This window comes from Bacillus sp. JH7, assembly GCF_001563515.1.
Taxonomy (GTDB): Bacteria; Bacillota; Bacilli; order Bacillales; family Bacillaceae_G; genus Bacillus_A; species Bacillus_A cereus.
The window spans coordinates 57,357-115,027 of record NZ_LPUS01000022.1 but is presented as its reverse complement, the minus strand read 5'-3'; the positions used below and the strand labels follow the sequence as shown (position 1 = coordinate 115,027).

Genomic DNA, 57,671 nt, shown 5'->3' with positions numbered 1-57,671 from the left:
AGTTCAACGAAAATCGTTTCTGGATCAGAAAGTTTTAAACCTGCTTTTGAATAGTATGCAATACCGATAAGGCCAGTAAACATAGCTCCAGCAACAGAAAAAATCATCCAGCTCATACCAATACGTCGTGCACTTTTAATTTCTTTTACAGAAGAAATCGCCATAAAGCGTACAATAATATGTGGTTGTCCAACATAACCAAGTCCCCATGCGAATAATGAAATAATTCCTAATACAGAAGTACCTTTAAAAATATCTAATAATGCCGGATCGATAGATTTAATTGTTTCAAATGCTGGACCAAGTCCATTTACGTGCATAATTGTTACGACTGGAACAAGAATAAGAGCGACTACCATAATGATTCCTTGCACGAAGTCTGTCCAACTTACAGCTAAAAATCCACCAAATAATGTGTAAGCTACGACAACTCCACCAACGATAAGAAGACCAACATGGTAATTGAGTCCAAATGAATTTTCGAATAATACAGCACCAGAGACAAATCCTGAAGCTACATAAAACGTGAAAAATATCATAATAACAAGTCCAGATACTAAACGTAGCATATGGGATTTGTCGTGGAAACGGTGTTCCAAAAATTCTGGGATAGTAATAGAGTTATTTGCAATTTCAGAGTAGGTACGTAAGCGAGGAGCGACATAGATCCAGTTTGCATATGCGCCTAATGTTAGGCCAATCGCAATCCAGCTACTACTTAATCCAACGCTAAACATTGCACCGGGTAAGCCCATTAAAAGCCAACCACTCATATCAGCTGCTCCAGCACTTAATGCTGTTACTGCGGGGCCTAGTGTACGCCCGCCAAGCATATAATCTGTTAAGTTGGATGTTTGCTTATAAGCGAAATAGCCGATAATTAGCATCCCGAGCATGTAAATAGAGATAGAAGTTAAAATTAACATCTGCGTACTCATGTAGTTCCCCTTTCTTTTGTCATGTCTTTTGATGCGTTATGCATATTTATCCCGCATGAACGGGCAGTAAAACTCCCACCTTAAAATTGGATGGGCAAGGAAGTTAGGTGGGAGATCAACTGCCCGTAAATGCCCGATTAGTTCAACTAATAATAAGTGGGGGATGAACAAAACCCCTACTGATTAAAGTTTCACTTTATAATCTATCATGATTATTCTGAAAAATCCATATAGAAATATGAATTTTCAGAAATGTAAGCGTTTTTCGATGTCATTTTACTTTTTTAATATATAATATTCATACAAAAAACCTTATTTTTAATAGAGTATTTATTATATTTACATAAAAAGAGGTTGTTTTGTCAATATAATATTGAAAGGAAAGAAAAATAAAATTTTTAAAAAAGTATTGACTTGTGAAAAAAGTCAGGTCTATAATGAGTGCAACTTAAAAAAATGCAAGCGTTGATGAAGAAGAGTACACATGATGAACATGTCAGAGAGCTGATGGTTGGTGCGAATCAGTATGGAATTGATGTGGAATGGGCTTCGGAGCTTCCAAACCGAAACGAAAGAAGTAGGCTTTGGCGACATGATCTCATCGATACAAGAGACACGTATTGTTTTTGATACGGTAAAGTGCGTTACATTTGTAACGAATTAAGGTGGCACCACGGGAGTACCCGTCCTTTCTATAGGATGAGTACTCCCTTTTTGTGTATAAAAAATTAAATAAATGAAATCGTTTAAGTAAGAAGAGTACGTATATTGGAGACGTTACAGAGAGCCGGGAATAGGTGGGAGCCCGGTACGGTGCCATATACGGAATGGGCTTACGAGAGGTATGCTGAACAATTTTTTTCAGTAGGCAACCCGGGTTCCGCCGTTACAAGGATAAGGTATAAATTTTGTACCTGAACAAAGCGGGATGCTTTTGCATCCAACACGAGGTGGTACCGCGGTATATTTATCGTCCTCTACATATTTTCGATATGTAGAGGACTTTTTTATTTTTCAGGGCGAGGTGAAGGACATGATGACGAAAGAAGAATTTATAAAACAAAAAAGAGAGAGAAAGACATTTTTAGTAATCACTGAAGAAGAAGGAGATAGCATTACGCCAATTTCTTTATATAGACGTATGAAAGGGAAGAAGAAATTCTTATTAGAAAGTTCACAGCTTCATCAAGATAAAGGGCGTTATTCTTACTTAGGATGTAATCCTTATGGAGAAGTGAAAAGCGTTTGTACGGAAGTGGAACGAACGATTTACGGCCGGGCAGAAAAGTTACAAGGTAACGTACTACAAGTGTTAGAAGAAGTAATCGCACCATCACAAGTAGACAGTCCATTTCCATTTTGCGGAGGAGCAGTTGGTTATATTGGGTATGATGTCATTCGGCAGTATGAAAACATTGGAACGGATTTACACGACCCATTAAATATTCCAGAAGTACACCTTTTACTATATCGTGAGTTTATCGTTTACGATCATTTACGCCAAAAGTTGTCGTTTGTATATGTATGCAGGGGAGATGATTCAGCAGATTATGAGGAAGTATACGAAAGGATGCGAGTATACAAAGAGGAAGTGCTACAAGGAGAAGTAGCCGAAGTAAATGCAATACAATCCACATTATCATTTACTTCTTCTATAACGGAAAAAGAGTTTTGTGAGATGGTAGAAATTGCGAAAGAATATATAAGAGCGGGAGACATATTCCAAGTCGTACTATCACAGCGTTTACAAAGTGAATGTATTGGGGATCCATTCGCGTTATACCGAAAACTTCGAATTGCAAATCCATCACCATATATGTTCTATATCGATTTTCAAGATTATGTTGTACTCGGTTCTTCGCCGGAAAGTTTACTATCAGTAAGGGAGGATAAAGTGATGACGAATCCAATTGCTGGTACAAGGCCGAGGGGGAAAACGAAGAGGGAAGACGAGGAAATCGCAAAAGAACTGTTAGGCAATGAGAAAGAGCGAGCAGAGCATATGATGCTTGTAGATCTTGGGCGAAACGATATTGGTAGAGTGAGCGAAATCGGCTCGGTTACGATAGATAAATATATGAAAGTAGAAAAATACTCTCACGTTATGCACATTGTATCTGAAGTTTACGGAACATTGCGAAAACAGATGGGCGGATTTGATGCGTTAGCGTATTGCTTACCAGCAGGGACGGTTTCTGGAGCTCCGAAAATTAGAGCGATGGAAATTATAAATGAACTAGAGAATGAAAAAAGAAATGTATACGCTGGTGCAGTTGGATACGTTAGTTTTTCAGGAAATCTTGATATGGCGCTCGCCATTCGAACGATGGTCGTAAAGGATGAAAAAGCATACGTTCAAGCAGGAGCAGGAGTCGTTTACGATTCAGATCCAGTAGCTGAATATGAAGAAACATTAAATAAAGCGAGAGCGCTTTTGGAGGTAATGAAATGATTGTACTTATCGATAATTACGATTCGTTCACATATAACTTGTATCAACTGTTAGGCGAACATGAAGAAGAAATTGTAGTTGTAAGAAATGATGAAATAACGATAGAACAGTTAGAAGAGATGAATCCAAGAGGAATTGTACTTTCACCAGGACCAGGAAAACCAGAGGATGCTGGCATTTGTATCGACGTCATCCGTCATTTTTATAAGAACGTTCCCATATTAGGGATTTGTCTTGGCCACCAAGCGATCATAGCTGCATTTGGAGGAGACATTGTTAGAGCAGAACGTATTAAACATGGAAAAACATCGCGTGTGAAACATAACGGAATGTCAATCTTTTCATACGCTACACAGCCGTTAACGGCAATGCGCTATCATTCCCTTGTTGCAGAGCAAACGAGCTTGCCAGAGTGTTTTGACATATTAGCGACAGCGATGGACGACGGAGAAATAATGGCAGTCCGTCACAATTATTATCCGCTCTTCGGATTACAGTTTCATCCGGAATCAATCGCAACAGAAGAAGGCGGAAAGTTAATACGTGCCTTTTTAACAGAAGTAAAAGAGGAGGAAAGAGTATGAATAACTATCTTCGTAAATTAGTTGAGGGTCAACATTTAACAGAAGAGGAAATGTATAAAGTAGGATTACTTTTATTAAGTGAAAACATATTAGAAAGTGAAATTGCAGCTTTCTTAGTCTTACTGAAAGCGAAAGGTGAAACTGCAGAAGAAATATACGGTCTCGTTCGAGCTCTTCGCGAAAAGGCATTGCCGTTTTCGAACCATATACAAGGAGCAATGGATAATTGCGGGACGGGTGGCGATGGTGCTCAAACGTTTAATATTAGCACAACATCAGCATTCGTACTGGCAGGAGCAGGTGTAAAGGTTGCAAAACATGGTAATCGTGCTGTTTCTAGTAAAACAGGAAGTGCAGACTTATTAGAAGAACTCGGTGTAAATATTAGCAGTACGCCAAGCGAAATTGATTATTTACTAGAGCATGTAGGTATTGCATTTTTATTTGCACCAGCGATGCATCCAGCACTAAGGCGCATTATGAAAATAAGAAAAGAATTAAACGTACCGACGATCTTTAACTTAATTGGCCCTTTAACAAATCCAGTGAATTTAGAAACACAATTTGTCGGTATTTATAAACGAGATATGTTATTACCAGTTGCACAAGTATTACAAAAGTTAGGCCGGAAACAAGCGCTTGTCGTAAATGGAAGTGGTTTTTTAGATGAAGCATCATTACAAGGGGAAAATCACGTTGTCATTTTAAAAGATAATGAAATAGTTGAAACGAGTATTGAACCTGAGAAATACGGTTTCTCAATAGTGAACAATGAAGAGATTAGAGGCGGGGATTCGAAAGAAAATGCAAAGATTACAGTCGGCGTATTGAGCGGAGAAAAGAGTGTTTACCGCGATACCGTTTTATTAAATGCAGGTCTAGCTCTTTTCGCAAATGGAAAAACGGAAACGATTGAAGAAGGAATTAAACTCGCGGCACATAGCATCGATTCTGGAAAAGCATTAACCAAATTAAACTTATTAATTGCAGCAAGCAACGAAAAATTAGAAAGGGTGAACTAAAGTGGGGACGATTTTAGATAAAATTGTAGAACAGAAGAAAAAGGAAGTTACGGAGTTATATGAAATATATACACCAGTAAAAGCAAAAAGAAAGACACATTCACTTGTAGAAGCGTTACAGCAGTTTACTGTCATTGCAGAAGTAAAGCGAGCATCACCATCAAAAGGAGATATCAATTTACACGTTGACGTACGAAGACAAGTGGAAACATATGAGAAATGTGGTGCAGGAGCAGTCTCTGTTTTAACAGATGGTCAATTTTTTAAAGGATCGTTTCACGATTTACAAACAGCAAGAGAAGAAAGTAACATTCCGCTTTTATGTAAAGATTTCATAATCGATAAGATTCAAATCGATAGAGCGTATGAAGCGGGAGCAGATATTATTTTACTAATTGTAGCAGCGTTAACGAAAGAGAAGTTAAAAGAGTTGTATAGCTACGTGTTAGAAAAAGGATTGGAAGCGATTGTTGAAGTTCATGATGAACAGGAATTAGAAACTGCGATTGTATTAAATCCGCACGTTATTGGCATTAATAATCGTAATTTAAAAACGTTCGAAGTAGATTTAAGCCAAACTGAAAAGCTTGGAAAAAGATTGAATGAGGAGAAACTACTTTGGATTAGTGAAAGTGGCATTCATTCAAAAGAAGATATTATTCGTGTTAAAAGAGCTGGAGCAAAAGGTGTATTAGTTGGAGAGGCGCTTATGACATCATCTTCTATTAGTAGTTTTTTTGAAGATTGTAAGGTGAATATATGAAAGTGAAAATTTGCGGCATCACTGATATGGAAACAGCGAAAAGTGCGTGCGAATACGGCGCAGATGCACTCGGATTTGTTTTTGCAGAAAGTAAACGGAAAATCACTCCAAAGAGAGCGAAAGAAATCATTCAGGAGCTTCCAGCCAACGTGTTAAAAATCGGTGTTTTCGTAAATGAATCAGTAGAAGTGATCCAGAAAATTGCAGATGAGTGCGGGTTAACACATGTACAACTACATGGAGATGAAGATAATTATCAAATCAGAAGATTGAATATTCCGTCTATAAAATCACTAGGAGTAACTTCAGAGAGTGATATGAAAAACGCTCAAGGGTATGAAACGGATTATATATTATTTGATAGCCCGAAAGAAAAGTTTCATGGAGGAAATGGAAAGACATTTTCATGGGAACTACTTGGGCATATGCCAAAAGAATTGCGAAAGAAAACGATATTAGCTGGTGGATTAAACGCTCTTAATATAGAAGAAGCAATTCGAACTGTTCGGCCTTATATGGTCGATGTGAGCAGCGGAGTAGAGACAGAAGGAAAGAAAGATGTAGAGAAAATAAAACAATTTATTATAAAAGCGAAGGAGTGTTCCAAATGAACTACGCATATCCAGATGAAAAAGGACATTACGGTATATACGGAGGACGATACGTTCCAGAAACGTTAATGCAATCTGTACTAGAACTAGAAGAAGCATATAAAGAAGCGATGCAAGATGAAGCATTTCAAAAGGAATTAAATCATTATTTAAAAACGTACGTCGGAAGAGAAACACCGCTATATTATGCTGAAAATATGACGAAGTATTGCGGTGGTGCAAAGATTTATTTAAAACGTGAAGATTTGAACCATACAGGAGCTCATAAAATTAACAATACAATCGGTCAGGCACTACTTGCAGTGCGAATGGGCAAGAAAAAAGTTGTCGCTGAAACAGGAGCTGGACAACACGGAGTTGCAACAGCTACTGTATGTGCTCTTCTCGGATTAGAATGCGTCATTTTTATGGGAGAAGAAGATGTAAGACGTCAAAAATTAAATGTGTTCCGAATGGAATTACTCGGAGCGAAAGTAGAAAGTGTAGCGGCAGGTAGCGGTACATTAAAAGATGCGGTAAACGAGGCGCTTCGTTACTGGGTTTCACATGTGCATGATACGCACTACATTATGGGATCTGTTCTCGGACCACATCCATTCCCGCAAATTGTACGTGATTTCCAAAGTGTAATTGGGAATGAGACGAAGAAACAATATGAAGAATTAGAGGGGAAATTACCAGAAGCAGTTGTTGCTTGCATTGGTGGTGGGAGTAACGCGATGGGAATGTTTTATCCATTTGTACATGATGAAGAAGTTGCTCTTTACGGCGTAGAAGCAGCTGGAAAAGGCGTTCATACAGAAAAGCATGCAGCAACTTTAACGAAAGGAAGCGTTGGTGTCCTGCACGGATCAATGATGTATCTTCTGCAAAATGAAGAAGGGCAAATTCAAGAAGCACACTCTATTTCAGCAGGACTTGATTATCCAGGTGTTGGTCCAGAACATAGTTTGCTAAAAGATATTGGCCGCGTTTCTTATCAGTCGATAACAGACGAAGAAGCATTAGAAGCATTTCAATTATTAACGAAAAAAGAAGGCATTATCCCGGCGTTAGAAAGTTCACATGCTGTCGCATACGCATTAAAATTAGCGCCGCAAATGAAGACAGACGAAGGGCTTGTCATTTGTTTATCAGGCCGCGGGGATAAAGATGTAGAGAGTATAAAACGTTATATGGAAGAGGTGTAAAAAATGGGAGTAGAAAAAATTAAAGCAGCGTTTGAAAATGGCAAGAAAGCATTTATTCCGTATGTAATGGGCGGAGATGGCGGCCTTGAAAAATTAAAAGAAAGAATTCGTTTTTTAGATGAAGCTGGAGCAAGCATCGTTGAAATTGGTATTCCGTTTTCAGATCCAGTCGCGGATGGCCCAACGATTCAAAGAGCAGGAAAGCGAGCGCTAGATAGCGGCGTAACATTAAAAGGCATTTTTCAAGCGTTAGCAGAGGTAAGGAAAGAAGTGCAAATTCCGTTTGTACTCATGACATATTTAAATCCAGTACTTGCATTCGGAAAAGAACGATTTGTAGAGAAGTGCTTAGAGGCCGGTGTGGATGGTATTATTGTTCCAGACTTACCGTATGAAGAACAAAATATTATTGCGCCGTTACTTCGAGAGGCAAACATTGCGCTCATTCCACTCGTTACCGTAACGAGTCCTATTGAAAGAATTGAAAAAATTACGAGTGAATCAGAAGGGTTCGTTTATGCTGTTACAGTAGCGGGCGTAACGGGAGTACGTCAAAACTTTAAAGAGGAGATTCATAGTTACTTAGAAAAAGTAAAATCACACGTCAACTTACCAGTAGTCGCTGGATTCGGCATTTCAACAAAAGAACATATAGAAGAAATGGTTACAATATGCGACGGAGTTGTCGTTGGAAGTAAAGTGATTGAGCTGTTAGAAAATGAAAAACGAGAAGAAATATGTGAATTAATACAGGCAACAAAACAAAAAGAAGAGGCGTAGTCTCTTCTTTTTGTTTTGCGTAATAAATGTTAAAATATACAGAAAATACATATAATTCAGAGGGTGAGAAGGCATGCTAAGACGTAAACTACTATATCTATTTTTAACTGTACCGCTATACGCTTGGCTCATTAGCATGACGAAAATAGAGTTAATGGCTCTATTTTTAGGGTATGTATTCATCTTTTCCAATTTAAATCGCATTCAAGAACAGTCTATTTTAGAAATATGTCTATTTTCGATTAGTATAGAATTATTTAGTATCGTTTCGATTGTATTATTAAACGAATTATTTCTACGGATTCATTCATTTGCATTAATGAAATTTTGGAATATTATATTGCAAGCAATATGTACTTACATTGTGTTTGTTGTGTTGAAAGAAATAGTCGGAAAGCAGACAGTTTTTCAGGATAATAGAAAATGGGAGTGAATAAAAAGGAGCCGTTTGGTTCCTTTTTTGAATCTGTTGTAAAAACAATTGAAAATTATGGCATCTGTTATATAATAGTTAAAAATTGTATTTTTAATGAAAAGAGATGATAACATGGCCATATTGTTGGCACTTATCCCAATTATGATGATTTTCATTTGTTTATTTTTATTTAAACAAACGTCATTAAGGTCCTCGTTAATTTCTTATGCTGTGTCTGTTGGAATTGTTTTACTCTCGCCAATGTTTCAATTAGGGATGAGTGAAACTGTGCACGCAACGATTAAAGGATGGTTAATTTGTTTTATTGTCGGGTACGTTTTATTTTTCGGTATTTTTTTATTTCACCTCATGAACAAAATGGGGTACATCGATCAAGTAGCACGTTTTCTAGAAGCAGTTACTCAGGATCGCTTATTACAAATGCTGCTTATGTGTTTTGGCATTTGCCCGCTTATTGAATCAGTAAGTGGATTCGGTATTGGCTTTATGGTTGCAGCACCTATTTTTCTTTCACTAGGGTATAAACCATTTCAAGCTGTACTACTCTCATTCATCGGCTTACTAGCTAGTTCATGGGGCGCAATGGCAACTGGTACGATTATCGGTTCGCAGCTAATAAATATGCCTCTTACAACACTTGGCACAAATACAGCGCTATTAAGTATTCCGATGTTTGCTTACTTCGTTATTCTTTCTTTACACGTCGTTGGCGGCTGGCAAGCGGTTATAGAAAAGTGGAAAGAAGGAGTAGGGTTCTTTCTATTATTTTCTCTCGGAATCTATCTTTCTAATGCGTACGTAAGTGTTGAACTAGCCGGGATATTAAGTTCTATCGTTACGATTACCTTTGGCTTTTTTATCATTAAATTAAAAGGAAAAAGTGGGCAAAATCTTATAACAGAACATGCGGCTGCAACGGAGAGAGAAGTATCCATTATAAAAATTATTAGCCCTTATATATTTCTAACAGTTTGTATTTTACTTTCTCGCCTCGTTCCAGCATTACATGATTTGTTCAGATCATATGCGGTTCTTGATTTGAAATCATACTCTTACAAACTAGAGTTACTATATTCACCAGGATTTTGGCTCGGTATGACTTGCTTATTTACTATTATTTTCTTCCGCATCCCGTCTAATATTATTAAACAATCACTCTCACAAACGATAAAACAATGGATTCCATTTGCGATTACGACGACAATGTTTATCGCCATTTCAGAACTAATGGGTGCATCAGGCATGCATTCATTACTCGCAAAGACAGCTGGTGAAACATTTGGAACCTTTTTCGTTTTCGTTGCTCCGTTTATTGGCGCTATTGGTGGATTTTTAACAGGTAGTAACGCAGGATCAAATGCAATGTTTATAAAACTACAAATGCAAACCGCACAAAACGTAGCACTCCCGTGGCAATATGTCACAACACTTCAAAACACCGCATCATCAGTAGCGACAATTGCTTGTCCATCACGGATTACACTAGGTGCTTACTTATGTAATATCCCTTACCGTGAAAATGAACTATTAAAGAAGACGACGTTAATGATCTTTGGTGCGGTTTTGCTTGTAGTGGTAGAAGTTATTGTTTGGTATATGTTGAGAAATTAAAAATCCTCCCAACATAGGAGGATTTTTTTTATGAGTGGATAATGATTTAAATATGAATAGCTTCTACTAGATGAATAGGAGATGAAATGTATGCCCCTAAAAAACTACGGTGTGTTAAAAGGTACAGTTATACAATCAAAGATTGGAAAAGGGAAAACACCTCATTATCAAGTTCATTTACAGGGCGAGACAGGAGTAAATTATCGTATTGCAATTAACGTAAAATCGCAAAGCTATCCGTCAGAAGTTTTATATTTTGCGAGTAACAATATTAAGTCAGAGGCGATTCATATTTTACCGACATTACCATTCGGTTTTACAGAAATAAAAAACAATGAACCGAAAGTAGCTTTAGATTATGTAAGAGGAAATCTATTTGACTCAAATCAAATGATTCCTTTGCCTCCCGAAAAAGCAGGAGCAGATAATGATTTAAATGAAAAAATAGAACGTTATATAAAACGAGCAATAGAAGAAAAAGCAATTATTTACGCGTTTGGTGAAAGATGGGGACCAGAAGAAAATACACCAGATTCCTATTTTCGTTTCAAACCAGGAAACGGTATACATGATATTCATATGAATCAAGGGAATGTAGAAAAATGGCAAGGTGATGATGGCATATGGCAAGACGGAGGAATACTCATTCACTTTGAAAAGGAAGAAGAATGGATTGGTATCTTTCTTGCATTCCAATCACAGTCATGGTGTACCGATGAAGAAGGGCATGCTCGCGTTCCTGTTGAGCATTGTGATTATAAGGGGAATAATTAATAAGAAGAGGGCGTTTAAAAAGAACGCCCTCTTCTTATTTTATAAAACGAAAAACTAACAAGTGTAGAAATACAAGAGAAAAGCAGTGCTACACTAGAAAACGCAATGAGATACATATTATATTTCATAACCTGTCCAATTAGCTGGTTACTGTCGTATTGAAACAGTCCCGCGATGATGTTGAATAAAAATAAAACGATAAACATGACGATAACACCGTCTATTGATCCTTTAATGTCTGGTTTACTTAAAGCGATATGTGCGGAAATGCAAATGGCGATAAATAAAAATAACCAAAAGGAAGGATTCAATAAATTGCCGATTGTAAATAAGCTTTTCAATAATACAAACGTCGACAAGAGCATGTTTTGGATCATTTCTACATTAATAGAAGTAGAAGCAATCGTTTTTTCGAGAGTTGTATTAAATAAAAAATATGATTCTGGTACGAAATAGCGCATTAAAAGGATTAGTGCAGTAATACCAGAAATAATAGGCCCAATGCCGATGAAGAAATTCCCAATCCGTTGATACACACTTTTTTGATTGTATTGATGTTGTACGTAACCTAAAGCCCCTTGGCTTGTATCTGTCGGGAAGAACTGCGTTGCTACAATCTTATGACGGAACAGCACGCACATAATGGCATGTCCAAGTTCGTGAATAGGAACACCAATCCAAGCCGTTAATAGGAATCCTTTTCTTCCAAAAGCTCTCGACCAATACATGCGTGTGAGAGATTCTAAATAGCCTAATAGAAATCCAATTACAATGATAACGCCAATTAAAGATAATAATTGGATTACGCTTGTAAGGAGTATTTGAAAAATTGAGTTTACCAATTCCATTTTCTTTCATCCAATCTGTTAAAAATATTATTTATTCTGTTTCATAATAGCATTTTTTTTCAAGATTGCTAGCACATATATTTTCTTTCGGAAGAAGGATTTCAGAATCTTTTTCTTGTAGTCATGTTTTATGTACAAATTCATATATTGAACTTGTAACACCCTATAAGGTATATGCTTAAGGAGGGATAAGAGAATGAAATGTCCGTCATGTCATACAGAACATGCAGTAGAGGCAAAGTTTTGCGGGAATTGTGGACATTCGTTAACGGAAGAAGTAGTGGCAAGTAGTGGCAAAGAAGAAGGGCAGGAACAAGCGCGCGCGGCACAAGAAAAGGAAACGCGTCCAAATGAAACGGTAGAACAAGCGAAGCGGTTTGCGAGCGGCTATTTTCAATTTTTTAAACATGCATTACAAGCACCGACAGCGATTATGAAAAGCGGCACTATTGAAGTGCGAAATGGAATTGTAAGTCTTGTTCTTATTTGTTTTTTAGGAGCATGTATTTTTTATAGAATGATGAGTGCAGCATCAGCAGTTACGAGAACATTTGCACCAGATATATCTACTCCCACGTTTTTTGGAGAATCTATAACGGTCTTTTTCTTTTTATTAATTTTAACTTTATTTGTCGGATTTATTATTTTTGTAAGTGGTAAGATGATGAAATCATCTTTTTCGTTTCTTGAAGTATTTGGTATATGGGGAACGATAGCGACGCCGGCTATTGTCATATTAGTTCTTTCTTTTCTTTTTAGTTTTTTATTAATCTTTTTCTTACCGATATTATTATCGGTAGTTGCAACTTATATAGGGATTAGTATAACTGTAGCCGTATTAAAACTAGACAATGGCGGATTAGATCTCGTTTACACACTTATTATTGCAAATGTTTTAATTGGAATTGCAACGTTCATTGTACTTTGGTCTTACATTAGCACGATAATTCAAGCCTTAACACAGGGAATAACTGGCTTCTAATGAAAAGGTGGTTGACTGAATGAATGTATGTACAAAGTGCGGAGTTCAGTTTGAAGATGGTGTACAATTTTGTCAAAACTGCGGGATGAAGAGGGGAAGTCCTGTAGTAAAGAAGAACATGAGCAGTGGTACAAAAGTTGGCATTACACTGTTAGCACTATTTGTTATAGCGATTATTGGATTGTATTTGTACGGATCATCGTATTATACGCAGGTGGCACAAGTAGACCGGATGATTACGATTTTACAAGAGCGGGACGGAGAGAAATTAGCTGAGATCGTTACGGCAGATGATCCATCGGTTATGATAACGAGAGAGAGTGTAACGCCTCTATTTTCATATATAAAAGAAAATCCATCTTACGTAAATGAATTAAAAGAATATTTGAGACAAGGTGAAAAACAACGGGACGGAATAGAAAGAGCTGATTTTTCATTAACGAAAGACGGAAAGTATTTCTTTATATTTGATCGGTATAAATTGAAAGCGAAGACGTACTATACAACTTTGCTTACAAATGAAAAAGGCGTAGCGTTAAAAATGAACGGAAAAGAAATTGATAAGACAGATGACAAAAAGTTTGAGAAGCAATATGGGCCGTTTCTTCCAGGCAATCAAGTGTTTCAATCAGAATATAAAAATGATTATGTAAAACTATCGCGTGAGGAAAAGGTTGTACTTATGAAACAAAGCCAAAATAACGTAACGATAGATTTAACGTTGCAAGGTCAATATATTACAGTTCAAACGAACGCGCCTGGTGCAACATTGTACGTAAATCAAAAACCGGTTACAGCGCTGATAGGAGAAGAAATTACATGGGGGCCAGTAGCGACTGATGGAAGTGCGACGATTTATTTAGAACGAAATGGAGAAAGCGGACGAGAAACGACACAAGTAGAGACGGTAACGGCACTTTCGTCTTATAATCTTCCATTCCAAACCAAAAGTACAGAAAAAACAGTTGTTTATAATGTTATCCCGCCACCTACGACTGGGTATGTATATAATGGTTTCATCTTTCCTGATAGTGATATTCGAAAATTAACGAGCGCAGATTTAACATATTTATCGAAAGAGCAGTTAAAAATTGCTAGAAATGAAATATATGCAAGGCATGGACATATTTTTCAAACGAAAGATATGCAAGCGTATTTTGCAAAACAGTCTTGGTATAGAGAAAACCCTTATTTTACAGGAACGTTAACAGATATCGAAACTTATAATATTGAACTGATTAAATCAAGAGAATAGAACACATGGAAAAAGGTACAGTGCATAACTGTACCTTTTTTATGGTTTTTTATCTGAACCAGGATCCCTTGAGAAAAAGATATGAAAGAGGAATGTGACTTTACTTGCTCCTCCTGATGTACTTGCTTGCACGTCAGATAATGCGTTAGATGTTAAAACACCTTCAGAATGAGGGGGTACGACTATTTTGAGAGTATCATCTGATTCTGATGATGCAGTAACTGTTATTGTATCATCAGATAAGTTCAAAATTTTTACAGTACCGATTGGTAAGATGGACTTGCCAGCGTGTGATGCTGAAGCAAAGTGAGAGCCTTTCCAAATCGTTTGTGGAAAAGTTTCATCATTAGATAACCAAGCACGAGCACTATAAATGGTTGCGTTAATAGAAAATTCTTGATCAAGCGACAAGGCGGGTTTTGGTTCTTTCGGTTCCTCTGGAAACTGAGCGAGAAGACCAGCGCACATGTATGTTTCACCTACTTTCAATAGTTACTGTTATAGCATATTAAACATGTTGTTTATAAGACACGACAGTTACCTATTCATACATAAGTTTGTGCACCAAATTTGAAGATGAAATTCTCTTTCTTTACAATGGAAGTAGGTGTTATTTCTATAAAATATGGAAAACGTAAAGAGTATGTAAAAAAGAAGGAGTGGTAAAGTGAACTATGTCATTATTGGCGGAGATGCAGCTGGTATGAGTGCAGCGATGCAAATTGTTAGAAACGATGAAAATGCAAATGTTGTAACTTTAGAAAAAGGTGAGATTTATTCGTATGCTCAGTGTGGATTACCGTATGTCATTAGTGGTGCTATCGCTTCAACTGAAAAGTTAATCGCGCGCAACGTGAAGACGTTTCGTGAGAAATATGGAATTGATGCGAAAGTGCGTCATGAAGTAACGAAAGTAGATACGGAAAAGAAAATGGTGTACGCAGAGCATACAAAGACGAAAGATGTCTTTGAATTTTCGTACGATCGATTATTAATTGCGACCGGGGTACGTCCTGTTATGCCGGAATGGGAAGGACGGGAATTACAAGGCGTTCATCTTTTAAAAACAATTCCGGATGCTGAGCGTATATTAAAAACGCTAGAAACGAATAAAGTTGAAGATGTAACGATTATTGGCGGTGGTGCAATCGGACTAGAGATGGCAGAAACATTCGTCGAACTTGGTAAGAAAGTAAGAATGATTGAGCGAAATGATCATATCGGTACGATTTATGATGCAGATATGGCTGAATATATACATAAAGAAGCAGATAAACACAATATTGAAATTTTAACGAATGAAAATGTAAAAGCATTTAAAGGAAATGAACGAGTAGAAGCAATCGAAACGGATAAAGGTACGTATAAAGCAGATCTTGTTTTAGTGTCGGTTGGAGTGAAGCCGAATACTGATTTTCTTGAAGGGACAAATATACGTAAGAATCATAAAGGAGCAATCGAAGTAAATGCATATATGCAAACGAATGTGCAAGACGTATATGCAGCCGGTGATTGCGCAACACATTACCACGTTATAAAGGAAATTCATGATCATATCCCGCTCGGAACGACAGCCAATAAGCAAGGGCGACTTGCTGGACTGAATATGCTTGATAAACGAAGAGCTTTTAAAGGTACGTTAGGCACAGGCATTATTAAATTTATGGATTTGACACTCGCAAGAACAGGCTTAAATGAAAAAGAAGCGAAAGGGCTACACATTCCGTATAAAACGGTCAAAGTAGATTCTACAAATATGGCGGGCTATTATCCAAATGCAAAACCACTTTACTTGAAATTACTATATCGCTCCGATACGAAACAATTATTGGGCGGGCAAGTAATTGGAGAAGAAGGCGTAGATAAACGTATTGATGTGATTGCGATGGCGCTTTTCAATAAAATGAGCATTCATGATTTAGAAGACGTCGACTTAAGTTACGCACCACCATATAACAGCGTTTGGGATCCAATTCAGCAAGCGGCAAGGAGAGCAGAATAGCACTTTTTAAAGTGCTATTTTTTTACAATGAGGGAGTAAATAAAGTTTCACTTTATTTTGAATATACCGTTCCCCCTTGAAAACATAGTACGTATCGCTTATATTTTCATATAGTATTTATTTTTTAAACGAAGCAATGAACGAACCAGGGGGCGCAGTATGGCAATTAACATGAAAACAATTGAAGAATGGATTGCTGAATCAAATGCAAGACATGAAGAAGACTTTGGACACGTTGTGGAAGAAATGAAAGAAGTATGTGTCGGACTTGATAACGCGACATTAATTTATACGAAAAATGTATTTTGTTTCGGTAAAAAAGTAGAAGTCTTTTTCTTCTTTCAAGACCATGTCGTGATTGGACAAGAAAAAGACGAATATGTTGAGATTGAAAAATTAAAGTATGATGCCATTACAAATAGTAACTTAAAAACAAATGACAAAAATACTACGTTAGAATTAAAGTTTGCTAACGGACAATCTATTAATTTAGATAGTTTAAATGATAACTACGGTACGAAAAATTGGTTATTTGCTAGACAAATTAAGAGTATTTTTAAGTTAATCTAGTAAAAAAGCACGCCGTCCATCGGCGTGCTTTTAACTATGCAAAGCCCCTTTTAACCAATTCCGCGCCCGATATGCCCCGACTGGAACTTGAATAAGAGATGTTTCATTCCCAGCATCTATTCCGTACAATTGATCACATGAATTTGTATCAAAACTAAGTAAAGGATGCCCGCCCATCCCCATCGCGGTCGCTGCAAAAACGAGTTTATGAACGAGTATACCTGCTTCCATTTGATGAATACGGTACCCTCTATAGCCTAGTGCATTTGTATAATAATCTTTCTTTCCGACTACATGTAAGCAAAGTGGTACTTGAAAAAGGTTTACGTTATCCATCGTCATACTAGACTGAAGTGGGTAGCGAAGGTCTCCATATCGAATTGGTTGTATGGAATGTGTTTTACTGTTATAAGCGTAAGCTCCGTTTTCAATATTTTTCACGTTATAAAAACATCCATATAAGGAGACGCGTGCATTTTCATTTGTATACTTACCGTCAAGGTCGTTGTAATAGGGGAAGGAGAGGCTCGCTTCTTGTAGTAAAGTAGCGAGCTCGGCTGCATCCCATTTCGTTAAAATAAAGTCCGCATCAGGAGAATATCGTTTTTTACAAAGTTGTAGGAAATCATACGATAACCGTTCTACTTTCGGTAGCTGTACAGCGTACGTATTATGTTGATAGTGCTCTTCATGATGTAGCGTTTGGAAGTGTGCTGTCGATTCGATCATAGAAGCTTCATTTATTTTTGTTATCATCGGATATTCACCTACATGTTTTGAGCGAACGAAATGTTCATGTGCGAGCGGCGGAATTTGTTGCAACAACTCATGAGAAGTAACTATTTTATTTTCACGGTAATTATTGTGAAACCAATTAGTTTCTGGTTCTGTACTTAAAGGAATAACGGCATACACACTTTCTTCACCTTCTGACAATCCGAGTAAATGGTTCAGTGCACGGTCTAGAAATTGAAAGTATACGCCGTTCGTATAACCGAACTGTTTTGTACATTCTAGCAATTGTCCAATGAGAACCCCGCTATCTAATCCTTGAAGTCGATATGAAAAGTTATTGTATTTAAAGAAGTTTTTCCAAAACATAGTGGATACGAATGCAGCACCGAAACAATCATGTATATTACAGCGATTACCGAGTGCGTCTGCCAAATAAGAATCGAAATTTCCTTCGCGAAGTAAAATAAGTCGGTGATGCGCGGCGTCATAATGGTAAATGCCGTCTGGATAATCGTCAATCTTTAAATAGATATACAATTCATTCGGGTATAAGGCACCGCCTGAAGGAATGGATCTACGTAATACATTTCTCTCGCTATTTAGCTGACATAATTGTGTTACACCAAATGAATACCAAAGGTAGTGACCAATCTCATCTAAAGTAGGTGTAGTAGAAGAGTTCGATAAAGATAATGGGATTTCTAAGGAGAGCGGGATGGTAGGAACATTTCGATATAATTTATAAGGAAGCGGTGCGTCTTTCCAGTCCACCTCATGATTCGGCATAATTTCGTCAATAGAGAAATGGAGATGATGTAAAAAAGTATCTAGCTGCATGAAATCCCTCCTTTACTATGGAAACGGATGTGGATGTGGATTTAATCTTTCATTCGTTAAAGGTTCGTCTGTATATCCAAGTGTCATCGGTACGGTATATACCCGGTCCAGTCCTGTAACTCGAGTAAGATGGTGACCAAACGTCATCGGTAGCATGCCTGGAATAATAACTTTTACACAATGTAATCCATTCTTTTCTATGAGGGGAACGGTTTGATCTACAACGATTATTTCAAGATTAGATTGATGCAAACGATTTAAAAGTTGGTGGAGATCGGATGTTAAATCCATATCAAATGATTGTGATACATTCATTTCTTGGAACGTTTGCACCGGTGCATCTTCCCGTAAAAGGAAGTGAAGACGTTCTTCCGTTTCTTTCAATCCATACAGCATACTATGGTCTTCCATTTTATTAACAAAATAAGGATCTTGTAAGCATTTTTCGTAGTATTCTCTTTTGTGCTCGAGCTCATCGTCTGTTATAAGTAACATGCCTGCTATTTCTTGAATGGCGCTTTTTAAGGCTCGAATAGGATCTAAATGAGCGCCTCCTGCACAAACAACGTTCATTCCATTTTCACGCGTATTTTTTGCAATTACCCATAAGCTAGGAATGCCGTGTTCCATCGTCGCGTTAAAAGCGTGTAATTCATATCCGGTAATCGTACGTAACCGCTGAATCATTAATTGTAATTCTGTATCATTTGCTGAACTAAGATCAAGGCGGGGAAGAGGTAATTTGGCATACCAAGTGAGTAAGAAGGCATCACGCTCTACAATTTCTAAAATGCCGTGAAAAATCGCTTCTTCTAAACTACCGCCAATTGCACATCCATTTGATGTTTCATACACGAAAGCATCTCGATGACCGAGGCTATAATAAGCAATTGATTCAGGAACTAAAAGCGGTCTGTTTTGTGATAAAGAATATCCCCATACCCAGTTTTGCTCATAATCAGGATCAAACGGTTTAAATGGAAAACCATCACGATTATAATGTTCATTGGTATGTACACCGAGTGTGAGGGGATTTAGTGCATGTTCCTCTAAATCATGAAAACTACCGTGCACATTTGTTTTTTTTCCACGAGGCGACATACCGCAATATCGTTCTAAACCTTCTAAAATGGCAGTTGCTTCACTCACTGCAAATGAATGAGTTCGGCCTGCAACACCTTCATTTCCAAACATTAATGGCATGTTTATAATGACGTCAGCGAATGGTAATAAAGAATGCTGCATTTTGCCGTTCAACATACCGACCCGATAATCTAAATAGTCTCTCGTTAAAAATGTGTTTAATTCATGAATGGAACGGCAGCGATACGTTTCGGTGCTTACTTTTAAACTTGGTTGTAAAGAAACTTCCGCCGCATCCGCAGTATCATCAGGTAAATTACTACATACAGGACAGAGAGGATCTGGAAGAAAAGAATGCCGCGTACATTGTAATGTTTGTAAGTTTAGTAAAATAAGTTCATTTTCTAAAGAAGAATGGTTATGAGTTAATATTTTTTCTGTTTCTGCGCAAATAAGATGACACATTTGCAACATTCCATTTTGGGTGGCACGTACATCACGTCTCGTTACATTATCTGCTTTAAAGGCATATTTCCGCTGTAGTTCCCACATTTCTTTTTGATCAAAGCCAGCGATAAAACGGCGTCCATCAGAACAATGGGAACATCCGGGCGTAAGAGGATGAATGTAAGGACCGATAATACCTTCGCCAAATGAAGTAAAACCACGAAGCCATGGAATATGATTTGACCGAAAAATTAGCTCAGCGTCATGATGAATAGTAGAAGGAGATCCGTCATGTAATACGAGAGCGAGATAAATATTTTCAGGAAGTTCTTCTGTAAGGGTATGCTGACGAATGATGGAATATTGTTTGCATAATTGATCATGTACATAGTCTGCAAGAAGGCCATCTCCTATAAGCAATATATTTTGAATCATAAACCGTCCTCCTTTGCAATTAATACCCCATACACACCGTCTAGGTTTTCTTTCAAAAATGGTTCGATTGCTAAATCGAACACGAAGGGATAAAAATTATGTTCTTCTAAATGCTGTAAGGCAAGCTGTAAAGATTGCACACTTGGAATTTCTTCTTCCGCTTGTATTTCCACTCTAAAAGAATCCGTGTCATATAAAATAATAGAGGATTCAGGCAAGATATTAGCTCTGTAAGGAATTTCTTCATTTTGAACGTGAAAGAGTGATAGTTGTAGTGCGTTTCGTAACGCTAACGTCATATTAATATTAGATGCACCGTACCATCTATCATTTATACCAACCCAAACGACGGGAAAACTGAGAATCTCTTCACTCATTGCGATTTTAGGTGTTTCATGGATTGTAGAGAGAGCATCGTAATAAAATTTACAATGTTTATCTTGAATATCAGTTAAATCAACAGTTGTAAGTTCCTCTAGCATATGTGACTGCCGCTCATACAGTTTATTGTTTAAATGTTGTTGTAGTGCCCGGTAAAATCCTTCTGTCATCGTTTCTCCAGCACCGATACCGATATCGTTATGTTCAGGAATAAGGCGGTGAATGATTTCTGCGACATATGTTTCAATTCCTGTTAAACCAGCTTCTCGGCGTGCTTCATTATGAGTTAATCCACTGCGAGTCATAAGAGGCAGAAGGGGAGCTGGGCCATCTGATAATGGATTGGCTACTTGAATATAGCATTGTGATAACGGTAATTGATATGAATCTTGTTCATCCCATACATGGAATATACCGGTTTCTTTAGAAGTTAATGAGTCGAAAAAGCGGAATATATCAGTTGAAGTATGTTGGCCATACCGATGCTCAAGTTTTTCAGAAAGATTTTCTATCGTATCAATTGTAAAACTTTCATCAGTTGCAAGAGGGTGTTTTATAAAAGGATGCCACGTTCCTTCAAGTGTTTCATAGTTTAATAAAAAGAATTGTGATTCTTTTTCACGATATGAATCATCCGCGACATGTTTAAACAATTCAAAAACGATTACATTTGCTAACATGGCAGATGTAATTGGTGAGAAGGAATCCGATGAATTTTCATTTTGCAAAGTCGTTTCATGTAGCCGATGCCATGCGGATTCCCAGCATTCATCACGATTTTCTGTTACGACAGGTCCAGCTATACCGAGTGTTGATAAACAAATAGCTGGTATGAAATTCTTTTTCGTTTCTCTACAAATAGTGTGAACTGTTTTTAAACCGTCGATGTCTCCGTTTTGAGAAACATATAAAATCCAATCAAAAGGTTCGAATACTTCATGCAAGGGACGGTCAATTGTAGTATCGATTTCTTGAAGGAGTACACTGTTATCAACTTCATATGCACGTTCTATTAGCTCATGTATTCTGTCATAGTTTGTTTCATCCCGATCTGTAACGAGGTAATGAAATGTAGGTAAACCAGATTCTAATAAAGAAGAAACTAAGGAAGTGAGCATATCCCCAGAACCAAGTACAAGGACATTTGTTCCGCGGTACGTTTCGAATTTTAAAGCACCTGAATGAGAATCGGCTTCTAAAAATTCAATTTGCGAAGCATATCTGTCGAGTAATGTACTGTTTAATTCATGAGGTGCATCTTGATTTGCATCACGAACGAAACCATTTTCATATAAAATCTCTCCAATTTCAAATACACGGTTTTGATAGGGGAGAGGGAGGCCATCGGTTATTTCGGCTAAAGAATAATTCCCGTTAAACATTGGCATTAATTTTTCAATCCAATCATAAATTCCATCACCGTCCATACGAAATGAACTGGCGTTATTTCGAAAATAGACACCCCCGTTTGAATCGGGGAGGAAGAAAGTATCCTTATTTACTTTAAGTTTTGCATGAATTGGAAGGTTATTCATTTTAATCCTCCTTACGTTTAGGCATACATTATTACCTTATGTCATGAAATTTGTCCCGTATGAACACAATAAAAAAAGGCTGTAGAATGATTCATTCTACAGCCTTTAATAGATTTTTAATCTATCAACCTTCTAATAATAATGACTTTGGATCTTCAAGCATATCTTTAACAGCAACAAGGAAGCTAACTGCTTCTTTACCATCAACAATACGGTGATCGTAAGATAAAGCAATGTACATCATTGGGCGGTTTTCCATACGCTCGTTATCAATTGCAACTGGGCGTACTTGGATTTTATGCATTCCTAAAATACCAACTTGTGGGCTATTTAGGATCGGTGTTGACATTAGAGAACCGAACACACCACCGTTTGTAATTGTAAATGTACCACCTTGTAGTTCTTTTAATGAAAGTTTGTTGTCACGTGCTTTTTTACCTAATTCACGAATTTCACTTTCAATTTCAGCGAAGTTTAATTGGTTAGCATCGCGTACAACTGGAACAACTAATCCATCTGGAGCTGCTACTGCAATACCGATATCATAGAATTTTTTAATGATAAGCTCGTCACCTTGAATTTCAGCATTTAATAATGGGAATTGTTTTAATGCTGCAACAACTGCTTTTGTGAAGAATGACATGAAGCCAAGACGTACATCATGTTTTTTCTCGAAAGCATCTTTGCGTTCTTTACGTAATTCCATGATCGCACTCATATCAACTTCGTTAAATGTTGTTAACATTGCAGATGTTTGTTGAACTTCTACAAGGCGTTTTGCAATTGTTTGACGGCGGCGGGACATTTTCACGCGCTCAACTGGTTTTTCGAATTCAGTTTTTGCAACTGGAGCAGGAGCTGGACTCTTTGGAGCAGCTGGTGCTTCTTTTGGTGCTGCAGCATGAGCTTGTACATCATGTGGTCTCACGCGTCCAAGTGGATCTGTGCTACGTACGTCGTTTAAGTCGATTCCTAATTCACGAGCCATTTTTCTAGCAGCTGGTGATGCGATAGGACGGTTTGTATTTGGTAAGCCTTGTAGTGTTGCAGTTTGCTCAGCATTTGGTGCCGCAGCTTTCGGTGCTTCAGTCGTTTCTTGTTTTGGTTGCTCAGCCACTGGTGCAGGTGTACTTACTGCAACTGGTGCTCCATTAGCATCTAAAATTGCGATAGTTGCGCCAACTTCAACTGTATCCCCAGGTTCGCCTAGTAACTTCGATACAATACCTGAATCTTCTGCAATGATTTCTACATTGACTTTATCAGTTTCAAGCTCAACAACGCTGCCACCTTTCTCAACTTTGTCGCCTACGTTGATAAGCCATTGTGAAATAGTTCCTTCAGTAATAGATTCTGCAAGCTCAGGTACTTTAATTTCGATCATTTTAAATGTCCTCCCCTTATTTGCCTAACGGTGTGTTTTTTCTTCTTTTGTCTTCGGTAATCTCCATTTGTTAGCCTGGCCTTGGGCAGAATATCTGCCCAAGGAACAAGCAAGAAAGCTTCATTGTTACTTTTTAGTTGCTGTAAACTTCAATTTCTTGTTTATCTTGACGGAAGTTATACTTTACATCTAAAGCATGTGCAACGATTAGTTCTTGCTCAGCTTTGTGAGCGAATGGATCGCCGCCAGATGGACTAGAGCGATCAGGACGTCCAATGTAGCCTGTTTTCACTTTATCTCCAGCAAGTTCGAACAGAATTGGAGCCATGTAATGCCATGCGCCCATATTACGAGGTTCTTCTTGAACCCAAATGATTTCTTCTAAGTTTTTAAAGCGTTTAATAATAGATTGAACTTTCTCAGCAGGGAATGGGTACAATTGCTCAATACGAACGACATGAACTTCGTCTAAGTTGTACTCATGTTTACCAGACTCGATTTCTGCTGCTAAGTCAATCGCCATTTTACCTGTGCTTAAAACAAGACGTTTTACTTTATTTGGTTTCATGCCAAGGTTTTCTTGTTCTAAAGCAGGTTGGAAACGTCCTTCGCTTAACTGACTAGCAGTTGAAAGCGTAAGTGGGTGACGTAATAAACTCTTCGGCGTCATCAATACTAATGGTCGAACAGCTTCCGTTCCTAAGATAGATGCTTGACGACGCAGGATATGGAAGTATTGAGCTGCACTCGTTAAGTTTGCAACTGTCCAGTTATTCTCAGCAGCTAACTGTAAGAAACGCTCTGGACGTGCACTAGAGTGCTCTGGTCCTTGACCTTCATAACCGTGTGGTAATAGAAGAACTAAGCCAGATTTTTGACCCCATTTTGCTCTTCCTGCTGAAACATATTGATCAAATAATGCTTGCGCAGTATTTGAGAAGTCACCATATTGCGCTTCCCACATAACAAGAGTTTCTGGAGCGAATACGTTATAACCATATTCGTAACCAACAACAGCAGCCTCTGATAACGGACTGTTATGAACAGAGAATGAAGCATTAATGTTTGGTAAGCGATGTAATGGTGAATATGTTTCATTTGTATCAGTATCGTGTAATACGATATGACGGTGTGCGAATGTACCACGCTGTGAATCTTGACCAGTTAAACGAATTGGCGTACCTTCTTGTAAAATAGAAGCGAATGCTAATGATTCAGCAAGTGCCCATTCAATTTTGCCGTTCTCTTCAAGAGCATCTTTACGGCGCTCAAGAATTTTCTTCACTTTCGGATATACGTTAAAGCCTTCTGGCCAAGATAGTAGACCTTCATTAATTGCACGAAGTGAATCAATCTCAACGCCAGTATCAATTGACTGAATACCTTTTGCAACAACATCTGGTACTTTAACGTGAATTGTTGCATCACTCGTATCAGCTGGTGGTACTTGTGCATAGTCAGACTTTAATTGTTCTTGTATAAACTGTGTAATCGTTTCAACCTCATCTGCATTTAGTACACCAGCAGCTTGTAATTGATCTGCATAAATTGCTCTTACAGTTGGATGGTTTTTAATTTTTTTGTACACTTGTGGTTGCGTAACTGCCGGGTCATCCATTTCGTTATGACCGTAGCGGCGGTAACCGATTAAATCGATTAAGAAGTCTTTTTTGAACAACATGCGATATTGAATCGCAAGGTTAGCAGCTGCAAGACAAGCTTCCGGATCATCAGCGTTCACGTGAACAATCGGAATATCGAAACCTTTTGCAAGGTCACTTGAATATTTCGTAGAACGAGAATCATAGCTATCAGTCGTAAAACCAACTGCATTGTTTGCGATAACATGAATCGTTCCGCCTGTTTGGTACGCGTTCAATCTGCTTAAGTTGAGTGTCTCAGATACAATACCTTGACCAGGGAATGCAGCATCACCATGAACTAAAATTACGAATGATTTTGAAGTATCTTGATCTGGAAGACCAGATTTTTTACGATTCTCTTGAGCTGCACGTGCGAAACCTTCTACTACAGGATTCACGAACTCAAGATGACTCGGGTTATTTGCTAATGTAACGCGAGTGCTAACTTCTTCGTTACTAACGACTTGTTCTCTACCTAGGTGGTATTTCACGTCGCCAGTCCAGCCAGAATTAGCCACTGCGCCTTCTATTTTTGCATGTTTGAACTCAGCAAACATGTGGCTATATGGTTTTTCTAATACGTGAGCAAGTACGCTTAGGCGACCGCGGTGAGCCATACCAATCATGACATCCTCTACGCCGTTCTTAGCACCTTCTAGAACAATTTCATCTAAAACAGGTACAAGCATATCAACGCCCTCGATAGAGAAACGTTTTTGCCCAACGAATGTTTTATGCAAGAATTGCTCGAAACCTTCAACAGCTGTTAAACGTTTTAAAAGAGCAGTTCGTTTTTTATTTGATAGTGGTTGACGCAATGAATTTGATTCCACCATTTGATGCAACCACGCGCGTTCTTCACTATCTTGTATATGAGAAAATTCATAAGCTAAAGATTTTGTATAAACGTCTTTTAATCTATGAATTACATCAAGTGCAGTGTGAATACCTTCTGGTGCATCTGGCCATACTGTTTTCGCTGGAATCGCTTTCAAGTCAGCATCGCTCAGTTCGCTCATTGCTTTCTCAAGAAGAGATTGTCCATTTGCAGCATCTTCCATCGGGTTGATGTGAGCCAACGTGTGCCCGAAAGAACGAATCTGCTCAACAAGTTGAACGACTTTAAGAATTTTTTCAATATTACCTGTGTTTTGAGGAGAAAAATGTGTTGCTGTGTTGTCCCCTGTTACGACATCATCTTGAAACGAAGGAGCTCCAAAAATTTCAAAAAGCTCTTGTAATTCCGGATCAACAGAACCTGCTCCAGTTACGTAAAGATCATACTGCTCAATAACATAACCAAGGTTCGGACCGTGGAACTTGGCCCAAGGGTTTGTCGTTGTATTCTTCCTCGTCATTTGTTTAAACCTCCCAATGCATATAATCCTTTTCCATACAAAGGTGCATTTTGCTCTTTTTCAATAAGTAATGAATCAATAATCAATGTAAATGTTTTTCTTTACTCTTATGTTATTACAATAATTTACATAATACCAAACACTATTACTTATCTGTTTTGTAAAAAAACATTCACAATAACTTATCACCCAAGTTAATCTTTCATGTTATAAAGTAATTTTACAGAAAAATGGGGTGGATATATTTGGTATGCCTATACTAATAGCTATAATTGTTGCATTTAAATATAGGTATAATAGTTAGAATGTTTTGATAAAAACAGTTTGAATTATGTATATTGAAATAATAAGCGCTTTCATAGATATTATACAACAATATAACGGAATATAGTATAAAAAATAAAAAATTATGAATTTATCGTAAACTTTATTTAGATAGTGTTAAATATTGAAAGGAAAGTGAAGGATTTCTACAAAAAAAGTTGCTAAACATAAAAAATGCTCCATAAACAGTTAGTTTCTATAAATATGACGAAAAACACCGTAAAACAAATAACGCATTTCGTGAAATAAAGAAATAAATGAAATATTTTAAAAGGATAAAACAAATATGGAGATATTAAATTTTAAAAAAAGAAGTGAGGAGATATAGTAACAGTTATTTACAGTGTTCCGTGTTTCGCTTCAAAATAGACGTGCTGAAATTTAAAAAAGTTTCTTCTATATTATTGAATATACTTATGGCACTTACAATGAGTACCGTCTTTATCTCATTTGTTGTTTTAGCAAAAAGATATTAAGATGGAGGAGAGAAAGGAAGATTAACATATGCAAATGATGTATGCTTTTGGCATTGGGCTTGTATTATTTTTAGCCGTATTCTTATTTATTCGTAAAGACGTTCAAGGCGGGACGTTAACGAAGCGAGGATTTTATAAATTAATCGGCTGTTTAGTTGTTATGCTTATAGCAATTATTGTAATGATCGTATTAATTAATCAGTCACTATAGAATGTAAAAACGGAACCTTACTTCGGTAAGGTTTTTCTTTATTGTTAAACCTAAAAATTACCACCAAATCCATTTACCGTAAATAATTTGTGTTATATAATCCAATGAAATGATAGATAAGGAGTGTAGTATATGAATAAAAGAACTATCTTCTATTTATTAACTTGTATACTACTGGTAGCTAGTACTACTTATATAATATGTAACAAAAGAGAACAAGTGCCACCTATATTAGTATGGGACGAACAAGAATACTATGTTACGAATGAACCTGCCAAAGTAGAAGAAGTTGGGCAAAAACTTGGCGAAGTAACAAAGAAAATTAAAACAAGTAAAAAACCTACTAAAAATAGAGAATCTAATACATTACAAGAGAAAACAGAAGTATTCACAATGATTGAGGAAGGAAAAAGTGATTACCCGCCTTTAATCATAAAGGAAGCTTATAGTGATGAATATAGGGTAGTGAGGCCGATGTTGAAGCAAGTATTATGATGAAAAGGAGGTTCATATGCAGACACTAACTCCGCATCCGTAGTCGTTAAGAAAAATATTTGTCTTTTTCCTCCTATCGGTGCCGCTTACATTTTGATGAATAGAGGAGCAATACAAAAGAGAGATTACATTTTATATTTATTATTTGCTACTATGAATATATCACTCTGGTTATCGCTTATGATTTTTGATCGGAGTATGTGGATGGTATTAGATAGTAGGGAACAGAAAATGTGGTTCATTTGTGCTACGGATACAGATTGATAGAAGAGAGGCCTTGTAGGAATGCTGCAAGGCCCTTTATCTTTTGGAAATTAATAGAAAATAAATCATATAAATGCTATACTAAAAAATGTTTGTAATGTCAGTTTCATAATATTGTATGATGCTGACTTACTAGAAAAGATAAGAGGAGAATGAACGTGCAAAAGATAAAGAGATTATTGCTATTAATGATGGTAGTAGGATTAACAGCAGGTGTTTTAGCAGGGTGTGCAAATCCGAAAGATACTACAGAAGAATTTTTAACAGCGATACAAAAAGGTGATGTAGAAAAGGCTCGTACATTTGTTGAGAGTGACAAGGAATTTAATAAACTAAATGAAAAAACAGATGATGCTGAGGCAAAAGCAATGCTAAGTGCAATTACAAAGAACTTTAAATTTGAAAAGCTAGAAGAAGTATCGAAAAAGGATGATAAAGCAGAAGTGAAAGTGAAAATTACATCTGCTGATCTATCCGTTGCTGTAACAAAAGCAGTGGGAGAAGTTATGCCAATGGCCTTCGCTAGCGCATTTAGCGAAGGCAAAGAACAATCTGAAAAAGCGATTGAAAAAACAATGACCTCAACTATCATCAAAAACTTAACGGATAAAGATGCAGCAATGGCAACTCGGGAGGTTACATTGAACTTAAAGAAAGACAAAGATGGCGACTATAAAATCGTTGCTGACGATAACTTGAAAGAAGTATTGTTTGCAAATGCGAAGTCTTTGGAGAAGATGTTTGGTGGGAAGTAATTGAATTAGATAAAAAAGAGACGCCATATCACGTAGAAGGTTGATATGGTGTCTCTTTTTTATGACCCCGGAGAGGCTCGAACTCACGACCTCCACCCTGTCAAGGTGGCGCTCTCCCTGCTGAGCTACGGGATCCCAACTATAAATGTTACCATCAGCAATGTATTTTCATTTCATTCGTGTAATCGGAGAATTTGTACAATTTGTTGAGTATTGTAACATTTGATGTATTCCTATAATAGCAACAAACTTTAATGGTGTAAAGGTGTAATTTTCTGAATATTCATATTCTAATTTTTGTATAAAAAAATAAGCCCCGAAGAGCTTATTTTAATAATAATATCAACGCAATTATCAATGATATTTTCAAAAATACAATCATAAATAATGGAGCTTGTTCATAAGCTATCGTCCTGTAACTGTCATTCCTGCTGTGTAAATTGTATCAATAGAACCGTCAGCGCCTTTTATTTCGACTTTATAACGATATGTTCCATCCTCATAAATATCATCGCCATATCCTGTGAAAGTTGCAATTTCATCATTGCTTCCAGCTGGGACCCATTGATTTTGCCAACGGAAGTTGGTTTCAAATTCTCCCCATCTATCGCCATATTTCTTTTCAAGGCTGACATTGTAATGAATTTCTTCAGCTCGGTCATTTGTAATTCTTGCAATTACGCTGTTACCAAAAGTAACTTGTGTAGAGTGTACCTGAACTGTAACACCGTTCACCGTTTCACCAGGACCACAAATGTAATGACAACCATCCCATTCGTCAGCATGTGCTTTTGGTGTTTCAATGTTCATAACCGTTAAACCGCCTAAAGCTAATGCGCCAGTTAATAATACTTTACCAAATGTTTTCACTTGAAATTCCCCCTAAGTATATTCTCAATTCGTTCGATAGATATCACATTAATCTAATGGAACGTTTTTTCCTTAAGTGTATTCGCTATGAATCTTTCATCTTGTAGTAATCTAATCACTACATAAAATTTCATAGTTTTGATTCCATATATGTATCATGATTTACATAGAACAAATCTGTTAATACGCTTTGGTTATTTACTTATTTCACTACTCCTTATTACCTTTTATTGGTAAAACATTAGTTTTATTATATAACATTATTATCTATTTACAAGAGAAAATAATACTGTATGCAAAAATGCATAATAAAAAACACTGCTTGTATTCTAGATTACAGATTAAATGGAGTGTGGGGTTTCAATTAATATTTGAGTGGAACTTAATGCTAATTTTTTATGCTTAACAGTATGCATATATCATCGTTTATTAAAGTCATAATTGATAAACCTTGTTCAGGGGACGCTCTTCCTGCTGAGCTACAGAATCTTCAAAAGGGAAAGTATAAGCGAGTATGCTAGTAATGTATGAAGGAATAATGATGAGAAGCGAATTTAGTAGAAAGTAGTCTTTGGATGTAGTGGTTATATTATTTACGATACCAATCCAAAGGACCTTCAGCACTCAAATCAACAAGAAAAGGGAGTAAGAAATGTAAAGGTAAGCTTATAAGTTCTGGCATAGCGTTCACCGTTTTCTTTGATAGATATTGTCTCATAAAACAATACGGACAATCCTTTTCAAATGTCACGAGTATTGCCCATACATCTTTTATTGTCCACTTCGTTTTACAATACGTACAACGCGTCATGAGGTTCCTCCTCATTTTAAGTTTTCTTCTAGTATACTCCATTCCATTGTAAGAAAGTCATTTGTATTTGGTGTGGTAAAATGTAAGTTGTTTTATTTTTATGTGAATCTATTCAGTCATTTATGAACAATTACATATCATTTGATATTTTTGCAGAATGATAGATTTTCAGTTTCAATATACCAATTGGCCAATATATCCTTTTTACAATTTACTGAAAATCATGTATAACAGAGATACATGATTATTTTATCTCGCTATTTGCGGGCAGTAAGATCCCTTACCTCGAAATTCAACAAAAGTAAAGAAGTTAGGTTCGGGTCGGAATGCCCGTAAAAGTCCGATTCGTGAGGGTTGATGAAAGTTTCACTTTATAAATATTCAGAAGTAGAGGGAGAAAAGTTGTAATGGTAAGAAAAACGTTCAAGATGCGCGTGTCTAAAAATAGAACGATTTCGATTAATGGATCGATTCTTGATGTGGATGTTACACATGATGAATTTTTACAAGAGTTTGTTGAGTGGGTTGATTCTAAAGGTTGGTCGTTTATGGGAATAACAGATGAGATTACGCCCGAGGAAGCTAGTCAAAAGTTAATAGATTCGTTGATTGATGAGAAGGATAAGAAAGAGTAATTCCTTCTTATTTTTATTGTATATTTATGTTCTTTATCGTAAAAGTATGATATAGTAAAAAATAGTGAAAATTCTTCCAATATAATACAAATTACATATGATTGGTAGATTTATTATTTTGTTAAGGAGTAAATGGAAAAGGGAGAGTCATATGGTAAATTTTAAGAAAATTTTGGTTTTTATTACAGTTATTTGTTCGTTTTTTTTGACGCCCATAACATTGCGTGCTGAGACGAATATTGGAGTAAATCCAGAACAAGTTGCACCACCACCTGCGGAAGGACCGAATGTTTTTAGTCAGTTTGCAACGACAATTGATGCAAAAACAGGAGATGTTTTGTATGACAAAAACGCATATCACCGCGCATTTCCTGCTAGTACGACGAAGGTGTTAACAGCGATTTTACTCATGGAGCATACAAAGCCAGAGGATCAATTTACATTTTCACAATTAGCATTAGATCAAGAGAAGAGTAATTATCAAATTGAGTTTCAACCTGGAGAGACAATTAATAGAAATACTGCGCTTATGATTTTAATGGTGCTGAGTGCGAATGATGTGTCGTATGCGATTGCGGAGCGGATTGGCGGGAGTGTTGAGAATTTCGCTAATATGATGAATGAGAAAGCGAAGCAATTAGGGGCGAAAGATAGCCACTTTGTAACACCGAATGGATTGCATGATCCGAACCATTATACGACGCCGTATGATATGGCTATGATTACGAAGGGTGTGCAAAAGTATCCTGAAATTTTACAAGCGATGAATACGAAAAGAACGACAGTTACGACGTCTAGGCAGACGGTGTCTATTTTTAATAAATCTAATTTTTTTGAAAATCCATATAGCATTGGCGGTAAGACAGGGTTTACGAATGAAGCACGTAATACACTTGTTTTATTAAATGAGAAAGATGGAAATCGTATTATAAGCGTAGTAATGGCTTCTCAAAGACCTGAAATTTATGAAGATTTGAAGCAGATGGCGGAATATTCTTTCGGTCAATTTACGAAGCAAATGGTGCTTGATAAACATAATTGGCATCAAAAAACAACATATTTAAATAAAGATGTTAATTCTGAGTTGGAACAAAGTGCGGAGCTTATGCTTAAGAAAGATGAAGGGAAAAATGTGAAAACTATTTTCCGGGCGGCTTCATTAGATAAAGAATCTTTATATCATAAAGGAATACATCGTGGTGAGGTAGTTGGTGCAGTTGATATTACGAAAAATAATCAAACAATTGCGACGGTAAATGTTCTTTCAACAGAAGATGTCACTTTTACGATGCCTAAAAAAGATACAACTATGCCTGAAGTAAAAGACTCAAATGTGAAAGTAATAAGTGTTGGGATAGGTGCGATTATATTATTTGGAGCAATTTTATATGTAGTGTTGCGCCGAAATACAAAAGGAATGAAATCAGAAGGTAAATAAATTACTAATAAAAAGACTGTGTAAAATTTTGGCACAGTCTTTTTTCTATATTTTAAATAACTAATAATTGTAAATTTTCTTATTGCAATAACTTAAAGTTCGTTATATCATTTACTTGTGTTCTTGTTAAAGAACAAAGTGGATATTGCATACTTCAAATAATATAAAACAACGGAGAGGGAGAGAGACGATGAAATTAATATGGAAGATAATTAGCAACGCGATCTCATTTGTTTTATTTGCATTGATGGTTTTTTTAGCTTTTGTAGTTATTTCTTCAAAAGCAAGCGGTGGTGATCCGACAGTGATGGGATATCAATTTAAGAGCGTTCTTTCAGGATCAATGGAGCCGACGTTTTTAACAGGATCAATCATTGCAATAGAACCAAACAAAGATGGTTCTAAATATCAAAAAGGTGATGTTATTACCTTTAAAGAGAAAGATCAAAAAATTATCACTCACCGTATTATCGGTGTGAAAGATACAAATGGAAAAGTAATGTATGAAACAAAAGGGGATAACAACAACGGACCAGATTTAGAGCCAGTACTTGCAGAAAATGTAGTTGGAAAGTATGCAGATATTACAGTTCCGTATGTTGGTTATTTACTGAATTATGCGAATTCAAAAGCGGGAGCAGCATTGCTTCTTATTATTCCAGGAGTCTTTTTACTTGGGTATTCCGCGATTTCTATTTTTGGTGCTATTCGTAGCATTGACGGAGAAAAGAAAGATAAAAAAGTAGAACAATCCGTCTAGTTCGTTTGGTTATACTTTCCGTTTAGGAAGTTAACAAATATATATTAAGGGGATATGGACATGACTTTAAAGAAAAAATTAGGAATGGGTATTACATCAGCAGTATTAGGAGCAGCTTTAGTTGGTGGAGGAACATTTGCATTTTTCAGTGATAAAGAAGTGTCAAATAATACATTTGCGGCTGGAACACTGGATTTAGCATTAAATCCATCAACAGTTGTTAACGTATCGAATTTAAAACCTGGGGATACAATTGAAAAAGAATTTAAACTAGAAAATAAAGGCTCTTTAAATATTAAAAAGGTTCTACTGAAAACAGATTATAATGTAGAAGATGTAAAGAAAGACAATAAAGATGATTTTGGTAAACATATTAAAGTAACATTCTTAAAAAATGTAGATAAGCATGAGACAATTGTGAAACAAACTACTTTAGATAAATTAAAAGGTGACACACTTACAGCTGTAGATAATGATTTATCGGCTTGGTTCTGGGATGAAAAAGGTATTTCAGCAGGTAAATCTGATAAATTCAAAGTGAAATTCGAGTTCGTTGATAATGGAAAAGATCAAAATCAATTCCAAGGCGATAAGTTACAATTAAATTGGACGTTTGATGCACAACAAACAGCAGGTGAAGAAAGATAATAAGAAAAAGGGCTATCACATGGATAGCCCTTTTTCTATTTTTCTAGTATTTGTCTATCAATTTTAATAGTTCTTTACTATAATATAGATAATGTTCTGTATAAAGAACGTAATGTTCGATGGGAGAGATTAAGATGCTGAAAAGACCGCGTAATTTTAAAAAGATGCTTATATTGCCGTGTATGTGTTCTATTACGTTTTATTTAGGATCTCAAATTATGACGCATACAGAAGCGGCGTTCATTCATGAAACGAAAGTAGAAGCGACGCTTTCTACAGCAATTATATTTCCGAAAACAGTTAATACGTTAAAAGAGCAATCTGAGAAACATAAACAGTTTATTGAGCGTGAGTATGGAACGATGAAGGGAAAATCGAAAGCAACTTCTATTGAAGAAATAAAACAGGCGATTTCTGTATGGCAACAAGGGCGTGAGAAAATTGTTGCTGAGAAGGAAGCCCTGCAAAATGTATATACTGAAATAGAAGCTCCTTACAATCAAATACAAGAAGAATTAAAGGTAAATAAAGATGAGTCGATGCAGCAAGTGTCCATATATGTAAATGAAGGCTTCCGCAGTATCAAAGAGAAGCGTGACTATATTGAGAAAGAAATTAGCTTGAAAGCTATTGATGAGCAAATTCAGGCTCTTCAGCAACAATTAAACGTTGCAATTGAAGCAGAAGAACAGAAGAAAGCCGAAGAACAGAAGAAAGTAGAAGAACAGAAGAAAGTAGAAGAACAGAAGAAAGTAGAAGAACAGAAGAAAGTAGAAGAACAGAAGAAAGCCGAAGAACAGAAGAAAGTAGAAGAACAGAAGAAAGCCGAAGAACAGAAGAAAGTAGAAGAACAGAAGAAAGTAGAAGAACAGAAGAAAGCCGAAGAACAGAAGAAAGCCGAAGAACAGAAAAAGCTAGAAGAGCAAAAGAAAGCGGAGTAACTGCTTTAGTGAAACAGCCGGAAAACAAGAATGTGGTGTAAGAGAGAGTGAACGAATAAGCAAGACTAGTAATATTTATACGAGTGTGAGGGAACGTTAGCCCTCACCTCTTTGTTTTTCTTTTTTCTTATAGTATTAAATGATTTGAGTGTGAAAAAAGTTATAAATTATCATTGTTTTTTTTCTGAAAAGTCTAAATGATATTGAGAAATAAAAATAACTGAAAATATTAATAAATATGTGTTGTGTTTATATAGAGTTGTTCGTTATAATGAACATAAGGTTTTTAAAAAAGAACACATATTAGCTAAGCTAATATAGTTTTCTTTACATCTCTTATTGAAAAATAAGTGATAAAAATATAAAAAAAAGCTAGGGGGAATTGATTGTGAGTCTGAAAAAGAAATTAGGTATGGGAGTTGCATCAGCAGCATTGGGGTTAGCTTTAATTGGTGGAGGAACATTTGCATTCTTTAGCGATAAAGAAGTATCAAACAATACATTTGCAGCTGGGACGTTAGACCTTACATTAAACCCTAAGACGCTTGTAGATATTAAAGATTTAAAACCAGGGGATTCTGTTAAGAAAGAGTTCTTATTACAAAACAGCGGTTCGTTAACTATTAAAGACGTTAAATTAGCAACAAAGTATACTGTTAAAGATGCAAAAGGTGATAATGCTGGTGAAGACTTTGGTAAGCACGTTAAAGTAAAATTCCTTTGGAACTGGGATAAACAAAGTGAGCCTGTATACGAAACAACTTTAGCAGACTTACAAAAAGTTGATCCAGATCTTTTAGCTAAAGATATCTTTGCTCCTGAGTGGGGAGAAAAGGGTGGATTAGCAGCTGGTACAGAGGATTATCTATGGGTACAATTTGAATTTGTAGATGATGGAAAAGACCAAAATATCTTCCAAGGTGATACATTGAATTTAGAATGGACATTCAATGCTAACCAAGAAGCTGGGGAAGAAAAATAATAAAAAAAGCGGGTATTCCCGCTTTTTTTTATAAAGAAAAAGAAGTGCTGGTTGTAAGCACTTCTTTCTATTATTATTTTTGATTTTGCTTCCACTTTGTAAATTCAAGAAATTCACGAAATTGTTCTTTGGAGACACCAGAGTTCATTGCATCTTTAACGAGTTGTGTCCATTCGGAGTCTAGGTTAGTTTCCTTTGTTGTTTCATCATGAAGTAAAGTATCAACTGGAATTTGTAGAACTGCTGCGATCTTTTCAAGAAACTGAATGGAAGGGTTTTTTTGTAAATTTCGTTCTATAGAACTAATGTAAGATTTAGCAACGCCAGCTTTTTCGGCAAGTTCAGTTAATGAAATCCCTTTTTGTAAACGAAGGCGTTTTATACGTTCTCCAATCATATTTGCGCACCTTTCTATCAATATGTAGTTGTCTTATGATGTCATTATTATAACATAAACTTCGTTAAAAAGAACAAACCTATTGAGCCTGACTGGATGGCTTCATACGTTGGAAAAATTGCTCGATGTCTTGCATGGCGATACCAGCATCTAGAGCTTCAAGTATTAAATCAATCCATTCTTGATCCAGTGCGTCTGTCTTATCTTTGTACAAATGTAATTCCTCCCTAATTATCGGTCATAATTGCTGCTACAGAATACATGATAATGAAATCCGATTTTGTGTTTTATGTAGTGAATTATCAAATATTGTGTAGATGAAACAAAGATAAAATCCCCATTAAACTCCCTCTATGGAAATTATAAATTGTTCGATAAAAACTTTCAATATTTTCAGAAAACATTGTTGAATTGTGATATATTCGTATGCTAACTATGAAATTTTTACAAATATATTAAAAACATTACATAATATGACTAAATATTGAAAAAATATTGAATTTTTAATAAAATTCAATTTGTAATACATATTATTTATTAGGGGAGGAAATAAGGGATGAACAAGAAACCGTTCAAAGTTTTGTCATCAATCGCATTGACAGCTGTATTAGGCCTTTCATTCGGAGCTGGCACTCAATCTGCATATGCTGAAACGCCTGTGAATAAAACAGCTACGAGCCCAGTTGATGATCATTTAATTCCGGAAGAACGTTTAGCAGATGCATTAAAAAAACGTGGGGTAATTGATTCGAAGGCTTCAGAGACAGAAACAAAGAAAGCAGTCGAAAAGTATGTAGAGAACAAAAAGGGTGAAAATCCTGGGAAAGAAGCAGCGAATGGGGACCAACTTACGAAAGATGCATCCGACTTTTTAAAGAAAGTGAAAGATGCGAAAGCAGACACGAAAGAAAAATTAAATCAACCAGCAACAGGCACACCTGCAGCGACAGGCCCAGTTAAAGGCGGTCTAAATGGTAAAGTACCAACTTCTCCAGCGAAACAAAAAGACTATAACGGTGAAGTTCGTAAAGACAAAGTACTCGTTTTACTTGTAGAGTACGCTGACTTTAAACATAATAATATCGACAAAGAGCCTGGATATATGTATTCTAACGATTTTAATAAAGAACATTATGAAAAAATGTTATTCGGCAACGAGCCATTCACATTAGATGATGGAAGTAAAATTGAAACGTTCAAACAATATTACGAAGAACAATCTGGTGGTAGTTACACAGTGGACGGAACAGTTACAAAATGGTTAACAGTTCCTGGTAAGGCGGCTGATTATGGTGCAGATGCTGCTAGCGGCGGCCATGATAATAAAGGACCAAAAGGGCCACGTGATTTAGTAAAAGATGCATTAAAAGCAGCTGTAGATAGTGGTATTGATTTATCAGAGTTCGACCAATTTGATCAATACGATGTAAATGGTGATGGAAATAAAAATCAACCAGACGGTTTAATCGATCACTTAATGATTATTCATGCGGGTGTTGGACAAGAGGCAGGCGGTGGTAAATTAGGCGATGATGCAATTTGGTCGCACCGTTGGACAGTTGGACCAAAGCCATTCCCAATTGAAGGTACACAAGCGAAAGTACCATATTGGGGTGGAAAGATGGCAGCATTCGACTACACAATTGAACCAGAAGATGGAGCGGTTGGTGTATTCGCACATGAATATGGTCACGATTTAGGTCTTCCAGATGAGTACGATACACAATATAGTGGTCAAGGTGAGCCGATTGAAGCTTGGTCTATTATGAGTGGCGGAAGCTGGGCTGGTAAAATCGCTGGAACGACGCCAACGAGTTTCTCACCACAAAATAAAGAGTTTTTCCAAAAAACAATCGGTGGTAACTGGGCAAATATCGTAGAAGTAGATTACGAGAAATTAAATAAAGGTATCGGTCTAGCGACATATTTGGATCAAAGTGTTACGAAATCTAACCGTCCGGGTATGATTCGTGTTAACTTACCAGACAAAGATATAAAAACAATTGAGCCGGCATTTGGAAAACAGTATTACTACAGCACAAAAGGTGATGATCTTCATACGAAGATGGAAACACCACTGTTCGATTTAACAAATGCAACGACTGCAAAATTTGACTTCAAATCATTATATGAAATTGAAGCAGAGTATGATTTCCTTGAAGTACACGCTGTAACGGAAGATGGTCAACAAACGTTAATTGAAAGACTTGGTGAGAAAGCAAATAGTGGAAATGCAGATTCGACAAATGGAAAATGGATTGACAAATCATATGATTTAAGTCAATTCAAAGGCAAGAAAGTAAAATTAACATTTGATTACATTACTGATGGTGGTTTAGCATTAAATGGATTCGCTCTTGATAATGCTTCATTAACAGTAGATGGTAAAGTAGCATTCTCTGATGACGCAGAAGGTACACCACAATTAAAATTAGATGGTTTCGTTGTATCTAACGGAACAGAGAAGAAAAAACATAACTACTATGTTGAGTGGAGAAACTATGCTGGGGCAGATAACGCGTTGAAATTTGCTCGCGGTCCAGTATTTAACACTGGTATGGTTGTATGGTATGCAGATTCAGCTTATACAGATAACTGGGTTGGTGTACATCCAGGACACGGTTTCCTTGGTGTAGTTGATTCTCATCCAGAAGCAATTGTTGGTACTTTAAATGGTAAACCAACAGTTAAGAGTAGTACAGGATTCCAAATCGCTGATGCAGCGTTCTCATTCGACAAAACGCCAGCTTGGAAAGTCGTATCTCCAACGCGTGGAACATTTACGTATGATGGTTTAGCAGGCGTACCAAAGTTTGATGATTCTAAAACGTATATTAATCAACAGATTCCAGATGCAGGACGTATTTTACCGAAGCTTGGTTTGAAATTTGAAGTAGTAGGACAAGCTGATGATAATTCTGCAGGTGCTGTTCGTTTATATCGTTAATACAGTAAAACTACCGAGAGATTTTCTTTCGGTAGTTTTTTTGTGAGCAATGAATTTTATATAGCTGAAAAAGTCATATATAATGTAACCTTAAGAATAGAAATTTGTTATATATGAAGTCTATATAAATAATGAAAGAATTGGATAAAAATAGTGGGAGAAGGTGAGTGAATGAGTATTTCCTCTATTGTAAGTAGGCAAAAGGAATATTTTTTAAAAGGGCATACGAGAAGCATCGAAATGAGGAAGAATAATTTGAAGAAGCTTTATGAAGGCATTCAGCGTTTTGAAGAAGAAATATTTCAGGCATTGAAATTAGATTTAAATAAGTCAGTTCACGAGTCGTTTACAACGGAAGTTGGATATGTATTAAAAGAAATTTCCTTTCAATTGAAACATATGTCATCGTGGAGTAAACCGAAACGAGTTCGAACAGCACTCACTCATTTTGGATCAAAAGGAAAAGTAGTGCCAGAACCGTATGGTGTGACGCTTATTATTGCACCGTGGAACTATCCTTTTCAATTAGCAATTGCACCACTTGTAGGAGCACTGGCAGCTGGAAATACAATCGTTTTAAAGCCGTCAGAGTTAACGCCAAGCGTTTCAAAAGTGCTTAAGAGAATGTTAGATGAATTATTCCCAGAAGAGCTTGTAGCGGTAGTAGAAGGTGGCGTTGAAGAGAGTACATCTTTGCTGAGGGAACCGTTTGATTATATTTTCTTTACTGGTAGTGTTGGAGTTGGAAAAGTTGTAATGGAAGCAGCAGCGAAACAGTTGACACCGCTCACTTTAGAACTTGGCGGGAAAAGTCCTTGTATTGTACATAAAGATGCAAAGATAGAGATGACAGCAAGAAGAATTGTTTGGGGTAAGTTTTTAAATGCAGGGCAGACGTGTGTAGCGCCTGATTATATGTATGTGCATTCTTCCGTGAAAGAAAAGCTAATTGAGGCACTGCGACATGAAATTACAGAGCAGTATAGTAAAGAACCTTTGCGAAATGAAAATTATGTGCGTATTGTAAGTGAGCGTCATTTTGAACGATTATGTGGATTCTTACAAGATGGTCAAGTCGTAATTGGTGGAAACTATAAGAAAGATACATTACATATTGAACCGACAGTACTAGCGGATATTACATGGAAAGATACTGTTATGGAAGATGAAATTTTTGGTCCGATTTTACCAATCATAGAGTACGACAACATAGAAGATGTAATTGGCACAATCCAGCAACATCCGAAGCCGTTAGCGTTATATGTATTTTCTGAAGATAAAGAAGTACAAAAGAAAGTGACGAGTAATATTTCATATGGTGGAGGCTGTATTAATGATGTTGTCTATCATCTTGCCACGCCATATTTACCTTTTGGGGGTGTTGGAAGTAGTGGATTAGGGGGTTATCATGGGAAAGAAAGTTTTCGGACTTTTTCACATTATAAAAGCATTTTAGCCCAATCTACAGCATTCGACATGAAAATTCGTTACTCTTCTACAAAAAGTGCTTTAAAATTCATACGAAAGTTGTTAAAATGATGATGGTGTTTATCAGTAGGCGTAGCCGTATGATAATAGCCCCTTCGCAATGGAAGGGGTTTTTCTGTTCGACGTTATGTATCATGCGAAAATGAATCCAACATACTACATAAAGAATAGAAACGAACGCTTGTTAAATAATCATTTTTGTTTGGATCGAAACAAAAAATAGTCTATAGAACATAAATATTTATTCATGAATATAAAAATTAAAAATTTAAGGTAGATAGGACGGGAAAATGAAAAAGATTATTAAAGTTGAAGCAGTTGAAAAACATTTTGGAAATCAAGTGATTATCCCACCTCTTTCTTTAGATATTAAAGAGGGAGAGTTTTTAACAATTTTAGGACCGAGTGGCTGCGGGAAAACGACTTTACTTCGTATGATCGCAGGATTTGAAACTCCAACTAAAGGGAATCTTTTATTAGATGCTGAAAGAATTAACGATTTGCCGCCATATAAGCGTCATATGAACCTAGTGTTCCAACATTACGCACTATTCCCACATATGACAGTAGAGAAGAATATTTGTTTTGGTATGAAAATGCAGAAAGTATCAGCAGCAGAGCAGAAAGAGCGTGCTGAAGAGGCAATGCGTTTAACGCAGTTACTTGAGTTCCGTAATCGTAAACCTGCGAAGCTTTCTGGTGGACAACAGCAGCGTGTTGCAATTGCAAGAGCGATTGTAAATAATCCGCGTGTATTACTATTAGATGAGCCACTTGGAGCGCTTGACTTTAAGTTACGAAAAGACTTGCAACGTGAATTGAAAAACTTACAACGTAATTTAGGAATTACGTTCATATACGTAACGCACGATCAAGAAGAAGCAATGAGCATGAGCGATCGTATTGTAGTTATGAATAAAGGACATATCGAACAAATCGGAACACCGAAAGAAATTTATAATAAGCCGAAAACATTGTTCGTTGCGACATTCATCGGTGAAAATAATATTGTGAAAAACGGGGAAGGCTATGTAGCAATTCGCCCTGAAAATGTAAAAGTACGTTCGGTTGAAGAGTCAATTTTAAAAGAATACCATCTTGGACATATTGAAGATATCGAGTTTGTCGGAAATATGGAGAAGCTTTATGTACGTGATGAGAAAACATCAGAATTACTAATGGCATATCAAACTGCTGAAGAGGCAGCGCAGTGGAGCATTGGAGATAATGTATATGTAGGCTGGGAGCAAGAGGACGAGGTGACCTTAAATTGAAAAAAGGGAAATTACTCGCACTACCTACAGTCGCGTGGCTGTTAATTTTCTTCCTAATCCCGCTCGTATTCGTATTAGGATTCGCCTTCATGCAGCGCGGAGCTTACGGGACAGTAGAAATGCAATTTACGCTGGAGAATATATCCCGTGTGTTTGATCCTTTGTACTTAGGAACGTTATGGGAAACTGTTAAGATCGCAGTTATTACAACAGTAATATGTTTATTAATTGGTTATCCGTTTGCGTATACAATTACAATTGTTGACCGCAAATACCGCTCTATTCTTTTATTATTGGCAACGATCCCGTTTTGGATTAACTTTCTTGTTCGTTCATACGCATGGATTGTTATTTTACGTTCACAAGGTCTTGTGAATACGTTGTTATTAAAGCTTGGCATTATTAGTGAACCGTTAAATTTATTATATAATACTCCTTCTGTAATACTCGGAATGGTCTATTCTTTATTACCATTTATGATTTTACCAGTGTATGCAGCAATTGAGCAGCTGGATAAGCGTAAGCTAGAAGCGGCTTATGATTTAGGAGCAACACCAATAAAGGCATTTTGGAATATAACAGTGCCGATGACGATGTCAGGAATTGCGACTGGTTCTATTTTAGTATTCGTTTCTTCTATCGGAATGTTTGTTGTATCAGACGTGATGGGCGGATCGAAAGTAGCATTAATCGGAAACGTTATTCAAAATCAATTCTTAGGTGCACGTGACTGGCCATTTGGATCTGCGTTATCGATTATCGTTGTTCTATTCTCTGTTCTGTTAATTTACTTATATTATCGTGCAACGAAAGTATATAAATATAATGAGAACGGAGGGGAATAGGCAAAGATGAAGAAGTTTTTAGTTTCTTATTCTTGGTTAATTTTGTTATTCTTGTATTTTCCAATGATGGTTTTAATGGTCTATTCTTTCAACGACTCTCGCATTAATGCGGAGTGGGAAGGTTTTACATTCCATTGGTATACAGATTTATTTCAAAAACAAGATGTTATTGATGCATTTGTAAATAGTATTACGATTGCAGTTATAACAACGATTGTGACAACGGTACTTGGTGTATTCTTTGCAATTGCTTTACATCGTTATAAATATCGTTTCGAAGGGGCTATTAATGGCCTTGTATATTTACCAATTTTAATTCCTGATATTTTAATGGGATTATCTTTACTAATTCTTTTCAGCCAGTTAGGAATGGAACTTGGACAAACAACGATTATTATTGCACATATTACATTTAGTATTTCGTTTGTTGTTGTTATTTTAGCTGCGCGTCTTTCAAGTATGGGACGTGACTTAGAAGAAGCTGCAAATGATCTAGGAGCAACGCCTTGGCAAACGTTTCGTTATGTAACGTTCCCAGCAATTGCACCGGGAGTTATTTCGGCAGCATTATTAACATTCACATTATCAATTGATGATTTTGTAATTAGTTTCTTCGTATCAGGACCAGGATCAACAACATTGCCATTATATATTTACAGTATGGTTAAGCGCGGAGTATCACCAGAAATTAATGCTCTTTCTACAATTTTAATTGTTGCTATCGTAGGATTAATGGTTCTATCTGAAATCTTCCGGAATAAAGGTGCAGATGGTGAAGAAAACTCTGGAGGACACCTTCCTTTATAATACGAACGATATAGAAAGTACAAGGGGGTAATAAACCGATGAAATTAATGAAAAGAATAGCTGGCGCAGCAATTAGTTTTAGCCTTGTTGCTGGTGTGCTTGCTGGTTGTGGTGAAAAGAAAGAAGAATTAAATATTTATAGCTGGGCTGACAATTTTGATGAGCAAGTGCTAAAAGATTTTGAAAAGAAATATAATGTGAAAATTAACTATGACAAGTACGCAAGTAATGAAGAAATGCTTGCGAAATTACAAGCTGGTGGCGCAAAGTACGACTTAATCCAGCCGTCTGATTACATGGTTAAAACAATGGCGAAAATGGACTTATTAGCGCCGTTAGATAAAAAGAATATCCCGAATATCGAAAATATGGTTTCTAATTTCAAAACACCTGCGTTTGATCCAGAGAATAAATATTCTTTAGTGTACACTTGGGGTGTAACAGGGATTGCATACAATAAAAAGTATGTGAAAGAAGCACCTACAAGCTGGGCGGACTTATGGAATGAGAAATATAAAGGACATGTAACGTTACTGAACGATTCTCGTGAAGTATTAGGAGTGGGTCTTAAGAAGCACGGGTTCTCAAACAGTACGAAAGACGATGCACAATTAAAGACAGCAGCAGATGATTTAAAGAAGCTGCTTCCAAACTTATTAGCATTTGATACAGATAACATTAAACAAAAATTCATTACAGAAGATGCTTGGATCGGAACAGTTTGGTCTGGAGATGCAGCATTTATCGCAAAAGATAATAAAGATGTAGAATATGTTGTACCGAAAGAAGGCGGCACAATTTGGGCTGATACGTTAGCAATTCCAAAAGGTGCAAAACATAAAGAGCTTGCTGAGAAATTTATGAACTACTTACTAGATGAAAAAGTAAGTGTGAAAAACTACGAGTCAATTGGTTACAGTAATCCAAATGAAAAAGCTCATCCTCTTCATAGTAAAGAATACCGTGATAATCACATGATTTTCTTAACGAAAGAAGAGTTAGATCGTACAGAATGGCTTGTTGATGTAGACGATAAGTTAAAAGACTATGATCGTTACTGGACAGAGCTAAAAACAAAAGGTAAATAAGTAAGGAAATGCGGTTTCTAAAGTAGAAATCGCATTTTTTCATAGTAGGAGGAAATCGTTTGAAGAAGAAGTTACATCAGTATGAGGTGATGTGTATCGGTTTGTTATTTGCTGTATTTGGTATTGTTGCTTGGCGCGTACATGCAGGTGGCGTTACAGTGATGGATACATATGTCCGTGGATTAGTAAGAGGGCTACAAACGGAAAGTTCTCTTATATTTTTCTCGTACTTTACAAAATTGGGATCAGCAATTGGGATAGTCACTACGCTCGTTATAAGTTTGCTTGTTTTTTGGAAGAAGCGTTATTATGCTGCGATGATTGTATATCCAATGGGGATTTTAATAACACATCTTGTGAATAAAGGGATAAAAGAGATTGTAAAGAGAGAACGTCCGTCATTAAATGAAGGGCTAGATGCACTTGGATATAGTTTTCCTAGTGGACATGCAATGCTATCGATTATGACATTTGGATTTCTTACTTATATCATTGCTGCTAATTTGAAAAGCGTAGCTGGGAAATGTGTCACAACGATTTTGATGGGTATAGTAATTCTATCGATTGGATTAAGTAGAGTCATTTTAAATGTACATTACCCAACTGATATTTTAGCTGGTTACTGCGTAGGTGGTATTTTGTTAATTATCGCGATTTACTACCATCGTTTACTTACTGAGAGATTAGGGCTTAATAAGGAGAGATAGAAAAACGTCTGGAAAAACTATTATTATAGTTTTTCCAGACGTTTTTTGTTTATATCAAGATGTGATACAGTATAAGTGACAATTGAATTATTTAAAGTAGGTGAAAATGTGTGAAGACAAATGTACATAAAGTTGATAAGTGGGGGAAGTTAGGAGCTTTTTTGTATCAGTTTCGTTATACAGTAATTGTAGCGTTACTGTTGCTCGCAATCGCACTTGGGATTTTTGCTCCAAAGCTACCGGGAGTATTAGGTGGTGACGGTTTCCAAACGGAAGGCGACTATCAAAAAACAAAAGAAATTTTAGATCAAGATTTTAAGAAGTCTCAAGATACGCTTCTGCTCGTTTTTGAGAAAAATAAAGATGCTTCGCATGAGGAATTTAAAAAGCGAATAGATGAAATTGTAAAGAATGTTCAAGAGAAAGAGAGCTATGAATCTTTCCATCACCCAATCCAAAATAAAGAAATGCTACAAGATGACATCGGTTATGCGACAATTTTATTTTCCGGGAAAACAAATAAAGAAAGAATGGAAAAGACATTACAATTTGCTGATGAGATTGAGAAAGAAAGTAATGTAGCATTAAAAGTAACACCTACAGGATTTCCGAAAATTAATCAAGAGATTAATGAAAGAACGCAAAATGATTTAAAAGTAGCAGAAATGATTGGATTACCAATCGCGTTTCTTGTATTACTATTTTCGTTTGGTAGTCTTTTGGCATCAATTTTACCGATTTTGAATGGGGCGCTTAGTGTTATTAGTACGATGGGGATATTGTATTTCATCGGTGTTGATAAAGAACTATCTATTTTCGTGTTAAACGTTGCGCCGATGATTGGACTTGCATTATCTATTGATTTTGCGCTATTATTTGTGAACCGTTTTCGAGAGGAAGTTGCTAAACGAACGGTAAAAGAAGCGATAGCAATTACATATCAAACGGCAGGACGTGCGATTGTATTTTCAGGATTATGCGTATTTGTTGGGTTATCCGGTTTGTTTTTCTTTAAGATAGATTATATTCAATCTGTCGCGATTAGCGGAATGATTGTTGTCATTATGAGCATTTTATTCTCACTCACACTTCTTCCAGCACTATTATCGTTAATAGGTAAAAGAATATTAAAAAAGAATCAAGTAGCACATACGCCGGCAAAAGCATGGCGTAAATTTGCACAATTTGTGATGAAACATCCAATTGCAATGATTATTGTTGTTACAACATTTATTGTTATTTGCTTATTACCGTTACGTACAGCTAATTTGCAGTTCCCTGGTGTTGAAGCTTTACCTGAAAAGAGTGATACAAGGATTGCATATGAAAAGTATGAAGAAGCATTTAATGAAACTGTCAAAACACACGCTGATGTTACGTTAGTTGTAGAGACGAAAAAAGATATGAAAGAAAAAGAAAGTCTACAAAAGATAGAAGAAGTCGTTCGAAAGTTAAAAGATGATAAGAAAGTACATGAAGTAAGAAGTTTATACGACGGGTTAACTGGAATGAAAGCAAATCAAGTTGTTGGAATATTGCAGTCGCCAGAATCAGCGAAACTAACTCCTGTATTTGAAGCATACACGCAAGGGAATAAGACGACGATAGAAATCTTTTTGAAAACAAAACCACGTACAGAGACTGCAAAACAGTGGGTACGTGACTTTAAAAAGAACTATAAAGAAACGGATGTTACGTATTATCTAGGCGGAATGACGACGTTTCAACAAGAATTAGAAGATGAAATTAAAGATAAAGTTGTAATTGGTATGTCTGTTATATTTGGATCGACCTTTGTTATATTATTATTTGCATTCCGATCTATACTCATTCCAATTAAGGCAATTGTTATGAATATACTTAGTTTAAGTGCAACCATTGGAATTGTTGTTTGGTTATTTGAAGGTGGTCATTTCGGTTTAGAAGCAAGTCCGGTTCTGTTTGTCTTACCAATCTTCATTTTTGGCCTCGTATTTGGGCTTAGTATGGATTATGAAGTATTTCTTATTTCACGTATTCATGAGCTCTATGAAGAAACAGGAGATAACGATCAAGCAACGTTAGAAGGGCTCGTTTCAACAAGTAGAATCATTACATCAGCTGCTTTAATAATGATTGTTGTAACTGGTGCATTCGCATTTACTGATATTTTACCAGTAAAGCAGATGGGTCTTGGCGTTGCATTAGCAATATTTCTTGATGCAACAATTATTCGTCTTATGCTCGTACCAAGCTTAATGAAGTTATTTGGAGACTGGAACTGGTGGTTACCATTTCGAAAAAAACGAGAAAAAGCATCGTAAAAAATGCTCATCAATATGATGAGCATTTTTTATGAATAGCAAAGCCTACATTTTGCAAATAGTATGTGATAAGAACATTACATAATAAGTAGGTGAAGGCAATGTTTCGTTATTTTAAGTTTAAGTTAAATGATACAGTACAGTTTGCTGAGAACGATGGGCATATGTATCGCATTGTCGGTTATCGGTTAGAAAAAGGATTTTATCCAAAAGATGAATGGACTCATATCATTTATGAACTACTTAGAGAATTTGACGGGTATACGATGGATGCAGAAGAGGAAGAACTTGTAAAGGTCGTTCAAGTAGAGGATGAGTATTACAAAATACAAGAAGTATCAGGTTATCGCTATCCAGTAAAAATGAAACAAAAACAACAAGTGATGAAAATAGAAAAGATGGACGATTTATTAGATGCTTACAATGATTATAAAAGGTTGGCGGATTTCTTTAAGGATTTATCGTATGAACAAAAAGCTGAAGAAGTATTATTAGAAATGAAAAGACTTAGAGCTTGAGGGGCAGTCTATTATAAGACTGTCCTCTATTTTTGACAGTGCATCAAAGTGTGTTTTCCGTTACAATGAGAGAATCAATAGAAATAAGGTGATAAACAGTATGAAAACAAAGAAAAAGGGCGAATGGTGTGAAATTATCGTTCCAGCTAAATGGAATGGTATAAGTATTGAATCGGTATTAAAAGTAGAATGGGAAATACCGAAAAAGCTATTACATCAGCTTCGTATGGAAAAAGGTGTTACGGTTAACGGGGAACAAAGAAGATGGAATGAGCTTTTAAAAGAGAACGATAAGTTACAAGTCCATATGTTTGCGGAGGAAGAGTACGGTGTAGATCCAGAATATGGTGAATTACATGTAGTATACGAAGATGATCACGTACTTATCGTAAATAAACCAGAGCAAATGGACACACACCCTGCTGAAAAAGGTGGAACCGGGACGCTTGCAAATCTTGTTGCTTTTCATTTTCAAATGCAAGGTTTAGAGACGAAGGTGCGTCATATTCATCGTTTAGATAAAGATACGACAGGTGGTGTCGTGTTTGCTAAGCATAGAATTGCTGGTGCAATTATGGATCGTCTATTAATGGAAAGAAAAATTAAAAGAACGTACGCAGCGCTCGTTGAAGGGAAAGTAAAGAAGAAACAAGGAAAGATTGATGCTGCTATCGGAAGGGATCGCCATCATGCTACAAGGCGTCGTATTTCTCCAAAAGGTGACCAAGCTATCACATATTATAAAGTAGAAAAGTATTTTAAGAAGCAAAACACGACTTTCGTAACGTTACAATTAGAAACGGGTAGAACACATCAAATTCGTGTTCATATGAGTCATAATGGTAATCCACTAGTTGGGGATGTATTATATGGTGGACAAACAAAATATATGTCCAGTCAAGCATTGCATGCGATGAAGATAAATTTCTTGCATCCAATTACGAAAGAAGCAATTGAAGTTGATGTGCCGTTTCCTACAAATTTAAATAAAAAAATAAAAGAATTTCAAAAAGAAAATGCGTAAAGTATAAGTTTTAACTTGAAAAAAGTAGATTTTTGCAGGGATTTCTCTAAAAGAAGCGAAGCCGTTAAGAGAAAAGAGAGGTGAGAATCACTTGATCAAATATAAGTATGTACTTGGAATATTTTTCGCTTGTCTTTTACTTACTCTATTTCTCTATCCCTATTTACCAAATCGTATGGCAGTACATTGGAATGTAAATGGTGAGCCAAACGAGTTTATGAGTAAACAAGTTGTTGTAGCATTTATTCCTTGTTTTATTATTTTTTCATATGGATTTTTGTATATTATTTCACATAATATATTTAAGTTTAATGAAAGAGAGCATGGTATTATAGGCGGATTTATAAAGAAAATTACGTTATTTATGTTGTTTATTCATATGCTTATCCTCTTTATTAATTTTGGGGATTTGATATCCTTTCAAACAGGATTAACGATTGGGATTAGTATGTTTCTTTTTATGCTGAGTAAAGAATTTAAGAAAATAAAAGGCAAAGAAAAAGATCCAATTAAATTACAAAAAATTCGTTTAGTAAGTAGACGAATTTTTCAAGTGATGGCATGTGGCATATTGTTTTCATTGTTTTTGAACTTAGAGTGGGGATTTTATGTATTGCTTAGTGTAATAAGCTGTGGATCTATGTTGTTTATGTTATATATTTTCTATTCATACATAATAGAAAGCTATGAAACTTAAAAAAGAGTCTTCTCATGAGAAGACTCTTTTAATCTATTTATTTCGTAATAAATTGTTGTGTCCAGTAGTTGCCGCTTTCTACATAGCCAACACCGATGTGAGTGAAGCCGTTATTTAAGATGTTTGCACGGTGTCCAGCGCTGTTCATCCAAGCTTGTACTACTTCTTCAGGTGTACGTTGGCCTTGAGCGATGTTTTCACCTGCAGATGTATAAGAAATACCAAATTTCTTCATCATATCAAACGGAGATCCGTATGTAGGACTGTTATGATCAAAGTAGTTGTTTTTTTGCATATCTTCAGACTTAATACGTGCTACTTTACTTAATTCAGTATCGATTTTTAGTGCTGGTAAGCCTTGTTTTGCACGCTCAGCGTTTGTTAATTCAACAACACGTTGTTCGAACTCGCTTAAAGATTTTGCTTCTTCAGCAGGCTTTTGCTCAGCTGGTTTTTGTTCAGCAGGTTTTTGAGTATTGTTGTTTTCAGCAGGTTTTTGAGCTTCTGGTTTTTGAACTTCTTCAGCAGGCTTTTGCTCGGCTGGTTTTTGTTCAACTGGCTTTTGAGTTTCTGGCTTAGCTGTTGGTTGCTCAGTTACAACATTTTCAGTAGGTTGTTGATCAGGAATGAAGCAGTTTGGTTGGAAGTTTCCTTGTTGCCATTGTGCTAATGATTCAACTCCCATAGATTGTAAGAATGCTTGTAATTCTTGTTGGCTCATTTGTTTCATCATCACTTTTGAATGCTGAATATTTTGAACCTTTAAGTTAGATGGTTGTACTGTTGCAGCTTGTGCATCTAGAGAAGATACTCCTAAAGTAAGAGCTGTTGCAGCAGCTACAGATAATAAAACACGCTTTTTCATGATGTGTGTCCCCCTATATAAAGTTTTAATTTGTTTTCACACGATTTGTTTTTGACAGCCTGTCTGACTGACAAATTCATCGTAGCATACAATTTGCGAGAAAAAAGATGGAAAAAAATTCATAGACTTTAAAATTACCTAATTTATCCTAAGAGAAGGAGGGAGCAAAAATAAGAGAAATATAGAGTATAAAAGGAATTTATAGTGTTTTTATACTTGGTTTTAAGAGGGGGTTTTTGGATAAAGTTACCTAAATAGAAAATGAAGAATCCTATTGTATCAATGGTTTGAGCGATTTTTTGAGGAATATAATGGATTGATTTTTACAAAACTGTAATGTTTCTGTTGTTCTTTTTTATAATAAAGTAACATATTTTTAATGTTGTAGCAGACAAAAAAGCGGCTATCTCTTTACATAGACGAAGGAGATAGCCGTTTTCCTATTATTACGTATGTTACGAGTTAGTTTCAATTGCTTCTAATAATAAATCCACAATGTGAATTCCTCTTATCTTATGAGAAAGCCCTTCTCGCTCAATACCCAATTTCATTTGTAATAAACAACCTGGATTTGCAGTAACAATGGTTGCTGCTTCTGTTTCATGCACACGGTCCATTTTGTAATCTAGAAATTCCATTGATAACTCTGAATGAACAATATTGTAAATACCAGCAGAGCCACAGCAACGATCGGCATCTTTCATTTCTCGATATGTTGCACCTTGGATAGCCTCTAGTAACATACGAGGTTCAGAAGATGTGCGCATAACATTGCGTAAATGACAAGAGTCTTGATACGTAATAACTTGCGGCGTGAGTCGTAAGTCAGTTCGCTTATGGAAGTCTAGTTCTACTAGTATAGCAGTAATATCTTTAATCTTAGAAACAAACTGCTTAGCACGTTCAGCCCAATCCGGATCATCCTTTAAAAGATAATCATAGTCTACGAGGTAAGCTCCGCAACCACCTGCATTCGTAATAATATAGTCGATGTTTAAGTCTTCGAATGCTTTTATATTGCGCTTTGCTAATTCTTTTGCTCCACTCTTTTCACCAGCATGTCCATGCAATGCACCGCAGCAACTTTGTGTTTTCGGAATAACGATATCACAACCAGCTAATTGAAGAAGTTTCATCGTTGCGTTATTTGTTTCTAAAAACATCGTATCCATTAAGCAGCCTGTGAAGAATGCAACTTGTTTTTTCTTTGTACTTTCTGCAGGTAAAAATGAAGGACGATCTTTCATCGCTTTCATTTTAGGGACTTTTGGTAAAACGAGATCCATCGTTGCAAGTGTTTCGGGGAATAACTTCATAATCCCTGTTTTATGTGTTAGCGTTTGTAAACCAGAACGTTGATAAAATCCGATTAGTCCAGTTAATGTTCTCATTCGATTTTGATGGGGGAATAATCCTTCAAAAACGACTTTTCGAACAGCTTTCACTGGCACCGAGAATTTTTTATTTTGATTAATAATATCACGAGCTTCTTCTAATAAATGCCCATAATTTACACCAGATGGACAAACAGGCTCACAAGCACGGCAACCAAGACAAACGTTTAATGTATTCTCAACATCTTCATCTGGTTCGATTAAACCATCAACGACAGCTTTCATTAATGCGATACGTCCGCGCGGTGAATGTGACTCTTTATATCCGGATTGAATGTAGGTAGGACAAGTAGGTAAACAAAAACCGCATCGCATACAGTTTAGTAATTCATCTTCACTTAATCGTTCTTTAAATTCTTTTTGAATATTTTCTTTATTCAATGTCGTCATCGCTCAACCACCACTCTTTTTCGGGTGTCTTTCGCGAACATTTTTCCAGGATTCATAATGTTATTTGGATCGAAAGCTTGCTTTATTCCTTGCATAGCTGCAATACCTTCCTTACCTAATTTCATTTCTAAATATGGAGCTTTCATCGCACCAACACCATGTTCACCAGTAATTGTGCCACCAAGTTCAATTGCTTTCGCAAATATTTCAGCAAAAGCTTGTTCAGCTCGGTGCATTTCTTCTGCATTACGAGCGTCTGTCATACAAGTTGGATGTAAGTTACCATCACCAGCGTGTCCAAACGTACAAATAGGAATATTATATTTTTTTGCAATGGTATTAATAGCTTCAACCATTGGAGCTATTTGTGAACGTGGTACAGTTGCATCTTCTAATATTGTAGTAGGTTTTAATCGTGCGAGCGCTGATAGGGCACTACGGCGAGCGGTACGAAGCGCATCTGCTTCCGTCTCATCTTTTGCAACGCGAACATCAACTGCATTCATAGAGTGACAAACGTTAGCCATTTTTTCAATATCTCGATTGACTACTTCGGGTGGACCGTCTTGTTCGATTAATAAAATTGCTTTTACATCTGTAGGTAAACCGATTTGTGCAAACTCTTCTACTACTTCAATTGTCGGTTGGTCTAAAAACTCCAGTGTTGCTGGAATGATTTTATTTGCAATAATAGAAGAAACAGCACGTGCAGCTTCATTAATATCTTCATATAATGCAAGCATTGTTTTCTTTGTTTCAGGCATAGGAACAAGTTTTAATATGGCTTCTGTTACCACGCCAAGTGTTCCTTCAGAACCGATAAATAAACGAGTTAAATCGTAACCAGCTACATCTTTTGCTAATTTACCACCAGTGCGAATAATATCACCATTTGGTAAGACAAGTTCAAGCCCCATTACATAATCACGTGTTACGCCATATTTCAAACCGCGTAATCCACCTGAGTTTTCATTAATATTACCGCCGATTGTAGAAATTTTCATCGAGCTTGGATCTGGTGGATAAAATAAACCTTTTTCTTCTACCGCTTTAATAATATCAAGTGTAATGACACCAGCTTGTACAGTAATTGTTAAGTTTTCTTCATCAATTTCTAAAATATTGTTCATATGGCGGAAAATAAGGACGATACCGCCTTCAAGTGGACATGTTCCTGCGCAAAGATTTGTTCCAGACCCGCGCACATACACAGGAATTTTGTGAGTGTTACATACTTTTAACACTTCAGCTACTTCATTTGTATTACGAGGAGCAATGACTGCATCAGGCATTGCTTGGAAGTTTGGAGTGGCATCATAACTATAAGTTAAACGCCCCATATTGGATGTATCTACATTATCTTCGCCAACAATAGATACGAATGAATGAATAATTTGTTTTTCTAACATTGGAAATCCCCCTCAAACTGTTAACGTGTTTAGTTATAATAAACAACGTGGTAACAGTGCTTTCATTATAATGATAAAAAAGTCGAGGGATTCTTTCTATGTATAATCATCTAAAGATTAATCTGTTTTATCGTTCTTTTTTGTATGATTATCTAATAGGAGGAGTGCGAAGTATAAAACGTTTAAGTCTTTGAATTGTTTTGGATCAAGTCCTGTATGTTCTTCAATCTTTTTTAGCCTATAATGTAAGGTGTTAATGTGTATATGTAATTGTTTAGCTGTCTGTTTATAAGATTGGTTATAATCGATAAATAAGCGTAAAGTGTGCATAAGCTCAGGAGATGATAGTAAGCTTTCGATGGTACGCTCTAGAAATTGTTCACGCGTTTCGGCAGAAATATCTTGTAAACACATTTCTAAACGTAAATCTTCATTAAATACAATTTTTTGCGTTTCCAATGATACAGAAAGAGCACGTAATGCTTGTTCGTAACATATGTTCATATTGTTTGGGGTAACTGTTTGCCCAATCCCGATATATAAAGGAATAGAAAATAAAGCTTCGCAGTCTTGTTTTAACCGTTTTAAAAACTGATAAGTTTGTTCTTTGGAGCTCATCGCTGTAAATAAAATAAAACGATCATTTCCCCAGCGAACAAATAGATGCTCTTTTGTTAAAATATTTCGTACATGTTGCCATATTTTACGCTGGAGCATTGTATCATTTTTGCCAATAGAAAACAAAACAAGTTGTTTTTTCTTATATAAATCAATGCCAAGTGTTTTGGCACGATCAAGAAAACTCGGGGACCACTCTGTATTTTGAAGCCAATCAAAGACAAAAGCTTCATAAGAACGGTGCTCAAGTTCTAATTGCTCTAAAAAGTAGTTTTCATGAATTAATAATTCGGTCATCTTACGCAATATTTCTCCGTAGCGTGAAATATTTTCAGGTTCTCCGGTAATCCCAATGACACCAATTACTTCATCATGAAATAATAGAGGAAGATTCATCCCAGCCTTTACACCTTGCAATCGCCTTTCATCTTCTTTTGTAATGATGACGGTTTTCTTTTGTTTAGCGCAGCGGAGTGCACCTTCATGAAATTGGCCAATTCTTTCTGTATCTGTACTTGCGATAATAACGCCTTCTATATTAATGATAATTATATTTTCTGTAATTAGTCTGCGTACTTCTCGTACAATTTTATTCGCTAAATCAGGAAATAGCATAATTGACACACCTCAAATTCTATTTGTTGTACATTATATATGTAAATTGAGTAAGAAAGGGGAATTTCACACTTTCCACACATTTATTTGTTATTTTACAATTATAACGAAATCATCTGAAGATGGAGGGAATCTTTTGAGAAAGTATGTTTTTCTTCTCTGTTTTTTATTTCTATTAGTAGGGTGTCAAGGAAGTTCATATACACCAATTGCTAAAGATAAAAATGTTATTATAACTACGAATATAAAAGAAGGCAGTATTAGTTTTATTGATAAAAAAGATAAAAAGTTAATTACGACATGGGAACTAAATGAGCCAATGGCTGGAATCACACTGCTTCCAAATGGCGATGAAATACTTGTATACGGTAAGCAATTAGAATATATGTATGTATATTCACTAGCGGAAGGAAGGCAAGTGGAAAAATATAAAACTGGAAAGGGCATTGTAAATGTGGTCGTATCAGCAGATAAAAAACAATTATTTGCTGCTGATCAAAATGTTCAAAAGGTAAGGTTCTTTACGATAAATGGGAAAGAGACAGGAAATGTTTCAACAGGAAAAGGGCCTATAACGATGGTAGAGTATCAGAATCGGTTATCTGTACTAAACTTTTATGATACGAAACTAAAGACAATTGATACGAAGAAAAAAGAAGTTGTTCAATCCTTTATGATTCCGCCAGCATCAACAGGAGCGACGATTAGTCCTGATGGGAAAGAAATATGGATTGGCGGGCATGGTGATGGAAATCAAGTGAATGAGAAAGTATTAGTGTATTCTTTACAGAGCGGTGAAATGGTACGTTCTTTACACGCTCCATTTATGCCTGTGAACATAACGAAAGATAATAAGTACGTATATGCATTAAGCCACGGTTCGAATATGCTTAGAAAATTTGATATTAGTACGTATAAAGAGGTAGCTTCCGTTGAAATAGGCTCAAATCCATTTGCATTTTTGAAAAGCGGAGCAGAAGGATATGTAGCAAGTTATGATAGTGATGAAGTGTGCGTCATGGATATGAAGAGTATGAAAATAAAACAAACAATTAAAGTCGGAAAAGGACCGTTTCAACTCATAGAGAGGGAAGGGAAGGACAATGAATAAATATAGAGTGCTAGTTGTAGATGATGAAAGTGATATGAGGCAGCTTGTTGGAATGTATTTGGATAACTTTGGATATGAGTGGGGAGAAGCTGAAAACGGAAAAGAGGCTCTTAAAAAACTAGAAACGGATCATTATGATTTCGTTGTATTAGATATAATGATGCCAGAAATGGATGGACTTTCAGTTTGTAAAGAAATTAGAAAAACGTCAGATGTGCCGATTATATTTTTAACCGCAAAAGGTGAAGAGTGGAATAGGGTGAATGGCTTACGTATGGGAGCAGACGATTATATTGTAAAACCGTTTAGTCCTGGTGAATTGGTTGCCCGTATGGAAGCTGTACTAAGAAGATATACAAAGCAAGAACAGCAAGAAGAGATTCAATTTGGACCAATTCTTATCAATGAAAAAAGCAGACGAATTGAGGCGAATGGTGAGTCGATTTCTCTTACTGTAAAAGAGTTTGATTTACTATATTTTCTTTGTCAGCATACAGGACAAGTATTTAGCCGGGAGCAATTACTTGAAAAGGTATGGGGATATGATTATGCCGGAAGTACAAGAACAGTAGATACGCACGTGAAAACGATGCGCTTGAAGCTTGGAGAAAGTGGAAACTACATTCAAACTGTTTGGGGTGTAGGCTATAAATTTGAGGTGTAACATATGTTTACGATGGTACAAAAACTTTGGCTTACAGTAGTATGTGCAGTATGTGTAACAGTGTCCTTTCTTTATTTCGTATCTTTATACTCGTATGAAAAGTTATACGTTGATAATTTAAAAACTTCGTTAGTAATGGAAGGGAAAAATCTTGCTGCTCAATATGATAAGCGTGAAGGAATATCAACTTTTGAAGAGAAAGTAAGATCGTTTGATCAAATATCTAGTTCAGACGTTATTTTCG

At 36.3% G+C, this 57,671-nt stretch carries 53 protein-coding genes, 1 tRNA gene, 1 pseudogene and 2 other annotated features (2 of these 57 cut by a window edge); of the genes and pseudogenes, 38 read left to right on the top strand and 17 right to left on the bottom strand.

The window, feature by feature from the left end; all coding sequences use genetic code 11:
* Window positions 1–938: the 5' portion of a sodium/proline symporter PutP gene (gene putP / locus AU379_RS21130; RefSeq protein ID WP_000107188.1), read on the bottom strand. 541 nt of this gene lie to the left of the window's left edge; the window shows 938 of its 1,479 coding nt (coding positions 1–938); it begins with the start codon at window positions 936–938; its stop codon lies beyond the left edge, outside the window.
* A 456-nt stretch (window positions 939–1,394) separates the two neighbouring features.
* Window positions 1,395–1,632 (top strand) — a binding site (T-box leader).
* 42 nt (window positions 1,633–1,674) lie between these two features.
* Window positions 1,675–1,919 (top strand) — a binding site (T-box leader).
* A gap of 52 nt (window positions 1,920–1,971) precedes the next feature.
* Here putP and trpE point away from each other — a divergent pair.
* From trpE to AU379_RS21080, 10 genes are all read left to right on the top strand, one after another.
* Complete coding sequence (gene trpE / locus AU379_RS21125) at window positions 1,972–3,390, top strand: anthranilate synthase component I (RefSeq protein WP_033685687.1); 1,419 nt, start codon at window positions 1,972–1,974, stop codon at window positions 3,388–3,390.
* Window positions 3,387–3,974, top strand: a complete 588-nt coding sequence (locus AU379_RS21120) for an aminodeoxychorismate/anthranilate synthase component II (RefSeq protein WP_000636317.1) — start codon at window positions 3,387–3,389, stop codon at window positions 3,972–3,974. The genes trpE and AU379_RS21120 overlap by 4 nt, the downstream gene beginning before the upstream one ends.
* Entirely contained in the window at window positions 3,971–4,996 is a 1,026-nt protein-coding gene (gene trpD / locus AU379_RS21115; RefSeq protein ID WP_061139693.1) for an anthranilate phosphoribosyltransferase, read from the top strand. Before AU379_RS21120 ends, trpD begins: the two co-directional genes overlap by 4 nt.
* A gap of 1 nt (window position 4,997) precedes the next feature.
* Window positions 4,998–5,759 carry an indole-3-glycerol phosphate synthase TrpC gene (trpC, locus tag AU379_RS21110; RefSeq protein ID WP_000536715.1) on the top strand — a complete coding sequence of 254 codons (762 nt, stop codon included), beginning with the start codon at window positions 4,998–5,000 and terminating at the stop codon, window positions 5,757–5,759.
* On the top strand, window positions 5,756–6,370 hold the full coding sequence (gene trpF, locus AU379_RS21105; RefSeq protein ID WP_000865125.1) for an N-(5'phosphoribosyl)anthranilate isomerase: 615 nt from the start codon (window positions 5,756–5,758) through the stop codon (window positions 6,368–6,370). Before trpC ends, trpF begins: the two co-directional genes overlap by 4 nt.
* Window positions 6,367–7,560, top strand: a complete 1,194-nt coding sequence (gene trpB, locus AU379_RS21100; RefSeq protein WP_061139692.1) for a tryptophan synthase subunit beta — start codon at window positions 6,367–6,369, stop codon at window positions 7,558–7,560. The genes trpF and trpB overlap by 4 nt, the downstream gene beginning before the upstream one ends.
* Window positions 7,561–7,563: 3 nt before the next feature.
* Window positions 7,564–8,340: a tryptophan synthase subunit alpha gene (gene trpA, locus AU379_RS21095; RefSeq protein ID WP_000537824.1), complete on the top strand. Its 777-nt coding sequence runs from the start codon at window positions 7,564–7,566 to the stop codon at window positions 8,338–8,340.
* A 73-nt stretch (window positions 8,341–8,413) separates the two neighbouring features.
* Window positions 8,414–8,773: a DUF4029 domain-containing protein gene (locus AU379_RS21090; RefSeq protein ID WP_000946130.1), complete on the top strand. Its 360-nt coding sequence runs from the start codon at window positions 8,414–8,416 to the stop codon at window positions 8,771–8,773.
* A 114-nt stretch (window positions 8,774–8,887) separates the two neighbouring features.
* A complete protein-coding gene (locus AU379_RS21085; protein ID WP_061139691.1) occupies window positions 8,888–10,387 on the top strand; it encodes an L-lactate permease in 1,500 nt (499 codons plus the stop codon).
* A gap of 90 nt (window positions 10,388–10,477) precedes the next feature.
* Window positions 10,478–11,161, top strand: a complete 684-nt coding sequence (locus tag AU379_RS21080; RefSeq protein ID WP_001128614.1) for a YukJ family protein — start codon at window positions 10,478–10,480, stop codon at window positions 11,159–11,161.
* A 14-nt stretch (window positions 11,162–11,175) separates the two neighbouring features.
* Here the strand turns inward: AU379_RS21080 and AU379_RS21075 are convergent, their stop codons facing one another.
* Complete coding sequence (locus tag AU379_RS21075) at window positions 11,176–12,009, bottom strand: hypothetical protein (protein WP_000424529.1); 834 nt, start codon at window positions 12,007–12,009, stop codon at window positions 11,176–11,178.
* 196 nt (window positions 12,010–12,205) lie between these two features.
* On the opposite strand from AU379_RS21075, the gene AU379_RS21070 reads away from it, so the two are divergent.
* Window positions 12,206–12,991, top strand: a complete 786-nt coding sequence (locus AU379_RS21070; protein ID WP_000650084.1) for a zinc-ribbon domain-containing protein — start codon at window positions 12,206–12,208, stop codon at window positions 12,989–12,991.
* Between the two features lie 19 nt (window positions 12,992–13,010).
* Window positions 13,011–14,246, top strand: a complete 1,236-nt coding sequence (locus AU379_RS21065) for a YARHG domain-containing protein (RefSeq protein WP_016513130.1) — start codon at window positions 13,011–13,013, stop codon at window positions 14,244–14,246.
* 39 nt (window positions 14,247–14,285) lie between these two features.
* Here AU379_RS21065 and AU379_RS21060 read toward each other — a convergent pair whose 3' ends face one another.
* On the bottom strand, window positions 14,286–14,714 hold the full coding sequence (locus tag AU379_RS21060) for a hypothetical protein (RefSeq protein ID WP_000332398.1): 429 nt from the start codon (window positions 14,712–14,714) through the stop codon (window positions 14,286–14,288).
* Window positions 14,715–14,913: 199 nt separating this feature from the next.
* Here AU379_RS21060 and AU379_RS21055 point away from each other — a divergent pair, with 199 nt between their 5' ends.
* The gene (locus AU379_RS21055) at window positions 14,914–16,248 is read left to right on the top strand and encodes a CoA-disulfide reductase (protein ID WP_001110239.1); all 1,335 of its coding nucleotides are present in this window, start codon (window positions 14,914–14,916) and stop codon (window positions 16,246–16,248) included.
* Between the two features lie 159 nt (window positions 16,249–16,407).
* Entirely contained in the window at window positions 16,408–16,818 is a 411-nt protein-coding gene (locus AU379_RS21050) for a DUF3908 family protein (RefSeq protein ID WP_000996782.1), read from the top strand.
* Window positions 16,819–16,848: 30 nt separating this feature from the next.
* On the opposite strand, the gene AU379_RS21045 is transcribed toward AU379_RS21050, so the two are convergent.
* The 5 genes from AU379_RS21045 to odhA all read right to left on the bottom strand — a co-directional run bounded on the left by AU379_RS21045 (window position 16,849) and on the right by odhA (window position 26,656).
* On the bottom strand, window positions 16,849–18,390 hold the full coding sequence (locus AU379_RS21045; protein WP_001175540.1) for a SagB family peptide dehydrogenase: 1,542 nt from the start codon (window positions 18,388–18,390) through the stop codon (window positions 16,849–16,851).
* 15 nt (window positions 18,391–18,405) lie between these two features.
* Entirely contained in the window at window positions 18,406–20,355 is a 1,950-nt protein-coding gene (locus tag AU379_RS21040; protein ID WP_061139690.1) for a TOMM precursor leader peptide-binding protein, read from the bottom strand.
* On the bottom strand, window positions 20,352–22,271 hold the full coding sequence (locus AU379_RS21035; RefSeq protein ID WP_061139689.1) for a putative thiazole-containing bacteriocin maturation protein: 1,920 nt from the start codon (window positions 22,269–22,271) through the stop codon (window positions 20,352–20,354). The genes AU379_RS21040 and AU379_RS21035 overlap by 4 nt, the downstream gene beginning before the upstream one ends.
* A 124-nt stretch (window positions 22,272–22,395) precedes the next feature.
* Window positions 22,396–23,655 carry a 2-oxoglutarate dehydrogenase complex dihydrolipoyllysine-residue succinyltransferase gene (gene odhB / locus AU379_RS21030; RefSeq protein ID WP_000569926.1) on the bottom strand — a complete coding sequence of 420 codons (1,260 nt, stop codon included), beginning with the start codon at window positions 23,653–23,655 and terminating at the stop codon, window positions 22,396–22,398.
* A 133-nt stretch (window positions 23,656–23,788) separates the two neighbouring features.
* On the bottom strand, window positions 23,789–26,656 hold the full coding sequence (odhA, locus tag AU379_RS21025) for a 2-oxoglutarate dehydrogenase E1 component (RefSeq protein WP_044795471.1): 2,868 nt from the start codon (window positions 26,654–26,656) through the stop codon (window positions 23,789–23,791).
* An 828-nt stretch (window positions 26,657–27,484) separates the two neighbouring features.
* Between odhA and AU379_RS21020 the strand changes: the two genes are divergently transcribed.
* From AU379_RS21020 to AU379_RS21010, 4 genes and pseudogenes are all read left to right on the top strand, one after another.
* On the top strand, window positions 27,485–27,667 hold the full coding sequence (locus tag AU379_RS21020; protein ID WP_001178294.1) for a DUF3976 domain-containing protein: 183 nt from the start codon (window positions 27,485–27,487) through the stop codon (window positions 27,665–27,667).
* Window positions 27,668–27,799: 132 nt separating this feature from the next.
* Window positions 27,800–28,162 (top strand): hypothetical protein, encoded by a 363-nt coding sequence (locus tag AU379_RS21015; RefSeq protein WP_061139688.1) that lies wholly within the window; start codon window positions 27,800–27,802, stop codon window positions 28,160–28,162.
* A 96-nt stretch (window positions 28,163–28,258) separates the two neighbouring features.
* Window positions 28,259–28,445, top strand: a pseudogene (locus AU379_RS31250) (hypothetical protein).
* A gap of 139 nt (window positions 28,446–28,584) precedes the next feature.
* Window positions 28,585–29,181 carry a DUF4878 domain-containing protein gene (locus AU379_RS21010; RefSeq protein ID WP_061139687.1) on the top strand — a complete coding sequence of 199 codons (597 nt, stop codon included), beginning with the start codon at window positions 28,585–28,587 and terminating at the stop codon, window positions 29,179–29,181.
* Window positions 29,182–29,243: 62 nt separating this feature from the next.
* Here the strand turns inward: AU379_RS21010 and AU379_RS21005 are convergent.
* The 3 genes from AU379_RS21005 to AU379_RS20995 all read right to left on the bottom strand — a co-directional run bounded on the left by AU379_RS21005 (window position 29,244) and on the right by AU379_RS20995 (window position 30,862).
* A tRNA-Val gene (locus tag AU379_RS21005) sits at window positions 29,244–29,316 on the bottom strand.
* Window positions 29,317–29,586: 270 nt separating this feature from the next.
* Window positions 29,587–30,051: a hypothetical protein gene (locus tag AU379_RS21000; protein ID WP_000846655.1), complete on the bottom strand. Its 465-nt coding sequence runs from the start codon at window positions 30,049–30,051 to the stop codon at window positions 29,587–29,589.
* A 589-nt stretch (window positions 30,052–30,640) separates the two neighbouring features.
* A complete protein-coding gene (locus AU379_RS20995) occupies window positions 30,641–30,862 on the bottom strand; it encodes a hypothetical protein (RefSeq protein ID WP_000196288.1) in 222 nt (73 codons plus the stop codon).
* A 407-nt stretch (window positions 30,863–31,269) separates the two neighbouring features.
* On the opposite strand from AU379_RS20995, the gene AU379_RS20990 reads away from it, so the two are divergent.
* The 6 genes from AU379_RS20990 to calY all read left to right on the top strand — a co-directional run bounded on the left by AU379_RS20990 (window position 31,270) and on the right by calY (window position 36,266).
* On the top strand, window positions 31,270–31,497 hold the full coding sequence (locus AU379_RS20990; RefSeq protein WP_000251856.1) for a hypothetical protein: 228 nt from the start codon (window positions 31,270–31,272) through the stop codon (window positions 31,495–31,497).
* Between the two features lie 151 nt (window positions 31,498–31,648).
* Window positions 31,649–32,935, top strand: coding sequence for a D-alanyl-D-alanine carboxypeptidase family protein (locus tag AU379_RS20985; protein ID WP_000247029.1), 1,287 nt, complete (start codon window positions 31,649–31,651; stop codon window positions 32,933–32,935).
* A gap of 190 nt (window positions 32,936–33,125) precedes the next feature.
* Window positions 33,126–33,695: a signal peptidase I gene (locus AU379_RS20980; protein WP_000767792.1), complete on the top strand. Its 570-nt coding sequence runs from the start codon at window positions 33,126–33,128 to the stop codon at window positions 33,693–33,695.
* A gap of 60 nt (window positions 33,696–33,755) precedes the next feature.
* Window positions 33,756–34,343: a CalY family protein gene (locus tag AU379_RS20975; protein WP_000172854.1), complete on the top strand. Its 588-nt coding sequence runs from the start codon at window positions 33,756–33,758 to the stop codon at window positions 34,341–34,343.
* Window positions 34,344–34,477: 134 nt separating this feature from the next.
* Window positions 34,478–35,284: a DUF4047 domain-containing protein gene (locus tag AU379_RS20970; RefSeq protein WP_061139686.1), complete on the top strand. Its 807-nt coding sequence runs from the start codon at window positions 34,478–34,480 to the stop codon at window positions 35,282–35,284.
* Window positions 35,285–35,672: 388 nt separating this feature from the next.
* Complete coding sequence (calY, locus tag AU379_RS20965) at window positions 35,673–36,266, top strand: biofilm matrix protein CalY (RefSeq protein WP_000053713.1); 594 nt, start codon at window positions 35,673–35,675, stop codon at window positions 36,264–36,266.
* Window positions 36,267–36,339: 73 nt separating this feature from the next.
* Here the strand turns inward: calY and AU379_RS20960 are convergent, their stop codons facing one another.
* Together AU379_RS20960 and AU379_RS20955 are read right to left on the bottom strand one after the other, a co-directional pair.
* On the bottom strand, window positions 36,340–36,663 hold the full coding sequence (locus AU379_RS20960) for a helix-turn-helix domain-containing protein (protein ID WP_000578885.1): 324 nt from the start codon (window positions 36,661–36,663) through the stop codon (window positions 36,340–36,342).
* A gap of 79 nt (window positions 36,664–36,742) precedes the next feature.
* Window positions 36,743–36,877, bottom strand: a complete 135-nt coding sequence (locus tag AU379_RS20955) for an anti-repressor SinI family protein (RefSeq protein ID WP_000276219.1) — start codon at window positions 36,875–36,877, stop codon at window positions 36,743–36,745.
* Between the two features lie 342 nt (window positions 36,878–37,219).
* On the opposite strand from AU379_RS20955, the gene inhA1 reads away from it, so the two are divergent.
* The 11 genes from inhA1 (at window position 37,220) to AU379_RS20900 (ending at window position 50,361) form a co-directional block, all read left to right on the top strand.
* Window positions 37,220–39,610 (top strand): M6 family metalloprotease immune inhibitor InhA1, encoded by a 2,391-nt coding sequence (inhA1, locus tag AU379_RS20950; RefSeq protein WP_061139685.1) that lies wholly within the window; start codon window positions 37,220–37,222, stop codon window positions 39,608–39,610.
* Window positions 39,611–39,781: 171 nt separating this feature from the next.
* Entirely contained in the window at window positions 39,782–41,149 is a 1,368-nt protein-coding gene (locus tag AU379_RS20945) for an aldehyde dehydrogenase (RefSeq protein WP_000028383.1), read from the top strand.
* 239 nt (window positions 41,150–41,388) lie between these two features.
* Window positions 41,389–42,372, top strand: a complete 984-nt coding sequence (potA, locus tag AU379_RS20940; protein ID WP_000720318.1) for a spermidine/putrescine ABC transporter ATP-binding protein PotA — start codon at window positions 41,389–41,391, stop codon at window positions 42,370–42,372.
* The gene (gene potB / locus AU379_RS20935) at window positions 42,369–43,217 is read left to right on the top strand and encodes a spermidine/putrescine ABC transporter permease PotB (RefSeq protein ID WP_000715500.1); all 849 of its coding nucleotides are present in this window, start codon (window positions 42,369–42,371) and stop codon (window positions 43,215–43,217) included. The genes potA and potB overlap by 4 nt, the downstream gene beginning before the upstream one ends.
* A 6-nt stretch (window positions 43,218–43,223) precedes the next feature.
* Window positions 43,224–44,024, top strand: coding sequence for a spermidine/putrescine ABC transporter permease PotC (gene potC, locus AU379_RS20930; protein ID WP_000714192.1), 801 nt, complete (start codon window positions 43,224–43,226; stop codon window positions 44,022–44,024).
* A gap of 38 nt (window positions 44,025–44,062) precedes the next feature.
* Window positions 44,063–45,112, top strand: a complete 1,050-nt coding sequence (potD, locus tag AU379_RS20925; protein WP_000772485.1) for a spermidine/putrescine ABC transporter substrate-binding protein PotD — start codon at window positions 44,063–44,065, stop codon at window positions 45,110–45,112.
* 59 nt (window positions 45,113–45,171) lie between these two features.
* Window positions 45,172–45,819, top strand: coding sequence for a phosphatase PAP2 family protein (locus tag AU379_RS20920; RefSeq protein ID WP_044584239.1), 648 nt, complete (start codon window positions 45,172–45,174; stop codon window positions 45,817–45,819).
* 110 nt (window positions 45,820–45,929) lie between these two features.
* Entirely contained in the window at window positions 45,930–48,122 is a 2,193-nt protein-coding gene (locus tag AU379_RS20915; RefSeq protein ID WP_000856419.1) for an MMPL family transporter, read from the top strand.
* Window positions 48,123–48,223: 101 nt separating this feature from the next.
* Window positions 48,224–48,640: a hypothetical protein gene (locus AU379_RS20910; RefSeq protein WP_000490301.1), complete on the top strand. Its 417-nt coding sequence runs from the start codon at window positions 48,224–48,226 to the stop codon at window positions 48,638–48,640.
* Window positions 48,641–48,740: 100 nt separating this feature from the next.
* On the top strand, window positions 48,741–49,664 hold the full coding sequence (locus AU379_RS20905; protein ID WP_061139684.1) for an RluA family pseudouridine synthase: 924 nt from the start codon (window positions 48,741–48,743) through the stop codon (window positions 49,662–49,664).
* A 91-nt stretch (window positions 49,665–49,755) separates the two neighbouring features.
* Window positions 49,756–50,361, top strand: coding sequence for a DUF1648 domain-containing protein (locus tag AU379_RS20900; protein ID WP_000598995.1), 606 nt, complete (start codon window positions 49,756–49,758; stop codon window positions 50,359–50,361).
* Window positions 50,362–50,398: 37 nt separating this feature from the next.
* Here the strand turns inward: AU379_RS20900 and AU379_RS20895 are convergent, their stop codons facing one another.
* From AU379_RS20895 to AU379_RS20880, 4 genes are all read right to left on the bottom strand, one after another.
* Window positions 50,399–51,226, bottom strand: coding sequence for a CAP domain-containing protein (locus AU379_RS20895; protein WP_061139683.1), 828 nt, complete (start codon window positions 51,224–51,226; stop codon window positions 50,399–50,401).
* A 455-nt stretch (window positions 51,227–51,681) separates the two neighbouring features.
* Entirely contained in the window at window positions 51,682–53,010 is a 1,329-nt protein-coding gene (locus AU379_RS20890; RefSeq protein ID WP_000209648.1) for a (Fe-S)-binding protein, read from the bottom strand.
* Window positions 53,007–54,419: a glycolate oxidase subunit GlcD gene (gene glcD / locus AU379_RS20885; protein WP_000890754.1), complete on the bottom strand. Its 1,413-nt coding sequence runs from the start codon at window positions 54,417–54,419 to the stop codon at window positions 53,007–53,009. Before glcD ends, AU379_RS20890 begins: the two co-directional genes overlap by 4 nt.
* A gap of 117 nt (window positions 54,420–54,536) precedes the next feature.
* Window positions 54,537–55,661 (bottom strand): sugar diacid recognition domain-containing protein, encoded by a 1,125-nt coding sequence (locus AU379_RS20880; protein WP_157462722.1) that lies wholly within the window; start codon window positions 55,659–55,661, stop codon window positions 54,537–54,539.
* Window positions 55,662–55,788: 127 nt separating this feature from the next.
* Here AU379_RS20880 and AU379_RS20875 point away from each other — a divergent pair, with 127 nt between their 5' ends.
* The 3 genes in view from AU379_RS20875 to AU379_RS20865 are tightly spaced (at most 3 nt apart) and all read left to right on the top strand, a layout consistent with a single transcriptional unit that may run on beyond the window.
* On the top strand, window positions 55,789–56,763 hold the full coding sequence (locus AU379_RS20875) for a hypothetical protein (RefSeq protein ID WP_001234144.1): 975 nt from the start codon (window positions 55,789–55,791) through the stop codon (window positions 56,761–56,763).
* Window positions 56,756–57,427: a response regulator transcription factor gene (locus AU379_RS20870; RefSeq protein ID WP_001046400.1), complete on the top strand. Its 672-nt coding sequence runs from the start codon at window positions 56,756–56,758 to the stop codon at window positions 57,425–57,427. Before AU379_RS20875 ends, AU379_RS20870 begins: the two co-directional genes overlap by 8 nt.
* 3 nt (window positions 57,428–57,430) lie before the next feature.
* Window positions 57,431–57,671: the 5' end (the start) of an ATP-binding protein gene (locus AU379_RS20865; RefSeq protein WP_061139681.1), read on the top strand. It continues 1,160 nt past the right edge of the window; only the first 241 of its 1,401 coding nucleotides appear in the window; the start codon lies at window positions 57,431–57,433; its stop codon lies beyond the right edge, outside the window.

Bases quoted from the DNA above. Each gene is read 5' to 3' on its own strand.
- AU379_RS21050 (WP_000996782.1), top strand. From the start codon at position 16,408: ATGGCAATTAACATGAAAACAATTGAAGAATGGATTGCTGAATCAAAT.
- AU379_RS20975 (WP_000172854.1), top strand. From the start codon at position 33,756: ATGACTTTAAAGAAAAAATTAGGAATGGGTATTACATCAGCAGTATTA.
- AU379_RS21060 (WP_000332398.1), bottom strand. From the start codon at position 14,714: ATGTGCGCTGGTCTTCTCGCTCAGTTTCCAGAGGAACCGAAAGAACCA.
- AU379_RS20980 (WP_000767792.1), top strand. From the start codon at position 33,126: ATGAAATTAATATGGAAGATAATTAGCAACGCGATCTCATTTGTTTTA.
- AU379_RS21075 (WP_000424529.1), bottom strand. From the start codon at position 12,009: ATGGAATTGGTAAACTCAATTTTTCAAATACTCCTTACAAGCGTAATC.
- AU379_RS21070 (WP_000650084.1), top strand. From the start codon at position 12,206: ATGAAATGTCCGTCATGTCATACAGAACATGCAGTAGAGGCAAAGTTT.
- AU379_RS20995 (WP_000196288.1), bottom strand. From the start codon at position 30,862: ATGACGCGTTGTACGTATTGTAAAACGAAGTGGACAATAAAAGATGTA.
- AU379_RS21120 (WP_000636317.1), top strand. From the start codon at position 3,387: ATGATTGTACTTATCGATAATTACGATTCGTTCACATATAACTTGTAT.
- odhB (WP_000569926.1), bottom strand. From the start codon at position 23,655: ATGATCGAAATTAAAGTACCTGAGCTTGCAGAATCTATTACTGAAGGA.
- AU379_RS20910 (WP_000490301.1), top strand. From the start codon at position 48,224: ATGTTTCGTTATTTTAAGTTTAAGTTAAATGATACAGTACAGTTTGCT.
- AU379_RS21035 (WP_061139689.1), bottom strand. From the start codon at position 22,271: ATGAATAACCTTCCAATTCATGCAAAACTTAAAGTAAATAAGGATACT.
- AU379_RS21020 (WP_001178294.1), top strand. From the start codon at position 27,485: ATGCAAATGATGTATGCTTTTGGCATTGGGCTTGTATTATTTTTAGCC.
- potC (WP_000714192.1), top strand. From the start codon at position 43,224: ATGAAGAAGTTTTTAGTTTCTTATTCTTGGTTAATTTTGTTATTCTTG.
- glcD (WP_000890754.1), bottom strand. From the start codon at position 54,419: ATGTTAGAAAAACAAATTATTCATTCATTCGTATCTATTGTTGGCGAA.
- AU379_RS20945 (WP_000028383.1), top strand. From the start codon at position 39,782: ATGAGTATTTCCTCTATTGTAAGTAGGCAAAAGGAATATTTTTTAAAA.
- AU379_RS21090 (WP_000946130.1), top strand. From the start codon at position 8,414: ATGCTAAGACGTAAACTACTATATCTATTTTTAACTGTACCGCTATAC.
- AU379_RS21015 (WP_061139688.1), top strand. From the start codon at position 27,800: ATGAATAAAAGAACTATCTTCTATTTATTAACTTGTATACTACTGGTA.
- trpF (WP_000865125.1), top strand. From the start codon at position 5,756: ATGAAAGTGAAAATTTGCGGCATCACTGATATGGAAACAGCGAAAAGT.
- AU379_RS20905 (WP_061139684.1), top strand. From the start codon at position 48,741: ATGAAAACAAAGAAAAAGGGCGAATGGTGTGAAATTATCGTTCCAGCT.
- AU379_RS20970 (WP_061139686.1), top strand. From the start codon at position 34,478: ATGCTGAAAAGACCGCGTAATTTTAAAAAGATGCTTATATTGCCGTGT.
- trpB (WP_061139692.1), top strand. From the start codon at position 6,367: ATGAACTACGCATATCCAGATGAAAAAGGACATTACGGTATATACGGA.
- AU379_RS20990 (WP_000251856.1), top strand. From the start codon at position 31,270: ATGGTAAGAAAAACGTTCAAGATGCGCGTGTCTAAAAATAGAACGATT.
- AU379_RS20890 (WP_000209648.1), bottom strand. From the start codon at position 53,010: ATGACGACATTGAATAAAGAAAATATTCAAAAAGAATTTAAAGAACGA.
- AU379_RS21065 (WP_016513130.1), top strand. From the start codon at position 13,011: ATGAATGTATGTACAAAGTGCGGAGTTCAGTTTGAAGATGGTGTACAA.
- odhA (WP_044795471.1), bottom strand. From the start codon at position 26,656: ATGACGAGGAAGAATACAACGACAAACCCTTGGGCCAAGTTCCACGGT.
- AU379_RS21080 (WP_001128614.1), top strand. From the start codon at position 10,478: ATGCCCCTAAAAAACTACGGTGTGTTAAAAGGTACAGTTATACAATCA.
- inhA1 (WP_061139685.1), top strand. From the start codon at position 37,220: ATGAACAAGAAACCGTTCAAAGTTTTGTCATCAATCGCATTGACAGCT.
- AU379_RS20870 (WP_001046400.1), top strand. From the start codon at position 56,756: ATGAATAAATATAGAGTGCTAGTTGTAGATGATGAAAGTGATATGAGG.
- AU379_RS20985 (WP_000247029.1), top strand. From the start codon at position 31,649: ATGGTAAATTTTAAGAAAATTTTGGTTTTTATTACAGTTATTTGTTCG.
- potA (WP_000720318.1), top strand. From the start codon at position 41,389: ATGAAAAAGATTATTAAAGTTGAAGCAGTTGAAAAACATTTTGGAAAT.
- AU379_RS21085 (WP_061139691.1), top strand. From the start codon at position 8,888: ATGGCCATATTGTTGGCACTTATCCCAATTATGATGATTTTCATTTGT.
- AU379_RS21045 (WP_001175540.1), bottom strand. From the start codon at position 18,390: ATGCAGCTAGATACTTTTTTACATCATCTCCATTTCTCTATTGACGAA.
- AU379_RS20895 (WP_061139683.1), bottom strand. From the start codon at position 51,226: ATGAAAAAGCGTGTTTTATTATCTGTAGCTGCTGCAACAGCTCTTACT.
- AU379_RS20960 (WP_000578885.1), bottom strand. From the start codon at position 36,663: ATGATTGGAGAACGTATAAAACGCCTTCGTTTACAAAAAGGGATTTCA.
- trpE (WP_033685687.1), top strand. From the start codon at position 1,972: ATGATGACGAAAGAAGAATTTATAAAACAAAAAAGAGAGAGAAAGACA.
- AU379_RS21040 (WP_061139690.1), bottom strand. From the start codon at position 20,355: ATGATTCAAAATATATTGCTTATAGGAGATGGCCTTCTTGCAGACTAT.
- trpA (WP_000537824.1), top strand. From the start codon at position 7,564: ATGGGAGTAGAAAAAATTAAAGCAGCGTTTGAAAATGGCAAGAAAGCA.
- potD (WP_000772485.1), top strand. From the start codon at position 44,063: ATGAAATTAATGAAAAGAATAGCTGGCGCAGCAATTAGTTTTAGCCTT.
- trpD (WP_061139693.1), top strand. From the start codon at position 3,971: ATGAATAACTATCTTCGTAAATTAGTTGAGGGTCAACATTTAACAGAA.